General features: G+C 35.4%; 63 protein-coding genes (1 of these 63 only partly in view). 19 read left to right on the top strand and 44 right to left on the bottom strand.

Annotation, left to right across the window (positions count from 1 at the left end; translation table 11 throughout):
* The first annotated feature begins 229 nt into the window (after positions 1–229).
* Positions 230–457, top strand: coding sequence for a hypothetical protein (locus B9N79_RS23820; RefSeq protein WP_046218338.1), 228 nt, complete (start codon positions 230–232; stop codon positions 455–457).
* 195 nt (positions 458–652) lie between these two features.
* Here B9N79_RS23820 and B9N79_RS23825 read toward each other — a convergent pair whose 3' ends face one another.
* Together B9N79_RS23825 and B9N79_RS26985 are read right to left on the bottom strand one after the other, a co-directional pair.
* Positions 653–1,501, bottom strand: a complete 849-nt coding sequence (locus B9N79_RS23825; RefSeq protein ID WP_046218337.1) for an STAS domain-containing protein — start codon at positions 1,499–1,501, stop codon at positions 653–655.
* 481 nt (positions 1,502–1,982) lie between these two features.
* The gene (locus tag B9N79_RS26985) at positions 1,983–2,204 is read right to left on the bottom strand and encodes a transposase (RefSeq protein ID WP_082864796.1); all 222 of its coding nucleotides are present in this window, start codon (positions 2,202–2,204) and stop codon (positions 1,983–1,985) included.
* Between the two features lie 178 nt (positions 2,205–2,382).
* Between B9N79_RS26985 and B9N79_RS23835 the strand changes: the two genes are divergently transcribed.
* Positions 2,383–2,727: a hypothetical protein gene (locus tag B9N79_RS23835; protein ID WP_046218336.1), complete on the top strand. Its 345-nt coding sequence runs from the start codon at positions 2,383–2,385 to the stop codon at positions 2,725–2,727.
* 636 nt (positions 2,728–3,363) lie between these two features.
* Complete coding sequence (locus tag B9N79_RS23840) at positions 3,364–5,013, top strand: catalase (protein ID WP_046218335.1); 1,650 nt, start codon at positions 3,364–3,366, stop codon at positions 5,011–5,013.
* Between the two features lie 857 nt (positions 5,014–5,870).
* On the opposite strand, the gene B9N79_RS23845 is transcribed toward B9N79_RS23840, so the two are convergent.
* Positions 5,871–6,257: a Rok-like winged helix domain-containing protein gene (locus B9N79_RS23845; RefSeq protein WP_046218334.1), complete on the bottom strand. Its 387-nt coding sequence runs from the start codon at positions 6,255–6,257 to the stop codon at positions 5,871–5,873.
* Between the two features lie 1,783 nt (positions 6,258–8,040).
* Between B9N79_RS23845 and B9N79_RS26315 the strand changes: the two genes are divergently transcribed.
* Positions 8,041–8,217, top strand: coding sequence for a hypothetical protein (locus tag B9N79_RS26315; protein WP_167555150.1), 177 nt, complete (start codon positions 8,041–8,043; stop codon positions 8,215–8,217).
* 73 nt (positions 8,218–8,290) lie between these two features.
* Here B9N79_RS26315 and B9N79_RS23860 read toward each other — a convergent pair whose 3' ends face one another.
* The 11 genes from B9N79_RS23860 to B9N79_RS23915 all read right to left on the bottom strand — a co-directional run bounded on the left by B9N79_RS23860 (position 8,291) and on the right by B9N79_RS23915 (position 15,337).
* Positions 8,291–9,067, bottom strand: a complete 777-nt coding sequence (locus B9N79_RS23860) for a sulfite exporter TauE/SafE family protein (protein WP_046218331.1) — start codon at positions 9,065–9,067, stop codon at positions 8,291–8,293.
* Positions 9,068–9,135: 68 nt separating this feature from the next.
* On the bottom strand, positions 9,136–9,363 hold the full coding sequence (locus tag B9N79_RS23865) for a sulfurtransferase TusA family protein (RefSeq protein ID WP_046218330.1): 228 nt from the start codon (positions 9,361–9,363) through the stop codon (positions 9,136–9,138).
* 61 nt (positions 9,364–9,424) lie between these two features.
* Positions 9,425–10,552 carry an MBL fold metallo-hydrolase gene (locus tag B9N79_RS23870; RefSeq protein WP_046218329.1) on the bottom strand — a complete coding sequence of 376 codons (1,128 nt, stop codon included), beginning with the start codon at positions 10,550–10,552 and terminating at the stop codon, positions 9,425–9,427.
* 50 nt (positions 10,553–10,602) lie between these two features.
* Positions 10,603–10,998, bottom strand: a complete 396-nt coding sequence (locus B9N79_RS23875) for a DsrE/DsrF/DrsH-like family protein (protein ID WP_046218328.1) — start codon at positions 10,996–10,998, stop codon at positions 10,603–10,605.
* Positions 10,999–11,015: 17 nt separating this feature from the next.
* Entirely contained in the window at positions 11,016–11,573 is a 558-nt protein-coding gene (locus B9N79_RS23880) for a sulfurtransferase TusA family protein (protein ID WP_046218327.1), read from the bottom strand.
* A 115-nt stretch (positions 11,574–11,688) separates the two neighbouring features.
* Entirely contained in the window at positions 11,689–12,057 is a 369-nt protein-coding gene (locus B9N79_RS23885; protein ID WP_046218326.1) for a rhodanese-like domain-containing protein, read from the bottom strand.
* 47 nt (positions 12,058–12,104) lie between these two features.
* Positions 12,105–12,587: a DsrE/DsrF/DrsH-like family protein gene (locus B9N79_RS23890; protein ID WP_046218325.1), complete on the bottom strand. Its 483-nt coding sequence runs from the start codon at positions 12,585–12,587 to the stop codon at positions 12,105–12,107.
* Between the two features lie 187 nt (positions 12,588–12,774).
* Entirely contained in the window at positions 12,775–13,035 is a 261-nt protein-coding gene (locus B9N79_RS23895) for a metal-sensitive transcriptional regulator (RefSeq protein WP_046218324.1), read from the bottom strand.
* A 1,026-nt stretch (positions 13,036–14,061) separates the two neighbouring features.
* Positions 14,062–14,499 (bottom strand): EVE domain-containing protein, encoded by a 438-nt coding sequence (locus tag B9N79_RS23905; protein ID WP_046218323.1) that lies wholly within the window; start codon positions 14,497–14,499, stop codon positions 14,062–14,064.
* Between the two features lie 5 nt (positions 14,500–14,504).
* A complete protein-coding gene (locus B9N79_RS23910; protein WP_046218322.1) occupies positions 14,505–14,897 on the bottom strand; it encodes a rhodanese-like domain-containing protein in 393 nt (130 codons plus the stop codon).
* 20 nt (positions 14,898–14,917) lie between these two features.
* Positions 14,918–15,337 (bottom strand): MarR family winged helix-turn-helix transcriptional regulator, encoded by a 420-nt coding sequence (locus B9N79_RS23915; RefSeq protein WP_046218321.1) that lies wholly within the window; start codon positions 15,335–15,337, stop codon positions 14,918–14,920.
* Between the two features lie 453 nt (positions 15,338–15,790).
* Between B9N79_RS23915 and B9N79_RS23920 the strand changes: the two genes are divergently transcribed.
* Positions 15,791–16,411 (top strand): recombinase family protein, encoded by a 621-nt coding sequence (locus tag B9N79_RS23920; RefSeq protein ID WP_085119265.1) that lies wholly within the window; start codon positions 15,791–15,793, stop codon positions 16,409–16,411.
* 84 nt (positions 16,412–16,495) lie between these two features.
* Complete coding sequence (locus B9N79_RS23925; RefSeq protein ID WP_085119268.1) at positions 16,496–16,825, top strand: monooxygenase; 330 nt, start codon at positions 16,496–16,498, stop codon at positions 16,823–16,825.
* A gap of 407 nt (positions 16,826–17,232) precedes the next feature.
* On the opposite strand, the gene arsC is transcribed toward B9N79_RS23925, so the two are convergent.
* The 4 genes from arsC to B9N79_RS23945 form a co-directional block, all read right to left on the bottom strand.
* On the bottom strand, positions 17,233–17,655 hold the full coding sequence (gene arsC, locus B9N79_RS23930) for an arsenate reductase (thioredoxin) (RefSeq protein ID WP_085119271.1): 423 nt from the start codon (positions 17,653–17,655) through the stop codon (positions 17,233–17,235).
* Between the two features lie 23 nt (positions 17,656–17,678).
* On the bottom strand, positions 17,679–18,977 hold the full coding sequence (locus B9N79_RS23935) for an arsenic transporter (protein WP_085119273.1): 1,299 nt from the start codon (positions 18,975–18,977) through the stop codon (positions 17,679–17,681).
* A gap of 15 nt (positions 18,978–18,992) precedes the next feature.
* A complete protein-coding gene (locus B9N79_RS23940) occupies positions 18,993–19,340 on the bottom strand; it encodes an ArsR/SmtB family transcription factor (protein ID WP_046218319.1) in 348 nt (115 codons plus the stop codon).
* Positions 19,341–19,524: 184 nt separating this feature from the next.
* Positions 19,525–20,013, bottom strand: a complete 489-nt coding sequence (locus tag B9N79_RS23945) for an arsinothricin resistance N-acetyltransferase ArsN1 family A (RefSeq protein WP_239695536.1) — start codon at positions 20,011–20,013, stop codon at positions 19,525–19,527.
* A 145-nt stretch (positions 20,014–20,158) separates the two neighbouring features.
* Here B9N79_RS23945 and B9N79_RS23950 point away from each other — a divergent pair, with 145 nt between their 5' ends.
* Positions 20,159–20,359, top strand: a complete 201-nt coding sequence (locus tag B9N79_RS23950; RefSeq protein ID WP_046218318.1) for a hypothetical protein — start codon at positions 20,159–20,161, stop codon at positions 20,357–20,359.
* 70 nt (positions 20,360–20,429) lie between these two features.
* Here B9N79_RS23950 and vcpD read toward each other — a convergent pair whose 3' ends face one another.
* The 4 genes from vcpD to arsL are packed head-to-tail and all read right to left on the bottom strand — an operon-like array spanning position 20,430 to position 23,964.
* Complete coding sequence (gene vcpD, locus B9N79_RS23955; protein WP_046218317.1) at positions 20,430–20,813, bottom strand: ArsD-related vicinal cysteine protein VcpD; 384 nt, start codon at positions 20,811–20,813, stop codon at positions 20,430–20,432.
* Positions 20,814–20,825: 12 nt separating this feature from the next.
* A complete protein-coding gene (locus tag B9N79_RS23960) occupies positions 20,826–21,932 on the bottom strand; it encodes a GTP-binding protein (RefSeq protein ID WP_046218316.1) in 1,107 nt (368 codons plus the stop codon).
* Between the two features lie 21 nt (positions 21,933–21,953).
* Positions 21,954–22,673 (bottom strand): MIP family channel protein, encoded by a 720-nt coding sequence (locus tag B9N79_RS23965; protein ID WP_193399809.1) that lies wholly within the window; start codon positions 22,671–22,673, stop codon positions 21,954–21,956.
* A gap of 16 nt (positions 22,674–22,689) precedes the next feature.
* Positions 22,690–23,964 carry an arsinothricin biosynthesis radical SAM protein ArsL gene (arsL, locus tag B9N79_RS23970; RefSeq protein ID WP_046218315.1) on the bottom strand — a complete coding sequence of 425 codons (1,275 nt, stop codon included), beginning with the start codon at positions 23,962–23,964 and terminating at the stop codon, positions 22,690–22,692.
* A 470-nt stretch (positions 23,965–24,434) separates the two neighbouring features.
* Between arsL and B9N79_RS23975 the strand changes: the two genes are divergently transcribed.
* The gene (locus B9N79_RS23975; protein WP_046218314.1) at positions 24,435–25,688 is read left to right on the top strand and encodes a tetratricopeptide repeat protein; all 1,254 of its coding nucleotides are present in this window, start codon (positions 24,435–24,437) and stop codon (positions 25,686–25,688) included.
* A gap of 28 nt (positions 25,689–25,716) precedes the next feature.
* On the opposite strand, the gene B9N79_RS23980 is transcribed toward B9N79_RS23975, so the two are convergent.
* Genes B9N79_RS23980 through B9N79_RS23990 form a run of 3 tightly spaced genes read right to left on the bottom strand, consistent with a single transcriptional unit; the run spans position 25,717 to position 27,535 of the window.
* Entirely contained in the window at positions 25,717–25,998 is a 282-nt protein-coding gene (locus tag B9N79_RS23980; RefSeq protein ID WP_046218313.1) for an ArsR/SmtB family transcription factor, read from the bottom strand.
* Between the two features lie 2 nt (positions 25,999–26,000).
* Positions 26,001–27,224: an ATP-grasp domain-containing protein gene (locus B9N79_RS23985; protein WP_046218312.1), complete on the bottom strand. Its 1,224-nt coding sequence runs from the start codon at positions 27,222–27,224 to the stop codon at positions 26,001–26,003.
* Positions 27,225–27,235: 11 nt separating this feature from the next.
* Positions 27,236–27,535 (bottom strand): carboxymuconolactone decarboxylase family protein, encoded by a 300-nt coding sequence (locus B9N79_RS23990; RefSeq protein ID WP_046218311.1) that lies wholly within the window; start codon positions 27,533–27,535, stop codon positions 27,236–27,238.
* Between the two features lie 199 nt (positions 27,536–27,734).
* On the opposite strand from B9N79_RS23990, the gene B9N79_RS23995 reads away from it, so the two are divergent.
* The 3 genes from B9N79_RS23995 (at position 27,735) to B9N79_RS26320 (ending at position 29,336) form a co-directional block, all read left to right on the top strand.
* Complete coding sequence (locus B9N79_RS23995; RefSeq protein ID WP_046218310.1) at positions 27,735–28,187, top strand: MarR family winged helix-turn-helix transcriptional regulator; 453 nt, start codon at positions 27,735–27,737, stop codon at positions 28,185–28,187.
* A gap of 93 nt (positions 28,188–28,280) precedes the next feature.
* A complete protein-coding gene (locus tag B9N79_RS24000) occupies positions 28,281–29,183 on the top strand; it encodes a permease (protein ID WP_046218309.1) in 903 nt (300 codons plus the stop codon).
* A gap of 15 nt (positions 29,184–29,198) precedes the next feature.
* Positions 29,199–29,336 (top strand): hypothetical protein, encoded by a 138-nt coding sequence (locus tag B9N79_RS26320; RefSeq protein ID WP_167555151.1) that lies wholly within the window; start codon positions 29,199–29,201, stop codon positions 29,334–29,336.
* 1,820 nt (positions 29,337–31,156) lie between these two features.
* Here the strand turns inward: B9N79_RS26320 and B9N79_RS24010 are convergent.
* The 5 genes from B9N79_RS24010 to B9N79_RS24035 all read right to left on the bottom strand — a co-directional run bounded on the left by B9N79_RS24010 (position 31,157) and on the right by B9N79_RS24035 (position 34,852).
* Entirely contained in the window at positions 31,157–31,378 is a 222-nt protein-coding gene (locus B9N79_RS24010; protein ID WP_046218308.1) for a hypothetical protein, read from the bottom strand.
* A 36-nt stretch (positions 31,379–31,414) separates the two neighbouring features.
* Positions 31,415–32,035, bottom strand: coding sequence for a hypothetical protein (locus B9N79_RS24015; RefSeq protein ID WP_063592755.1), 621 nt, complete (start codon positions 32,033–32,035; stop codon positions 31,415–31,417).
* 349 nt (positions 32,036–32,384) lie between these two features.
* Positions 32,385–32,807, bottom strand: a complete 423-nt coding sequence (locus tag B9N79_RS24020; protein WP_046218307.1) for a helix-turn-helix domain-containing protein — start codon at positions 32,805–32,807, stop codon at positions 32,385–32,387.
* A 177-nt stretch (positions 32,808–32,984) separates the two neighbouring features.
* The gene (locus B9N79_RS24025; protein WP_046218306.1) at positions 32,985–33,419 is read right to left on the bottom strand and encodes a DoxX family protein; all 435 of its coding nucleotides are present in this window, start codon (positions 33,417–33,419) and stop codon (positions 32,985–32,987) included.
* A 308-nt stretch (positions 33,420–33,727) separates the two neighbouring features.
* Positions 33,728–34,852: an ROK family transcriptional regulator gene (locus B9N79_RS24035; RefSeq protein ID WP_046218304.1), complete on the bottom strand. Its 1,125-nt coding sequence runs from the start codon at positions 34,850–34,852 to the stop codon at positions 33,728–33,730.
* Positions 34,853–35,069: 217 nt separating this feature from the next.
* Between B9N79_RS24035 and B9N79_RS24040 the strand changes: the two genes are divergently transcribed.
* From B9N79_RS24040 to B9N79_RS24050, 3 genes are read left to right on the top strand one after another with little or no spacing between them, the layout of a single operon-like run.
* Complete coding sequence (locus B9N79_RS24040; protein WP_046218303.1) at positions 35,070–35,846, top strand: SDR family oxidoreductase; 777 nt, start codon at positions 35,070–35,072, stop codon at positions 35,844–35,846.
* 33 nt (positions 35,847–35,879) lie between these two features.
* Positions 35,880–37,409: an FGGY-family carbohydrate kinase gene (locus tag B9N79_RS24045; protein ID WP_046218302.1), complete on the top strand. Its 1,530-nt coding sequence runs from the start codon at positions 35,880–35,882 to the stop codon at positions 37,407–37,409.
* Between the two features lie 46 nt (positions 37,410–37,455).
* A complete protein-coding gene (locus B9N79_RS24050; RefSeq protein ID WP_063592756.1) occupies positions 37,456–38,802 on the top strand; it encodes an MFS transporter in 1,347 nt (448 codons plus the stop codon).
* Between the two features lie 530 nt (positions 38,803–39,332).
* Here B9N79_RS24050 and B9N79_RS24055 read toward each other — a convergent pair.
* Positions 39,333–39,995 (bottom strand): ParB N-terminal domain-containing protein, encoded by a 663-nt coding sequence (locus B9N79_RS24055; protein ID WP_063592757.1) that lies wholly within the window; start codon positions 39,993–39,995, stop codon positions 39,333–39,335.
* A 177-nt stretch (positions 39,996–40,172) separates the two neighbouring features.
* On the opposite strand from B9N79_RS24055, the gene B9N79_RS24060 reads away from it, so the two are divergent.
* Positions 40,173–40,454, top strand: a complete 282-nt coding sequence (locus tag B9N79_RS24060; RefSeq protein ID WP_019390879.1) for an AbrB/MazE/SpoVT family DNA-binding domain-containing protein — start codon at positions 40,173–40,175, stop codon at positions 40,452–40,454.
* A gap of 179 nt (positions 40,455–40,633) precedes the next feature.
* Here the strand turns inward: B9N79_RS24060 and B9N79_RS24065 are convergent, their stop codons facing one another.
* The 6 genes from B9N79_RS24065 to B9N79_RS24095 form a co-directional block, all read right to left on the bottom strand.
* On the bottom strand, positions 40,634–41,080 hold the full coding sequence (locus B9N79_RS24065; RefSeq protein ID WP_046218299.1) for a hypothetical protein: 447 nt from the start codon (positions 41,078–41,080) through the stop codon (positions 40,634–40,636).
* Between the two features lie 6 nt (positions 41,081–41,086).
* Positions 41,087–42,097, bottom strand: a complete 1,011-nt coding sequence (locus B9N79_RS24070; protein ID WP_063592758.1) for a DUF3231 family protein — start codon at positions 42,095–42,097, stop codon at positions 41,087–41,089.
* Between the two features lie 501 nt (positions 42,098–42,598).
* Positions 42,599–42,817: a hypothetical protein gene (locus B9N79_RS24075; RefSeq protein WP_411205689.1), complete on the bottom strand. Its 219-nt coding sequence runs from the start codon at positions 42,815–42,817 to the stop codon at positions 42,599–42,601.
* Between the two features lie 944 nt (positions 42,818–43,761).
* Positions 43,762–44,166, bottom strand: coding sequence for a hypothetical protein (locus tag B9N79_RS24085; RefSeq protein ID WP_063592759.1), 405 nt, complete (start codon positions 44,164–44,166; stop codon positions 43,762–43,764).
* A 4-nt stretch (positions 44,167–44,170) separates the two neighbouring features.
* Positions 44,171–45,355: a ParM/StbA family protein gene (locus tag B9N79_RS24090; protein WP_085119276.1), complete on the bottom strand. Its 1,185-nt coding sequence runs from the start codon at positions 45,353–45,355 to the stop codon at positions 44,171–44,173.
* 213 nt (positions 45,356–45,568) lie between these two features.
* Positions 45,569–46,147 (bottom strand): DUF3967 domain-containing protein, encoded by a 579-nt coding sequence (locus tag B9N79_RS24095; RefSeq protein WP_046218296.1) that lies wholly within the window; start codon positions 46,145–46,147, stop codon positions 45,569–45,571.
* Between the two features lie 930 nt (positions 46,148–47,077).
* Between B9N79_RS24095 and B9N79_RS24100 the strand changes: the two genes are divergently transcribed.
* A complete protein-coding gene (locus B9N79_RS24100; protein WP_239695539.1) occupies positions 47,078–47,260 on the top strand; it encodes a hypothetical protein in 183 nt (60 codons plus the stop codon).
* 664 nt (positions 47,261–47,924) lie between these two features.
* Here B9N79_RS24100 and B9N79_RS24105 read toward each other — a convergent pair.
* The 4 genes from B9N79_RS24105 to B9N79_RS26325 form a co-directional block, all read right to left on the bottom strand.
* The gene (locus B9N79_RS24105; protein ID WP_085119278.1) at positions 47,925–48,914 is read right to left on the bottom strand and encodes a helix-turn-helix domain-containing protein; all 990 of its coding nucleotides are present in this window, start codon (positions 48,912–48,914) and stop codon (positions 47,925–47,927) included.
* Positions 48,915–49,375: 461 nt separating this feature from the next.
* Complete coding sequence (locus tag B9N79_RS24110; RefSeq protein WP_082864794.1) at positions 49,376–49,945, bottom strand: replication-relaxation family protein; 570 nt, start codon at positions 49,943–49,945, stop codon at positions 49,376–49,378.
* Entirely contained in the window at positions 49,929–51,095 is a 1,167-nt protein-coding gene (locus B9N79_RS24115; protein WP_063592746.1) for an FtsK/SpoIIIE domain-containing protein, read from the bottom strand. Before B9N79_RS24115 ends, B9N79_RS24110 begins: the two co-directional genes overlap by 17 nt.
* A 120-nt stretch (positions 51,096–51,215) precedes the next feature.
* Entirely contained in the window at positions 51,216–51,392 is a 177-nt protein-coding gene (locus tag B9N79_RS26325; protein ID WP_167555152.1) for a hypothetical protein, read from the bottom strand.
* A gap of 165 nt (positions 51,393–51,557) precedes the next feature.
* On the opposite strand from B9N79_RS26325, the gene B9N79_RS24120 reads away from it, so the two are divergent.
* Positions 51,558–51,770 carry a helix-turn-helix transcriptional regulator gene (locus B9N79_RS24120; protein ID WP_040057350.1) on the top strand — a complete coding sequence of 71 codons (213 nt, stop codon included), beginning with the start codon at positions 51,558–51,560 and terminating at the stop codon, positions 51,768–51,770.
* 832 nt (positions 51,771–52,602) lie between these two features.
* On the opposite strand, the gene pdxR is transcribed toward B9N79_RS24120, so the two are convergent.
* The gene (pdxR, locus tag B9N79_RS24125) at positions 52,603–53,988 is read right to left on the bottom strand and encodes a MocR-like pyridoxine biosynthesis transcription factor PdxR (RefSeq protein WP_046218293.1); all 1,386 of its coding nucleotides are present in this window, start codon (positions 53,986–53,988) and stop codon (positions 52,603–52,605) included.
* 125 nt (positions 53,989–54,113) lie between these two features.
* Here pdxR and B9N79_RS24130 point away from each other — a divergent pair, with 125 nt between their 5' ends.
* Together B9N79_RS24130 and B9N79_RS24135 are read left to right on the top strand one after the other, a co-directional pair.
* On the top strand, positions 54,114–55,022 hold the full coding sequence (locus B9N79_RS24130; protein ID WP_046218292.1) for a DMT family transporter: 909 nt from the start codon (positions 54,114–54,116) through the stop codon (positions 55,020–55,022).
* 210 nt (positions 55,023–55,232) lie between these two features.
* Positions 55,233–55,505 (top strand): hypothetical protein, encoded by a 273-nt coding sequence (locus tag B9N79_RS24135; protein ID WP_123796588.1) that lies wholly within the window; start codon positions 55,233–55,235, stop codon positions 55,503–55,505.
* 437 nt (positions 55,506–55,942) lie between these two features.
* On the opposite strand, the gene B9N79_RS24140 is transcribed toward B9N79_RS24135, so the two are convergent.
* Positions 55,943–56,449, bottom strand: coding sequence for an SMI1/KNR4 family protein (locus tag B9N79_RS24140; RefSeq protein ID WP_046218290.1), 507 nt, complete (start codon positions 56,447–56,449; stop codon positions 55,943–55,945).
* Between the two features lie 92 nt (positions 56,450–56,541).
* Positions 56,542–56,787 carry the 3' portion of a GreA/GreB family elongation factor gene (locus tag B9N79_RS24145; protein ID WP_046218289.1) on the bottom strand. The gene runs 189 nt beyond the window's last position, so 246 of the gene's 435 nt are visible here — the last part of the coding sequence; its start codon lies beyond the right edge, outside the window; its stop codon occupies positions 56,542–56,544.

Genomic DNA, 56,787 nt, shown 5'->3' on the forward strand with positions numbered 1-56,787 from the left:
CACGCAGTTTTGGACAGGGATAGTTTTTGCGTCTAAACTAGTGGCGTGAGCCACACTATATAAAAGCGACTTCTTGTCGCACCATAATGTTGATTATAAGAAATAAATGTGACAGATCTACCTTAAAGGTATTTTTTTATATTCTACTATGATAATATACAGATGAATTACATTATTTGGTTTATTAACACCTGAATTTTCCACATTATAGGAAAGGATGTATGTATGAATGAGCATAACCGAGATCAAAAAAATGCTTCATAATCTGATTGAATATGAAGACTGCACGATTATACATACTATCCCTGGTTTAATCGAATTATGTTATTGCAAGAAATCTAGCGCTTTTCAAGTTACTACATTTGCTGATGGGAATGTTGCCTCATATTATGATGTAGAGACGGCTTCTGATGCCTTATATAGAGCTTTAAATCCTGGAAAAAAAGAAGCCCTTTAATGGGGCTTCTTTTTTGTATACGGTAGGTGAAATTAGTTTACATAAGCTAAATAATACTGAATAAAAGGATCCTTTTATTCAGTATTAATGATATTTGATTGCTTTCATTTTTTATAAAACGTATTTCTTAAACCACTCATACTTATAAGAGCATTTTCTAAGTTACAAGGTTACAATACTGGGATTAATGTCTTTTTACTGAAGCAAATGACGTTGGGCTAAAGCTTGATGAATACTAGAAACGACAGATAAGTCGTCAAAATCGATTCCGATTTGTATAGCCGTTTGAGCGATCTCAGGTCGAATTCCTGAAAGTGTACAGGTTACACCAATTAACTTTAAAGCCTTGATTAATTGGAAGATTTGGTGGGCCACCATCGTATCGATAATCAGTACACCAGATAGGTCAATCAGTAAATGTTTTACTTGTTGATTAGAACATTGTTGTAACGTATTTTCCCTCACCCTCTGGGCTCGATCGGTATCAATATCTCCTACAAGAGGAAGAAGAGAAAGGTCTTCACTAAGGGAAATAACCGGAGAGCTTAATTCATGGATCATCTCTTTTTGAGCAGCTAAACGTTCTTCCGCATACTTATGACTTTGTTCTGCGAAAGCTAGCATCACATAATTGAAGTTATTAATGATCTTACGGTTCCATCTGTTAATCGTTTCAGGAGAATAGGTCTCATGACTTTTCTCTACAAATTCTTTCACATACTCTAGATACTGTTCTTGGTTATTAAAGAACTCTCGTAATATCAAGTGAGTGGGTGTACGTTGATATTCCTGTTCCCCAGAAGTTTTACAAATCCATTCCTCAAAAGAGGATAAGAACTCCTCTTCTGAACAAGATTCATCAAACACTCTACAAAACCGTACATGAAATTCATAATTTTGTTTCTTTACCATTTCAACGACTTCAGGATCATCCGACGCATATACGCCAGAGGAATCATCTTTATCTAAAGCTTCATACCACTGCTCTGTTAATAAGCGCGCTCTTTCTAGTAAAAAATGATAGAGTTGATTGTTTCTATGCATGGTTGAATACTCTCCTTGTTATAATTCCTTCTATGGATTTAAATCTATAGCAAGTATATAGGTTATAAACTAATTATACCAATGATAAGGAAAAGAAAGGCGTTTACTCAGCTCTGACTCTTTCGAAAAAATAACTGATTTCTTTTCTTTTATTAATAATTAAATAAAACGTCATATATAAGCTATACACTGCTAGTCTACATATTAAAATTTAACGATAATTACATAAAATTTTCTTTGGTGAGTAAAATATAAAAGATGCCGTTAGGACTCAAAATGCTCCTATTTTATATAAGCAAGTTGATGTAAAAAAGACTTCCCCTCACCCTTCTCGCTGTTCTTTCAAGAGGTAGTCTTTTTTCTTTTATAACTGTTTAACTCTATATACTTCTCTTTTTTGGAATCGTTGGCACTTCGCACATTTTCTGAACGGAGTATTGACCTTTGTATTTCTCAATAAAGTGATTTAACTCTGTTTCTATTACTTTTTCGCGAATATGCCTATAGCCTTTTTTAGGATTTCTAGTTTTTGTTTTAACCGAAGGTTTTCCATCTGAATCTCAACTAACTCTTTCGATGCCAGAGAGCCTTTCCCTGAATGGATAGGTATAAATTCTTTTATCCATTTATAGATTGTTACTTCTGATACGCCATATTCGCTGCCTAAGTCTTTTACCGAGTTTCTAGCATGATATAGATCCAGAACGTTTTTTTAAATCATCATTATACTTTTTACCTGTAGGTTTACGTTTCAATTTGGACACATCCTCTCAAAAATAAATAATTGCAAGACCTTAATTAAATGGTGTCCATGAAACTATACTAACTCCAAAAATTTATAAAAAAGAGGAAAGGGAATTGAATGAAAGGTGAGATTGATAGTGAAAGGTATTAGCTTAGTTATATGGTTCCTTTGGTTTACGTTATTAATGGGTGGAGTAGTTGAAACAACAAAAGGATTTGACCCTCTTTACGAACTTACAGCAATGGTAGAAGGGCTTCCTTTAGTAGCTTATCTGGTAGGAGCATTTATTTTGGCACTTTATATATTGAATGTATACTCAGTGGGTATTCTAATACCATTTAGGTTATACATTCTATCTTATATTTTTATTGTCGGCATATTTTATGATAACAATAAAGGGGATAGGATAGAGAATAAGAAAGTAATTGATTTAAAAAAGAAGTACTTTAACGAAGGACTGGGGAAAGATGAAAGACGTTAACGTTCTTAAGTATAAAAAGAGCAGTAATTACCCTTATAGGAGTGATTATTGCTCTTTTTATTTACCATAGTTACAAGAAAGACTAAACAATGTTAAATCATAGAGCTGAATTTTGCATTTTTTCATGGATAATCACTTCATATATTGATAACAACCCTGTCTAACTTTTTGAATAAAGGGATTAATCCCTTGCACTTTAGCGATAGAATAGGCATCTGATGGTATCTTATAATCTCCATTACTCAATATATGCTTCCTAATAGATTTTAAATCAAACAACTCACTGGGGTGGGATTTCAATGTCTAATCCTTTTGGGTATTTGTTAAACACTACCGTAATATATAGTTCTTTTCTTGTATCTAATTTAAATAATGAAGTTTGTCTCGTTATTTCCCCATCCAACAAATCTATAAGTACATAGTTCGGTATAACTCTTGGTGTATGTTAAATATATTACTTTTTCGAAATTCAACGGACAAAAGCTGAATAATTACATTGTTATCTCCCAAGGATTATATACGAATAGATAAATTTATTAGAACGGAAATGATTTTACAATAGGACTCTTCGTACTGTATAAATTTACCGATATGGCGCAACATATCAGAGTAACGAATTATAAGGAGGTTTTCATTTTGGCAGAGAATAAAGATAGGGATGGTTCAAACGGAGATGATGTGAAACGTGAGACTCTGACAACACGTCAGGGTCATCCCGTGAGGGATAACCAAAACATCCGTACAATTGGTAATCGTGGTCCAGCTACACTTGAGAATTATCACTTCATTGAAAAGATTTCCCATTTTGATCGGGAAGAGGTACCAGAGCGTGTAGTACACGCACGAGGATCTGGGGCATTTGGATATTTTGAAACGTACGGAAAAGTCGGAGATGAACCGGTAGAAAAGTATACTCGCGCTAAAGTATTTTCGGGTGCTGGGAAGAGAACACCACTCATGGTTCGCTTCTCTACAGTGGCAGGATCAAAGGATTCGCCGGAAACAGCACGGGATCCACGCGGCTTTGCGGTAAAAATGTATACGGAAGATGGCAACTGGGATTTGGTTGGGAACAATATAAAAATTTTCTTTATCCGTGATGCGATGAAGTTCCCTGATATGATTCACGCATTTAAGGCTGATCCGGCTTCGAATGTGCCAAATCCTCAGCGAATGTTTGATTTCGTTTCTCGTTCACCTGAGGCAACGCATATGATTACATTTTTATTTTCTCCATGGGGGATTCCAGCGACATACCGTCACATGCAGGGTTCTGGTGTAAACACCTACAAATGGGTAAATGACAAAGGCGAGGCTGTGTTGGTGAAGTATCATTGGGAGCCAAAGCAAGGGATTCGTAACTTAACACAAGAAGAAGCAGACGCTATTCAAGCAAAGAACGTTGGTCATGCCACACAAGATTTATATGAAGCCATCGAGCGCAAGGATTATCCAGAGTGGGAGCTCTTTGTGCAGATTATGGAGGATGATTACCATAAGGAACTTGATTTTGATCCTCTTGATGATACAAAACTTTGGCCAGAGGATCAGTTTCCATGGTTGCCAGTAGGACGTATGGTCCTTGATCGCAATCCAGTAGATTTCCATGCGGAGATTGAGCAAGCCGCCTTTGGGACAGGGGTTCTTGTAGATGGAATGGACTTCTCAGATGATAAAATGCTTCAAGGTCGTACCTTCTCTTACTCCGATACACAGCGCTATCGTGTAGGGGCGAACTATCTAAAATTGCCTGTGAATGCACCGAAAGCACCTGTTCGTACAAACCAGCATCGCGGCCAAATGGATACCCGTGACCCGAAGGAGTCTGGAGAGAATCCACATATTAACTATGAGCCATCAATGCTCGGCGGCTACGAGGAAGCAAGTAAAGGCGCTCTTCCACCGCACCGTCCAAAGTATAATGCAGAAGCAATGAGTGCACCTATTGATCGCCCTAATAACTATGGGCAAGCTGGAAATACATACAGAGAGTTTGAGGAATGGGAGCGCGATGAATTAATCAAAAACCTTTCGGAAGCACTTGCGGTATGTGACAAACGTATTCAAGAAGCGATGATTGAGCACTTCACCCAAGCCGATGAAGACTATGGTCGTCGTGTGAAGGAAGGAATTGAAAAGAAAATGAAAGAAATGCAAGGCATGGAGAAGGAAAATCAAGTTCCAGGCCGTGAATCAGGTCAATCGAAATATGGCCAAGGTTCATTAGCTGCGAATGAAGCAACAAAAGATGCTGTGAATAAAAGCCATGGAGCTGACCCTTATTAATCTTGAATTTAATGCAAGGAGCTGAACAGAAAGTCAGTGAAAACTGCCTTTCTGTTCAGCCTTTTTATTTTTGCTCATTCCTTGTCCCTTTCACGGACGAGCATCGAGTCAACGCTCCGTTTGTGTTTCGTCTATCTTACTTTTCAAGCAGGAGTAGCAAAAATGATTAACAATCTTTTTAAAACTTTTGAAGCTCTACACAAAAGTTGTCCCTCTTTTAAAATATAAGTAACAATATAATAAAAGGAACCTTGAAATTACCATCCCCTATTGAATGTTTGGTAATTGTTTCGTGCGGAGCATAGGAAAAGGAATAGATGACAAAAAGATAAGTAAAAAGTCTAAATAGACAATTAGAAGGTCCTCGTGCAAAATTAACCAAAACTTTCACAGTAAGTTCTACATGCAGGAGGGGGAAAGAGAACACTTACAACTTAGAAATTGTATAAAGTTCCCCATATAGTAAATAAAATATAAAAGATGCCGTTAGGACTCAAGGTACCCCTACCCATTCTATATAAGCAAGTTGATCTAGAAAAGACTCCCTCTTGATCTTCCCAGCTTTCTTTCAAGAGAGAGTCTTTTTTCTTTTTATAACTATACAACTCTATACATATTTAGTGCCCATAATATTAATCATGAGAAGAAAAACTTCTTTACAAAAAATATACTTTTTTAGTTCACGTCTGCTAAGTTTAGGGGTAAACTATTAAAGGGATGGGAATTCTTAAAGAAACAGTTCTGAAGAGGCTGTTTCTTTTTTATTGTATAAATATGTAAAAAGGTTTCCGTCAAACACTTTCGAGGTAGTAAAAAGTGCAAACTCAGTCACATCAAATTTGCGTTTTTTCACTTTCCTAAAGGTGGTCGATGTATTGATAACATCCGCGTCTTACTTTCCTTATAAAAGGATTAATCCCTTGAATTTTCTCAATGAAGTAGGCATTTGAAGGGAGAGGATAATCTACATGTTTCTGTACATGTTTTCGTAGTAAAGTTAGAGTAAAACATTTTTTTGGATTAGACTTGAAAAGCTGGATTGCAATTAAATAAGCTTCCAACTTCTCTCTATGAGCTTGCTTAAGAGTCAATGTACTCGTAATGTTCGTGGTATTCATTCCTCTTTGTTCCATTTCTTCTTTAATCAATTCCGTTTCCTTCATAAAATTTAGCATACATCTCATAATATGTTCTTTAGATTGTGTTAAACGTTTCACTAACCATTCTTGTTGTTGCGATTCCACCTTGTACACTCCTTTAATAATGTGGAAGGAATGGTTATCTAGATAGGCTCATTTCATACCACCTACTGCAATTGTAAAATAGAAAAAAGAGACTATCTCCTTTTTTCTAACTTTTTTAGTCACATAAAACCCACCTACGCAAAGAATATATGTAACATAGGTTTTATAATAATTATAACAAATATGTAACATATATCCAGTTTAGTTTACATATGTGTATTACAACTTCCTAGGTTACATAATTTTTATTTCCCTTTAAGTATACTTTTACAGTTTTATTTTCATTAAACATATTTTTCTACTTGGTATATTTAAACGTAATTCTCCTTATAATATGCATAATTACCATTGAATACGCTTACATTACGCTTTATAATAGAGTGAAGGTGATGGAATCGTAAATAGAAATGAAAGTGGGTATATAGGAATGAAGCAGATCGTATCTTGGAAGGTGTCTTCATCGTCGTGGACAATGGGGAGAATTGTAGAGTTTTATCGATTATGTCAAATCCTTAAAAGTAACATATATTTGTGTAGTAATGAGATAACATGTGAAGTAAGGGACTTGTCTAAGCTCGTTTCCTTTATTTTAACCTTGAAGAACCAGGATATTCTCCTGATTGTGGAAGGAAAGAATGCCCCAGCTGATCAAGAATGTATACATCGTTATCTGAAACTATTCCAAAAGCCGATGCCCTGCCTAGCGTAGGACCCAACGGCTTTTTTACGTTAGTAAACCTTAGCTGAGGTTTAAAAAGATTAGAGTTTTATATTTTTACTACAACTACAAAATAATTAAAACAAAATTAAAAGGATTGACTCCTTCAGAATACGGAATTCAATTATAAATACCAAACAATAGAAGGTGTAATGAAAAATGAATGGTAAAGTAAATACGGAGAAAAATATGTTTTCGAAAGTATTTGATATTATAGCCTTAATAATTTCAATAGGAATATCAATCTATTTCTTTTCTAATCCAAATACAGATTTTCAATTCTATAATATCCCTCCTTTCATTTTATTACTGCTCTTGACTATTTCATATATTATTCAAACTATTGAATGCTCACTTCAAGGGAACAAAAAGCACTTTTACATCTACTTATTTATGTCCCTATTTTTTATTATTATATACATCTCTGTTTTTTCTATTGTTCTATAAGTAAATCTATCTCCGTGCTCTATGTTTATCTGTTATAGATGATTAAACGAATACAATGGAGAAAGTAAAGGTGTCACTCCTCTACATGGGGGAAGTATTATACTTAGATGTTTTTAGGATTTATTCGTTTTTCACCCCACTAAAAAAAGGTTCACCTCTAATCATTAGAAGTAGATCTTTATACTCTATACATTATTAGTTCACATAATGCCCATTCTAGAAAGTAATAACAGCTCAAACTTTTTGAATTACAAAGAGTTTGAGCTGTTTCTTGCCCTTTAAGTATAATCGTACAAACTGACGTTCTGTAAATATTTATTTAAGTCATAAAGATAATTTTTAATAATACAGATTCATTACTCTTCTCTCAGAATAGAAAGTATATGTTGATTAGGACTTACAGCTGTAACAATAAATTTTAGATTACTCACTCTTGTATAAAGAGTCTTCATTTATCCCTCACCTCTTTTCAACCTTAATTGCTACCGTTTATTAAGCTTTGATTAAGTACACCAGATTCACCCAAGAGTTTGTTTTTTCATTGACCGCTTTATATAAATGCCCTATAATTCTTATTAAACTAATAGGTTTTAAAGGTTTTAAAAGAGGTGATTATTGATGAAATTATGGAATTTTTTATTTTCTGAGCGTTGCCCTAAATGTAAAGAAACCTTGAACACAACTCAATCAAAGGCTTTGTATGGGATGATTATCAAAACATGTCCAAATCACCACTATCAAAAAGAGTTTCACCCTGCTCTTGAGTCTTTTATTGAACGTCATCAAGTATCTTAAAATAAAAAAGAAAGGCCAACGAGTGGTTGGTCTTTCTTTTCATTTTTAATGGATGAAAAATAGCTTTACTTTCTTATAAAACGTCTAACCAAATTTTAATAGCTGTGGCTAAAATTAATAGGGCTAAGAGCCATTGTAAAAACTTAGCATTGATACTTTGTCCTATTTTTGCACCTATAGGAGAAGCAATAAGGCTTGCAAGGATAAGAATAAGGGTGGGTACAAGGAGAACTTGACCTGTTATGATTTTCCCAACTGTTGCTCCAATAGAAGAAAGGAAAGTAATCGCTAGAGAAGAAGCGATCGTGACTCGGACTGGGATTTTTAAGATCGATAACATGATAGGTACCAAGATAAAAGCTCCTCCAGCTCCCAGAATACCTGATATACTCCCAATGATAAAGGCTAAAGAAGAGGCTATTGGCTTATTAAATAAAATTTCATCGTCTTCTTTATCTTCCTGTCCTTTTCTCGGTATAAACATTAAAATAACAGCTATAAGAGCTAATATTCCATATATTAAGTTGATTCCTTTCTCAGATATGAAATGAGAAAAATAACTACCCAACATACTACCTATAAGAATACTACTTCCCATATATACAATGAGCGTTTTGTGTAAGAATCCACTTTTACGATAAGCCCAGACCCCACTAATTGTGGCAAAAAATACTTGAACAGCACCGATACCTGAAACTTCGTGTGCGGTTAGAGTCATGACTCCTACTAATGGAGGAATATACAGTAACATAGGATAGTTAATGACAGATCCGCCAATGCCAACCATTCCGGAGATAAATGAACCCATAAACCCAATGATGAAAAGAGTAGTGATAAAGGCCATATCCACTAGGTTTTCCTCCTTTTCAAAGGAAAAGGGTATCTTTTATTTCGATACCCTTTCACCTTAATGATGGCTTATCCTTTTTTAATCCAGAATTTTAGAACGTCGCCTTCTTCAGCTTGTTCTATCAGTTCATGTCCGCCTGATTTAGACCAAGCAGCCAAGTCATTCTTAGCTCCTTTATCCGTAGCATGTACTTCTAGAACTTGACCTGATTCTATTTCATTCATCGCTTTCTTTGTTCTTACAATCGGCATGGGACATGCTAGTCCTTTTGCATCTAATACTTTATCTGATTTCATCTTATTCTCTCCTCTGTATCTGTTTTATGAATAGGTTTTCTGAAGCTCGCTCAACCTTTATTTATCGTATAGCACAACGGTTAGGTCCAATTTCCATTTCACGCTGTTTTTCTTTGTCTGGGTTGACTTTCCCCATGTTTGTTTCTCGAATTTCTTGATAAGCATTAGGTTGAGGTGGTAAATTATCAGTCACTAGGTGTCTAAATTCTGTTTCATCTTCAATGTTTAAGCCATGGTTCTCAGTAAACAAGGTTCCTAGCTTCTTACCTACACTGCCATCTTCATTTAATTCATCGATCACCATAAAATGAGCAGGCAATACGATTAACTCATTTGATAATTCTTTATATCGTTTATAAAGGGTTTCGCGTAAATCTCCCACCCAATCTTCTGCCATACCAGCTAAATCAGGTCTACCAATGGAATCGATAAACAGAATATCACCTGAAAGAAGATATTGGTCATCCACCACGAATGAAGTAGAACCAATCGTGTGACCCGGAGAATAAATTGGTTGAATTGCAATTGTTGTCTTTCCAATTGTCACATTATGTCCTTCTTCTAATGGTTGATAATGGAATACCACTTCCTCTGCATCTTTCGGTGGTAACCAGTAAGTGGCCTTTGTTTGTTCGGCTATAGCTCTTCCGCCTGAAATATGGTCAGCATGAAGATGTGTATCAAATACATGAGTAATGGTTACGCCTAGTTCCTTGGCGAAATCGATATAAATATCGGCCATACGGGTAGCATCCATAATTGCTGCTTCTCCGTTTGATGTGACCATATAGGATAAACATCCTTTACCCATTCGAACGAATTGATACAGCTCTCCACCGTCTTTTAAATCGCCCACTTTTACAGGTTCTAAATGTTCACTCCACGCTTTCATTCCACCTTTAAGGTAGTAGACTATAAGCCCAGCTTCCGAAAGCATATCGGATACCATTACAGATGACCCTTCTTTGGCGCAAACCACCAATACTTCTTTATCAGAAGGTATTTGGTCTAAAATATCTTCGACCCCATCTAAAAGATCAAAGTAAGGTACATTTAAATAATCAAAATAATGGCCTTCAATTTTCCAATCGCTAAAATCACTTTCATTCCGAACATCGAGAATAAATAAAGGTTCTTTGTTCACGATTTTTTGTGTCACTTTTTTTGCCGTAAGGGCTTGTACGGTCATTATAAATCCCTCCTACAGTACATGATTCATAACCTAATCTAAGAGAAAAATTAGAAGGTTAGGGACACATTTGCATCCTTAGCAAAAGCTAAAAAGGTAACAGCTCCGCCTACCTCAATGCCTTCTACAAAGTCTTCTTTTGTTAATCCCATAACGTCCATTGTCATTTGACAGCCAATGAATTTAACGCCCATTTCTTGTGCCATTTCCACAAGTTCCGGGATAGAAGGTACGTTTGCTTTCTTAAATCCCTCTGCAAAGTGTTCTTTCCCTTCTGGCATCTCTAAGTGTTTGTGACCTTCCTTATGAATTAGATTCAACCCTTCAAATGTAAAGAAAATCGATACTTCTTGATCACTTGCTGCTGCCGCAGTGGCAATATTAAAAACTTTATAGGCATCAAATAACCCACCATTTGCCGCAATAATAGCTACTTTTGAACTCATTTTGTTTCCCCCTTTGACTACTCTGTTTTTCCTGTCCAGTCACGCATACCTGGGACCACATTGATTAAGTTTTTAAATCCTTGTTTCTTCATAGTTTGGGCTGCTGCTTCACTTCTTCTTCCAGAGTGGCAAATTACATAAATTTCATCTTCCTTGTTGAGCTCATTTGAACGTTTTTCCACTTCCCCAAGAGGAATATGCACAACGCCTGGAATATGAGCTTCCTCATACTCTTCTCGTTCACGAACATCTAAAATATGGAGAGGTTTATCACTTTCCACTTTCTTTTTAAATTCATCTAATGAAATCTCAGGAATAGATGTTGTCTGTGCTGATGAGTCAGCTCCACCTTTACGAAGAAAATGATGAAGAACATCTCCTTCTGTTTCAGTGCCTAAATATTCGTGACCTGTACTTTTTGCCCAAGCTTGTAAATCAGCTGTAGATCCTTTATCTGTTGCTTGGATTTCTAATACTTCACCAGCCTTTAAATCATTCATTTTCTTCTTCGTTTTTACAATCGGCATGGGACATGCTAATCCTTTTGCATCTAGTACCACATTTGCTTGAATCATACTATTTCCTCCTTATTTCAAAATAGGTGTGGGGGTATATAAAAAGTTGAAGTTGGACTGCTTTGTATGTTGATTTCCTTATTTCTATAACCAAAGCAGTTTATGGCTTCTCAGGTTAATGCCATGCATTCATTCCACCTTTTATATTGGTAACATGTTTAAATCCTTGCTTTTTCAGTATCTTACTGGCCTTCATACTTCTCATTCCACTTTGACAAATCACTAAAACTTCCTGATTTTTTGATAGTTGATGAGATTGGTTTGGAAGTTCTGACAAAGGGATATTCTGAAAGCCTTTAATATGTCTTGCGCCAAACTCATGAGGCGTTCGTACATCAATAAACTGTTTCCCTTTTTTCTTTAGCTCTGATTTTAAATCTAAAGTAGTAATCTGGTTAATCCCTTTTGGTGGAAGGAAACGTTGAATTAAGAACCATCCGACAAACAAAAACAATAAGATATTAATGATGGTGCTACTATCCATAGTATTTAGTCACCTCTCTTCATTTATTTATCCAATTTTAAGGGATATTAAATAAATAAGTTGACGTTTCCGTCTTCAGCATCTGCTAAATAGGCAGCTACGCCTGCATAGTCAATGTCATCTAACAACTCTTTTTCCTGTAATCCTAGAAGATCCATCGTCATCGTACAAGCTACAAGCTTTACGTCTTGTTCTTGAGCCATTTCAATCAACTGAGGCAAAGTAAGCGCATTATGTTTTTTTATCACATTTTTAATCATTTTAGGTCCCATACCTGCAAAGTTCATTTTAGACAATCCCATTTTGTCAGCACCACGAGGCATCATTTTTCCAAACATTTTTTCAAGAAAGCCTTTTTTGACAGGTACTAGTTCTTCCTTACGTAAAGCATTTAGTCCCCAAAATGTATGGAAAATGGTTACTTCATGGTCATAGGCAGCTGCCCCATTTGCAATAATATAAGCTGCCATCGCCTTATCATAATCCCCACTAAATAATACAATCGTTGTACGCTTTTTCTGTTCTGTCATGTTGTTCCTCCTCAATAAAACTTACCCCGCAGGGTATATTTTTAATCAAAAAAATATTGAATGTAGATAAAAAGAGAGATAATGAATGAGTTTTTTCTTATCCATCTTATACATATACCTGTATGGGTATATTATAATACCGAAGAGTACTCGTCAACCCTAAACTTTATAGGTTGATGAATATTCTCTATCTACTTTTCACCAATAAGTTAACAGCTTCTTTTACTAAGTTCTCTGTATCTTCTCCATTCTTAATACTTTCACGAACACAGTGTTCCAGGTTGGTACTCACAATAACCCCCATTGCTCGGTCAATCGCATTACGTGAAGCTGCTAATTGAGTGACAACGTCTCTACAATCTTTCCCCTGTTCCATCATACTTAACACACCTTTAATTTGTCCTTCAATTCGACGTAGGCGGTTTTTAACCTGCTGATCATATTCCATATTGTCAACCATCCTTTCTTTTATTTACATGTGCATGTTGCTAACTCATAACTATATATACAAATCCCTTTTCTTCTTAAAAAACGTACTCCTAAGTTTAATTCTATCCTATCTGTAGCGATTATGTGTATCTTTTCTGGTGGAATTTCTAAATAGAAACGCTTTAGATACTCATATGGAATGTTTAATATATGATGATTAGAATAAGGAGTGACGTCATGATAATTCCTTATATCTACTATCGCCATATTTTGATCTTCTAAATTCTCTTTATTTATACAATGGATATCCTTTACAGGATAATAACGTCTATATATAGTAAGAATAATAAGGAGTAAAAATAAAATAATAAAATAACTAATGTAGTACACCACCTTATTAATGACAATGATGTTGTTCACAAATCAACTATATACCCCTATAGGTATAATGTCAAGTGTAGAATTATCACTTTCCTAAAGGTAAGAAGAGTAGACACCCTTTAGAATATACTGTTAATTCCTTTTATGTGGTTATATGGTTTTCCCACTAACACTTGAGGACCAATAGAAAAACAATTCACAACTAGTACACTTACGAGTAGCACGTAAAATTGCATCTTTACAATTCTACAATCTAAGCGAAAAAGTCCAATGGAATCAAAGGTGTAGTTAACATACCCTATATTATAGGACTCAAATTTTACATCTAATGGAATAATCTCTGCAAAACAGAAAAAAATCACAAAATATGATCCTATAGTTGTATGTTTCCATTGCCATAACTACTATAGAATTGTGGGGTAAACTTCTATATTTACCGTAAATTACCCTGTTGCTAGTTTATTTCTTTTTCCCTTAAAAGAACATCTTTTTATTCAGTTTTCAAGCTTTCTTTCAAAATGGAAAACGTCCCCACACCTACCACAACCACCCTTGTCATACCTTTAACAAGGGTTCAACTATATAACTATATAGGTACATGAAGCTATAAAATTGTCCGTATTACTCATGTATTCCCAAAAAGTTAAAAGAAGATTAGAACAGTCTAATCTCCTTTCATCTCTGTCATTTCTTCTTTGATGACTTTAAAATCATCTTCACTTATTTCTAAATGGCCAAATCGAAACGAATAACCCCAATACTTCTTATTTTTAATAAAAGAGAGCTGGGGAATTAAAGGATGAATAGATGTTTCTGTACACTCCGTAAAATCTATCCTTCTTCGGAAGGGTATAAAATCATTTCCCATATCAAATTGAAAGATATAATCATCAACAACTCGTCCTAAAGCTGTAAATTTTTGATAGGGAGTACTTTCATTAAGCTGTACCTTTGGAGAATAATAAATGATCCAATCGCCCGTCTTCATCTTTTTTAAAGGAGCTTCCTTACCATGACAAAGTTGAGCAAAACCACCTTGAACGCCCTTCATTACATGGTCGCGAGAAGCCACTCCAACCCAATATCTTATATTCTTTTCCATGTAAATTAACACCCACAATGATTGGATAGAGGATTATCTGGAGTGGCTGTTGAGACTGGAAAGTTCATTTCCTGCCATGCAGCAATTCCCCCCGTTAATTCTTTTACGTCATACCCTTGTTCCAATAAAGATTTGGCAACTTTAGCAGCTGTATTGCACCAAACATCCCAACAATAAAGGATAATCTTCTTGTCCTTGGGAATCTCATCTAAACGATTGTCTAATTCTTGTTCGGGTATAACGTGGGAATCCTTAATCGTTATACTTCTTACATGAGCAGGACCATTCCTAACATCAATTAAAAAGTATTGTTCTGGATTCATTTTCTTTGCTTTTATGTAATCCATGGGGCTTATAGTCGCTTGAAGACGTGCATTAAAATAATCGAGTGCGTTCATTTGGTATAACCTCCAGTTTTCTATAGTGACTTCCAAATTCTAATCAAAAAATCTTTCAACAATTGTCTTTCTTGCTGATTTAAAGGCGTTAAAACTTCTGATTCTACATCAGTTAGAAGTTCCCAACGTGAATGCAGTACTTCCTTTCCTTTTCCCGTAATTAAAAGACTATAAGATCTTCGGTCATTAGGGTTCTTGGTTCTCTCCACAAATCCTAACGTTTCCAAATGATCAATATGACTGACCATCGTCGTTCGATCAATTTGTAGGTTGTCCGATATATCTTTTTGAGAGGAATATGGATTTTCCTCAATAAATAAAAGAACGCCATATTGTCTTGAATTGATGTTAAAAGGAACCAGTCCTTCAGCAAACTTATTTTCCATTTGTTGAAGAGCCTTTCCAAGTAAAAAACCATAAGATTGATTCCACTTATTCATCTAAGTCCTCACCTCACTATATTAATCAGTAAAGTATATAATCAGTATAACTGACTATTTTTCAAAAAACAAGTAAATACTTATAGTGGTTTACTATCATAGCAACAGCAGATCACTTCGGAAGTATTTACCATGAGGTTGATTAGAGAAAGCAAAAAATCGCAAACTGATTAATTAACAATAATTTGGAACTTTTCTCTTTTATGAACGAGCATAACTTCCCTATCCATTAATTACCTTTTTATCTGTAAAAAGTAAACACAAATGAATAGTTCGCAAAGTGAACGTCCGTAAAAGTTTACTTTTACGGTCATTTCCTTTTGATTAGAAATCTAGCCTTTTTAATGTTCATTTAAGTTTAAAAATAAATTACGAACGTCCTCATAAAATCATACACTTTTACGAACGTTTTTGATAGAATAATAGGGAGAGAAACACAAAAGGAGTATAAAAATGGAAAATAGAAAATTTGGATACATACGAGTAAGCAGCCGAGATCAAAATGAGGGTCGTCAACTTCAATCCATGGAGGAAGCTGGAATTTCCCCTCGGGATATTTTCATTGATAAGCAAAGTGGGAAAAATTTCAATCGAGAACAGTATCAACTGATGAAACGAATGATGCGTAAAGGAGATATTCTTTATATTCATTCTCTAGATCGCTTTGGCCGTAATAAGGAAGAAATTTTACAAGAATGGAATGCCATTACAAAAGAGATTGAGGCAGACATTGTGGTCTTAGATATGCCGTTGTTGGATACTACTCAATACAAGAATAGTTTGGGAACCTTTATTGCAGATTTAGTTTTGCAGATTCTTTCATGGATGGCAGAAGAGGAACGAGATCGTATTCGGAAACGTCAGCGCGAAGGGATTGATGCTGCACTCAAAGGTGGTGTATCTTTTGGACGTCCTAAAGCTCAGGTTAGTCAAGAATTCATTGAAGCTTATAATCGATGGAGAAATAAGGAGATTACAGCTGTACAAGCGATGAAAGAGGCTAATGTTAAAAAGACAACTTTTTATAAATTAGTGAAGGAACATGAGGGTACCTTTAATAAGATCAATATATAATAGGAAGAAACTCGTCAAAAAAACTCTTACTCATTCAAGATTTTTTCTAGTTAATGAGATTATTAAATTTAAGGAGTGTATAAAATGACCTACCTACTACAAGTTGATTTTAAATTTGAGGGACCTTTTGGTAATGATCTGACAAATGCTTTTACGGACATAGCAAACAGTATTAATAAGGAAAAGGGGTTCATATGGAAGATATGGACAGAAAATAAAGAAGCTAAAGAAGCCGGGGGAATCTATCTCTTTGAAACAAAAGAAGATGCCGAAAAGTATTTAGATATGCATACGAAAAGATTAAAAGGATTCAGCATTACAGGTATTAAAGGAAAGATTTTTGAGACAAATGAACAGCTTACTACTCTTAATCATGGACCTTTAAAGCTTACTAAAGAAAAAAGGGACTTTTAATCCATCTTTTTTTCAAGTACACTTGAATTTTATCTCATCACGATGTCTAAATAATCCTTACGTTACTTGAACTGATATCTATACATATCCTAATATTTATCATGCTTTATATCTGTTTCTTCTGTCTTTTCTTTAGTGACTTTCATTCATGATAAAGATGCTTCTTTTTATTTTTATTTATATAAATCAAACCCTGCTATGTATCAAAAACATTCCTTAATGATACATTGATTTTGAGACGTGTTTTAATATAGAAATAAGATGTAATTAAGAAGAAAAGTCACTTATTCGTGAACCATCTCAAAAACCATGGTTTTTGATATGATTTTTCCACTAAAGTTAATTCATAATAAAGATCAAAGGATATAAAAAAACAGCCCATTAGAAACTCGGCTGCTTTTTATTAATTATTCACCTGTTTTTGCGAAACGTTGAATACGTTCTGCGATTTCATCACGTACACGTTGAAAGAAGGCCCATTTCTCTTCATCTGTTCCTTCTGCTTTTGCTGGATCATCAAATCCCCAGTGCTCACGTTTTACATGAGGTGGTGTCATTGGACATTTATCAGCTGCATCTCCACATAGAGTCACCACTAAATCTGCGTTATTTAGGATTTCAGGGTCAATAATATCAGATGTTTGGTTTGAAATATTAATATCTACTTCTCGCATTGCTTTAACCGCATTTGGGTTAAGACCATGTGCTTCAATGCCAGCGCTGTATACATTCCATTCGTTAGCATCTAAATATTTCTTTGCCCAACCTTCTGCCATTTGGCTACGACAAGAGTTTCCTGTACATAAGAAATAAATTGTTTTTTTAGACATGTGTTAAATCTCCTTTTGATGTGTTATGAAATAATAAGTAACCAAATATATAAACCAACGAGTGTAATAAACAATGTTGGGATGGTTAAGATGATGCCTGTTTTAAAGTAGGTTCCCCAAGAAATCTTAACTCCTTTAGTAGAAAGAACATGCAGCCATAAAAGTGTGGCTAGAGAACCAATTGGCGTAATTTTTGGTCCTAAATCCGAACCGATTACATTCGCGTAAATTAAGGCTTCTTTAATAGTCCCTGTTGCAGAAGTAGCATCAATAGCCAAGGCGTCAATCATGACCGTTGGCATGTTATTCATAATGGATGATAAGATAGCTGCAATGAAACCCATACCCATCGTGGCTGCAAACAATCCATGATCAGCTGTTGCTTGAATGACACTAGCTAGCACTTCTGTTAAACCAACATTTCGTAGTCCATAGACCACCACATACATACCAATAGAGAAGAAAACAATGGCCCATGGAGCTCCCTTTAATACCTTTTTCGTTTGAACAGCTGAACTTTTTCTAGCCATTAGTAAGAATAGGATGGCAATAATACCAGCGATAATAGAAACCGGTATGCTAAAGAATTCTCCAATCAAGTAGCCTAGTACTAAAACTATAAGCACAATTCTGGATAGTCGGAACATCTTCTCATCTTTGATGGCATCACGTGGTCTTTGTAAATCGGCTACGTTGTAGGTCTTTGGTATATTTCTACGGAAGTAAATATACAACACGATGATGCTAGCGAACAGAGCAAATAAGTCCGGTACAATCATATGTGAAGCAAACTCAGAGAAACTAATTCCGAAGAAGTCAGCTGATACAATATTTACTAAGTTACTGACCACAAGGGGTAATGAGGTGGTATCGGCAATAAAACCACTTGCAATAATAAAAGGAAAGACCATATGATCTTCAAATTTTAAGGCTCGTACCATAGCTAGTACAATCGGTGTTAGAATCAATGCTGCTCCGTCGTTTGCAAATAATGCAGCCACTACAGCTCCAAGAAGAGAAACATAAACAAACATTCGAACACCATTACCACCAGCAGCTCTCGCCATATGCAAGGCTGCCCATTCAAAGAAACCAATTTCATCTAAAATTAAAGAAATAATGATAACAGCAATAAAAGTTAAGGTAGCATTCCAGACAATAGAGGTTACATCCACTACGTCACCGAAATCCACTACTCCTACAATAAGAGCAAGAATGGCTCCTCCGCAGGCTGACCATCCGATAGAAAGATTTTTTGGTTGCCATATGACTAAGATAAGTGTCACAAGAAAAATCAATGATGCCAATATAACTGATGTCAATGTACAAACCTCCAATTAATCACAACAAATACGTAATCCTTGTTTTTCTAACTCGTTTAAACGTTCATGCTGAGTTGGTAGCGATTCAAGGATGTTAGAAACGAACCCATAATATTGATGTTCTTTATTGAGAGAATAAAATATCCACTTTCCTCTTCGATGCTCTTTTACAATTTTGGCATCCTTTAATTTTCGTAAATGCTGACTAATAGCAGGCTGGCTCGTTTTATATATCTCTACCAGTTCACAAACACAACATTCATGCGTTTCTAGAAGTTTCACCATAGATAAGCGAGTCTTATCCCCTAACAGCTTTAATATTTGTGCTGCTTTTTCAATTTCAATTGTAGTCTTTACATCCATGAATTGTCCTCCCAACATTAACGTTAATTAACATATAATTATATTATTATATGTTAATGGTATATAATATAACGATTTTTTTTACTATTTGCAACTCCAAAAATAAATTCACCTAACCTATATCTTTTATTAAGATTAGCCATATGAAAAGCCTCTAAAAAGATTTTTTAGAGACTTTAATTCACTATGTAAGAATTTTCTCCATGGCCATAACATCTACATACTTATTATCTAGTTTTCCTTGTTCTTGAAATACCCCTACTTCACGAAATCCTATACCCTTATATAAGCTTTGACCGGCCTGATTAAATGGAAAGGTGAATAGAACCAACTTATGAAAATCAGATTTTTTCGCTCTATCTTCTAGGTCCTTTAATAATGCTTTTCCAATTCCTTTTCCACGTTGCTTTCTCTGGATATAGACGGATAAGTCAGCCACACCATTATAGGCACAACGGTGAGAATAGGGATTTAGAGAAGCCCATCCTGCTATGGATTCTTCTACCTCTGCTACAATGACTTCATACCGTTCTGAACGTTCAAAGAGCCATTGTCTAATATAGGTTATATCTTTTGTTTCTAACTCTAACGTAGCTATGCGATCCACAATGCCTTCGTTATAAATCTTCAATATACTCTCCATATCTTTTTCTCTGGCTTCACGAATTATCACTTTATAAACCCCTTTCTGAGACTTTTTGTATCATTTTATTAAAGAAGGAAACGATTATCTTGCTTTTCCTTAGCAACTTCATTAACCTATTCATATCAATAATTAAGGGAATGGACTTGAAATAATTCTAAAGGAGAACGTATTTATGGTCGTGAATCGTGCTGGAAATTTATCCGTTGAATATTTTCAATCTTATTTTAAATTACTTATGAATACACGCAATTTCAATGTCGTACAAGCTAAAGAATTTATTTTTAAGCGCTTCTTTAATGAGGATTGTAAGGCCCTTGGAAATCATACTTATCAGAATTTCGAGAAAGCGTATCTATCATTAAAAAGTGAATGATTTCAATTGGAGTAAGTTTAGTGTTATAAATGAAAAGACAGAGTCATATTACTGACTCTGTCTCTTTGTATTAACTTATTTCTTTTACTACTGTTTCCATCTGAGGCTTAGTAGCAAAACTTATTAGACTTCCGTTAACGACTACTGCTGGAGTCGCATACTTAAGAATATCGTCCTCACTTACATGTTTAAATCCTCTTTTTCTCATTAACTCACTTAATTTCTTCTTAGCCATAACTCGATCCATTGAGATGTCATAGTTATAGAGATGAACATTGACAGTCTTATCAAAGTGTTCTTTTAATCGTTCCTTTAATTCTAGGCTTTCCTCATAAAAATTTTCACTGTCTTCACAACAACTAGAGCCGGGCTCCATTTCTGCATCCATGTCACAGCACTCGTCTTGGTTACCTAGAACACTAGGGAAGATTTCAATTAAGATTGATGAATTCATTTATTTTCCTCCTTACAATACTTCGTATAAACGATGAACTGGCTTTGGTGGAAGTGGACTAAAGCATTCGTTATATGTGGCATTCCACTCCGTATTAAATTCTTTATTCAGGGATTCAATAGCATCTGCGACTACTAGGTTAAGAACAGCTGGGGATGCTTCAATGCGAATGTTTAGAACCACCCTAAATTCTGTATGCTCTTTTGTGTTTTTCTCCGTAAATGTTGGTTCATCCCCGGTGTGTACCATGCTCGCTTTTACAAATCCGTCTTCAAAACCTACATGAACTTTTAGATGAGCTATAGCCATCTTCTCTCTTAAGAAATGATCGTTTAGCTTACTTAGAAAAGACTTAGTCCATTCATGTGGATTTACTTTTTCTTTACCACTTAGATCACCTAGGATATTCATCCAGGCTAATTGTGCTTCCCCTTCTGCATATTGTTCATAATCAATATCGAGAACCTTATCTCCTCCTAAGTCGGTCGTCAGCCACGTCTGAGTTAAGGTATCAAGATGATCTCCTCTTTCAGCAGAGATAGTTTGAATAATAGCTTGAGGATAACGTTGTTGTAGATAACTATATAATTTTTCAACTTCTTCAGGAGAATAACGATCTAATTTATTTAGAGCGATAATATCTCCTTCTGCTAACTGTTTTTCAAATATATAACTTACTGATTGGGAAAAAGAAGGTCTTTCCTCCGTAGCATTTAACTCATGTATAAGTCGAGCAGGATCTACGACAATAGTTAAAGGTGCAGTTGTGAATTGGTCTGAGTAGTACTGTTTTAAAGGTTGGATAACCGTTGCTGCTAAATCAGTACAGCTCCCTACAGCTTCAGCGATAATCACATCTGGTTGCTTTTCTTCTAATAATATATTTAGATTCTTATATAAATCGTCAAACTGGCAACAGAAGCAGCCTCCTGTTACTTCCTTAGCATTTAGCCCACTTCTACGAGCAAGTTCTGTATCAATTAATTCTTTTCCTTGGTCATTGGTTACAATCGCTACACGATATCCTTCTTCTTCAAGTTTTAAAGCTGAATTAATCATAGTAGTTGTTTTACCGGCACCGAGGAATCCCCCGAGTAATACTAATTTAGCAGTTTTCATCTTTATTCTTCCTCCCCATTTTTATTCTTCTTCATGAAGTAAGGTATAGATTAAAGCAGCACTAAGGGAGCCTAGTATAGTAGCCACCAAGTAAATCCAAAGGCTATTGAATTCACCTGAAACCATGGCTGGTCCGAATGACCGAGCAGGGTTCATCGATGCTCCACTAATAGGTCCTCCAAACATGGCTTCTAGCGCTACGGTTGCTCCAATAGCTAGTCCTGCAAAGGATTTAACAGCTTTACCGTGAACGGCAGATGTTAAAATAACCATCATCAATATAAAAGTTAAGACGTATTCTAGAATAAAACTCTGTAACCAAGATCCACTAGGAATGGTTGAACCGAGGTTTGAAACATTACCAAACATGATTAATAAGGTCGTACTTGAAGCTAAAGCTGCTATTAATTGCGTCAGAATATAAGTCATGGCTTCTTTTTTCGTAATTTCGCCTAAGAAAAGAAAGGCAACTGTTACAGCAGGATTGAAATGTGCTCCAGAGATATGGCCAAAAGAATAAATTAAAGCTAGGACCACTAATCCAAAGGTTAAAGCTACACCAACATGCGTTAAACTATTTGTAAGGGAGTTCACCATAATAGCACCCGTACCTGCGAATATAAGAAAGTAAGTACCAATAAACTCAGCTATAATTTTCTTTCTAATATTAGTGTAAGTATCGATACTAGTTAGTGTACTAGGCTGATTGACGGAAGCAGCTACCAAAGGTTTTTGAGCCATTCTTCTCTCCCTCCCCTTAGCACTTCAAACAGCAGCGTTTGAAGATTCCTTCTTCTGCTGGTGTTAACATTTCAAAATAGAGTTCATCTAATTTAGGGTCTGGATGTTTCCAGTCATAATGAAATTCATGCTCTTCCAAATCCAGCTTTTTAATAGAATCTTTATGTAATAGTGGAGAGCCTTTATATAAATACAACCTAGTTTCGTATTGAATTGGATCTACAATATCCCCTAATTGATTATCTTCTATGAAAGATCGGAACGTAGTAAGATCTTCAAATTTGGTCCAAGGGTTAAACATGATAAAGGTTGGATTAAGTTTGATATCTACCTCCCTCAAATAACGAATAGCTTCTTCGATGTCCTTTACACTTGTGTCTTTAGCTACCGCATCAAGTACTTCTTCAGAAGGGAATTCTAAAGCTGAAGTAATGAACTTGACTCCTAAGTCCTTCATTTCTAATAAAGTCTCTTTGTTTTCTAAAATGTGATCTACCCGAGTAGTGAAATCGTACGTAAGTTGAGGGAATTCTTGGTGTAGTTTTCTTAAGATTTTAATACCATGATATTTAGCGTTAAAGAAATCAGCATCTATAAAGGTAAGATGAGTCATGCCGCCTTCTACCAAATTTCTTACATCCTGTAATACAATTTCTTCTGGTACAAGGATGACTTTTCCGCCATAGGCAGCAAAGACAGAACAGTACAGGCATTTATGATGACAACCTCTTGCAATCTCTGTTGAGCCTACTATTTCTTCTGACTCTAAAAGATGGTTAATCTGTTTTTGAGGATATTTATATAATGGTGGTAATAAATGTCTTGAAGGGATATCTAGGTGATTTCGGGACATATGAGGAGGGATAACCTCTCCTTTTACAGCTTGTTCAGCACTCAATACTCCAGGAAGTTTATCTTGTTTGTCACCAGAAAGATGCTTAGCTAGTAAAGTTAATGGTTGTTCCCACTCGCCGCAGATACAGGAATCGCTATATTTACCAGCTAACCGATTGGCATTAATCGTGGCATGTTGGCCAAAGAATGTGATGTGAGCCTTTGGGTTTTTATCAGCCACAAGTTTTGCCATTTCAATTCCTGCATGTACAGCATCAAATAATGGAACAGATATCGCGACTAAATCTTTACCTGAAATTTTTTCTTCTACAATTCCTTCTACATAGGTGTCTAATATAGATACATCAAATCCCGCCTTTATTAAAGGGGTAGCTGCTGTAGCAATCGTATTAGGTTGAAAACCACCTTCGAAGGTTGAAATCAGTAAGATATTCATTCTACATCCTCCTAAGTTTTAAAGTTTAAGGCCAAACTGGATCCATGAATAACATAACAGTTGCCACTGTGATTAATGCATACACAGCTTTATTCTTATAATAAAGTTTCATTTTTTGTTCCCCTCCCATAATTAAATTCCATCTAAAGATTGTTAATATCGAATGATTCCAAAGCTTCTTTAATGCTGATTACCTTTTACTTAAAGAGATAAAGACAGACTATTAGATAGCACTTCATTTCTTATTCTAGGTTATAAGCTTCACACCCTTTTAATAACATTAGTTAACATTTGTTTGTTTATTGTTAAAATGTTTAATTTGTTAAGTAAATAGTAATGGACAAGGAAAAGTTTGTCAACATATTCTGAACATTTAATTAAATATTTACATTTTGTTCAAAATTGTTAATAATAGAGTTAGATAATACTGAATAAAAAGTTAAAGAGAGAAGATTGGGTGGGGTGACCAAATGTTAGGTCAACGCATAAAGGAATTAAGAAAAGAAAAAAAGTTAACACAACAAGAATTATCTAAAGGCATCATAACTCGAAGCTATCTAAGCCAGATTGAACAGGGACTAGTTCAACCATCTTTTGATATATTAGAAAAATTGAGCCTTAAACTAGATTGTTCAGTTGATACTTTCTTTAAAACGATAGAAAATAAGGATTTATTATTATCACAAGTTAAGAAAGAAATTAAAACAGCTGAAAATCAAATAGAATCTAATTCTTATGAAAAAGTAGAAGGTTTTATTCAAAAGAAGGATTATTTAGTTCATAAAGAATTAAATTCCTATGATAGAGGAATTTTATTGTGGGTTCATGGTAAGTACTATGAGCATAAAAAGGATTACAATCACTCTCTGGCCTTTTTCGAAGAGAGCATAACAGAGTTAGAGAGTAGTAAACATACAAATGAAATGTTAAGATCCTTAGATTCGCTAGGCTATGTACATAGTCAAATCAACAATAATGAAATAGCCCTTAACCTTCTTAATAAGGCTTATCGAATTATGATTTACGATCAAATTCAAGGAGTGATACGTGTATCTATCCTTGTTAATCTAGGAATAGTCCATGGCAAATTAAAGGAGTACTACTCAGCAATCAATTTTCTCCAGGAAGCAAGTGACCTAAATGATAAGATGGGTACTTACTATAAGTCTGGTGAAATCTTTATGGCAATGGGAATCTGTAACATGCAATTAAAACGTTATAAGGGAGCAAAAGATGCTTATGAGAGAGCTCTGAACTTTTTTAAGCTTAGTAAGAATAAATACTACCAAGCTGGTACTTATACGAACTTAGGTATTCTCTCCTCCTATAAGAAAGAGTATCACCAAGCAGATCTCTATTTAAGAACAGCCATAAACATTTACAAGAGTGTTGGCTCTAAAGAAAGTGAAATTATGAATGTTCAAGTAGAACTTGCTAGGGTTTACTACTTACAGGAGGAATACGATAAAGCATCTTCTATATGTCATGACGTTTTACAGATGGAAGACGTTAATAAACATACAGCTCAAGCACTTGAGCTTTTAGGGGATATTTGCTTTAAGTTATCGGATATAGAGGATTCATTAAAGCACTATAACAGGGCAAAAGATTTTCTTGTAACGCAGTCGATATCATGTGATCATCTTTGTAAGAAGGTTGCTGACGTATATTTTTCTATAGGAGATTATCAGAAAGCTTCAGATTTCTACAAAGAATGTTTCTAATATAAAAAGACAGTGAGTTGAACCATGCTCACTGTCTTTTTATAATCTCCTCATAAACAGATGGAGAGATTATACGTTTAATTTCTTCATCGTTCACTTGATAATAAGACCATGTACCTCTTTCCAAGCGACGAATAAATCCAGCATCAAATAGTTGTTTTAAATGATAAGAAAGTTTTGACTGAGAAATTTGCAACTTTCCTTGTAACGCAGAGACACTCAATTCTTCATGTTGATACATTTCTCTTATAATTTCCAACCTTATTTTATCACCAAGAGTACGAAGTTTACTCTCATAGTATGTAAGCATTTTTAAGTCTCCAAAGGTTGTTGAATCGTTACATCTAAATACTTTTGTACAGAGTTTGCGACCTCAGTTGAAGAAGTATCTTTATCCCCATGAATAATAAAGTATCCTAAACGATTAAAATTACTTTCTGTTTTTGGAACGGTGTCACCATTTTGGATATACCACTTCTTCTGCTTAATATAAGACGAGTTAAAATCTTTATTAAATACAGCTTTACCGGCCTTATTAGCGAGGAGAAAACGAATAGACGCCGAAGAAGCAATAGGTGAAGATAACGAGAGAGAATCGATTCCTTTACCCAAAGTAACATAGAAAGCTAACGTTTTAAGATCAATGCCAGTAACAGCTTTAGCGAGTTCAGGTATTTCATCGCCTCCAGGTCTCGCATTAATCTCAACTATTTTTGGTCCGTCTTTTGTCAACTTAACTTCTGTATGAGTAACGGCAAAATCTACTCCAATGACATTAAGGCTCTCTTTAACTAACTCTTGAATAGATGCTTCCTCATCACTATTTAACTGAGCTGGAAAATCATGACCCACTTCAATTGAGAAAGGATGAGGTGTCACGATTTTCTTTGTGATACCTAGGATAGTCGTATGACCATGAACCGTGTAAGCTTCAACACTAAATTCAGGTCCACTTAAAAACTCTTCAATAAGGATTTCTGAATCAATAGACTGTCCCACTATATTTTCTGAACTACGTAAAATAGTTTGAACTGCTATTGATACTTCCTCAATATCCTGACACAAATATACATTTCTACTGCCTGAATCATTTGAGGGCTTCACAATGACAGGAAATTTAATATGGTTACTGTTGGCCAATAAATCTTCCTGAGAACTCACAAGTTGATAATGAACTAATCCTACATTGGCTTGGTTTAGTTGGTTTCTCGCTATTTTCTTATTTCTACAAGCCACAGCTGCCTTATAGGGTAATGAGTAATCCAGCTTTAGCATTTCACTTATCTTAGACGCTAATGGAATACGATATTCATTCATAGTAAATACGGAAACGATATTATACTTATCCTTCAACTCTAAACATCTCTCTAATACCATTTCTTCATTATTTAAATCAATTTCAATAGGCATATCAACTTCAAATATTTCAGTTAAAGGGATTTCTTTTCTTAATAAAATAGTTCTATATCCAAACTCTTTTACAATTTTCACTTCATCGTCTCTTGGACTTACCAATATAACAAATGGAGTATTCATTTTCTTCCCCCTTATTGACAGCATGTAGAGGATGAAGTGTTATCCTCAGGCGTTTTAACCTCAAGTGTATTTTTTAATTGTTGAGAACTAACAGCTATAGCAATTGCTGTCACCTGTCCGATTTCTTCATTTGTGAAACCTAACTGTTTTGCTGTTAACACTGCATTTTTTAACGTTTCTTGATCGTTAAGTAAAGTAGCAGAAGTGATAATAGCTACAACCTTTTCTCTTTCTGGAAGAGAGCCTCCTTCAATTGATTCGTTAAAGAATTTATCAAAGTAAGAATTTAAATCTGGATTTAACGCTAACATTCTCAACCTCTCCTTTTAACTTTTTTAACATTTTTTCATTTTAAGTAAAAATGTTTATTTATGTTAATTAGATAATATAATCAATTGTATAATGAGTCAACCAAAAATTCTGAAAAAACATTTGATGTTTTATTGACAAACGAAATAGTTGTATTTTACAATTGTTTCAACAAGCAAATACAAAATATGGTGATAAATAATGAACAACGTAGAAGTAGGAAAAGAATCTTATCAATTTCGTCAAATGCTCCAAATTTTAATTAGACGCTTTGGTTTACTTGAGAAAGAAGGAGCTCAATGCTGTGGAGTTTCCTTAATCCAAAGCCATATCTTATTTGAAGTACAACGTTCAGGCAAACCGTCTTTAAATGAATTATCTTCGTCTCTTGGTCTTGATAACAGTACATTAAGTCGTCATATTCAAGGACTTGTAGAACGAAATTTAGTAAATCGTACACCTTCATCCACCGATCGTAGGTATATTGCTATTACGTTAACTCCTGAGGGAGAACGATATGAAAATGATATTGCGGGTCAAATGAATGTTTACATTCAGGAGATTCTTTCTAATGTTCCTCAAGATAAACGTGGGCAAGTTTTAGAAAGTATTGATTTAATTCTGGAGGCTATGCAAAACAGCAGTTGCTGTTGAGCCCTCCTTTTTTTAAAATCAATAGTTGTATTTTACAACTATTGATAACATACATAGTTTTAACATTCATATACATTAAGAGGGGGGATTTTAATGCCAGAGGTTGTCACTAAAATTCTATTGGAATTTCTATCTCTGAGTAAAAATTTATTGGTCTTATTTGTTGGTATTTCATTCTTAATTAGCTTCATTCAGGCCTACGTGCCGTTTGAAAAACTTGAAAAGTGGATGGGAGGGAAGAACCCTCTTCTAGGAAATCTTGCGGGAGCAATATTAGGGTTTATTACACCTTTCTGTTCTTGTTCTACTATTCCATTACTTGTTACAATGCTCAATCGTAACATACCGTTCCAAGCAGCCATGACTTACTTATTTACCTCACCTTTGTTAGACCCATGGATTTTAGCATTAATGGCTTATATTTATGGTGTAAAAGTTACGATTATTTACACTGTTGCTACCTTTATTTTCTCCATGCTTATCGGCTGGTACCTAGATAAAAACAATTATAAGGAACAGGTTAAAAATGTAATAGTGAAAGGTGCTCTTCCCGAACAGGATCAAGCTAGAAGAAAAGACATTATACTAAACCTCAAAGAATCTATTAAAGAGACCGTAGATCTTATACGATCAGTACTTGTTTATGTATTAATTGGAGCTTTTATAGGAGCTATCATAAAAGAAGCTGTACCAACAAACTTTTTAACCTTTATTTCAGATCAAAATCAGTGGTGGGTAATTCCTTTAGCAGCTATTATAGGCGTTCCCCTCTATATTCGCTTATCAACAATGATGCCCATTGCTCAAGCATTACTTGTAAACGGCTTCCCTCTTGCACCTACTATGGCTTTACTAATCGGAGGTGCAGGCGCAAGTTTACCTGAACTCATTATGCTAAAGAGTATTTTTAGAAAGAAACTGGTTGGGGCATTTGTTGTATCCGTATTTTTAATGGCTACTTTCTCAGGTTATCTATTCTTAATCTTTGAACTTTAAAGGAGGACAATTAATATGGGTTTATTATCAATTTTTAAAGGAAACAAAAAGGAAAAAGACTGTTGCCAAATTGAAATTGTGGAAGTTAAAGAAGAAGAGAATAAGTGTTGTTCAACTCAAACTAGTGAAAATACAAAAAAAGAAAAGGAGTAACTAATTGTGAGATACGAATTAGAGTTTGTGATTCTACAAGAACAATATCTTATTAATAATACCTCGTTAGAAACTCATAAACACGATCAATTATTAGTTAATCCAGGAGTTTATTTACGCATTAAGAATCTTTTAATTAAAAAGTTAGGTTTATTTCAATCAAGGAATGATTGTTGCGCTCCTTGTTGTTAACACCTTTTAAAATAAGAATTAATTCAATAAACATGACATCTGCCTCCTTAGGCAGATGTTTTTTATTAAATTAATCTTAAGTTATACCTAGTAATGTATTTCCCCATTCTAATCTTTAGCTATCAATAAACAAAGGGATCTTTTTTTAAAAAGATAATTTAACAATGACTAGTTAAGTCGGGTAAGTTAGGGGCATCACTGCCCCCTCCTCCCCTAAGAACCGTGCAAGTCCCTTTCAAGACACATCGGCTCAAGCCTCCCATTGCAGGTCCATTTGCTGTCGTATCTTCATCACATACCATAGAGGTAAGTAAAACGCACGCCGACGCTCCAAACGGAGGTATACATAACAGTACGTTTCTTTCGTCAAAAGATAGCCACAACCTTATGTGCCTACGAGAGACCAACGAGAAGTCAGCTCCCTTTCGGGCCTATCATGGGTTTGTCCGCAAGGACGATAGTATCCATCCAGTTATACAGTTTCCTGCTTTTCTGTTCTCTTTCGAGATAATGGCATTCGCTTTCTCTCGTATCCTTTACCCTCTATCACATTGTTTGACTTTGCAGTCATCCTACTGTTTACACAGATAACAAAGGGCTTACCAAGTTCCGCATCTTATAGATACGACGAGGTTAGGTGGGTTCTTTACTCCGGGCAAGATGCGGGACGCATCACAGCAGCATTATGAATCTGCTTTTCCTCTTGCCAATACCCAGGCAACTCTGTGCACTATCCTGAGCTAACATTTACGAAGCTTACAAACCTTCACTAATGTTCACCATACTCATCTTCCCCTAGCAGTGTTCCGAGTCGTGCACTGACTCTCTGTTTCCGCATTTCCGCATGCAACCCACGAACCCGTTACCAGGCCCGCAGTTTTGGACGGGGATAGTTTTTGCGTCTAAACCAGTGGCGTGAGCCACACTATATAAAAGCGACTTCTTGTCGCACCATAATGAATGTTATCGGAAATGAAAAAAAGTTAGGCCCTCTTTAGGTACACAATTCTTTCTAAGTAAAATAAAAAAGGACATCTAAACAATTAGGTGCCCTTCTAAGTTATATGATGACTTTAAGTCAGCAATTTTAATAAGTCCTAGTTTTAGAAAATAATTCCAAAGGATCTATATCTGAAATACCTATGCAACTTTCCTCAACGCCTCTTCTTTCAGCGCTTGTAGGAAACCGTCTAAATCTTTTAAAGAACTCATTATTAAACTCTGTAACCCTTAATAGTTCGCACCCTGTAAATATCCTTCTGACTTAATCAAATCGATTAGGACAAACATTCCGATTACAATTCATAAAGGGGGAAGAATCATTACCTTTCTTTTTACCCATTAGTCATTCCTCCTTTCATAAGTAATATATGTACAATAAAAAGCTTGTCCTAATTAAAGAATCTAAAAAAGGGAAAATGTGATATTTGATTAAATGTATACCTATACAAACCTAGTTAACTCTTCAACCTCTTTAAAGAGGTTTATTTTGTCCTAGTTTTTTAAACTAGGACAAAATAAAAAGACCCCCTTAGAATGGGAGTCTTAAATTTTTAATAAGACCTGGTTTTAGAAAACCTTCTAAAACTAGAAAACGAATAAAATATACACCTTACTGGCAATACGATTTAAAGATTAGCACCATTCTTTTCTTTAGATTGTTTATTAACAAAGAAGCTAAAGAAAATACTCGTAATTAAATAGTATAATCCTAAAATCGATAAAGAATCTGTTAAAACCATCCATATATCATTACCTTGGATAACAAAGCGCCATAAGAAAAAGCTAATCATAAAAATTATTGGGAATAATAGAAAATATCCCAAAAAGTATAATTTTTCTTTTGCCATTGTAATCATCCTTACTTTGGGTACTTTACCTTATGTTTACACTATACCATAAAGGTTTTTGTTTGAAATAGAATCATCCATTTCAATAGTATTACTAGCCCAAGGGCCAACACCTTCTAAACATTTAGCAGAATAATAAGTCAAAAATGCTGCTAAACCAATCACATTTCCACCCACACCAATTTTAATTAAGAGCTTCGCTGCTTCTTTATATGCTTTCTGTTCTAAATAAGCCCATAAACCTCCAGTCATAGCTACTTCAATAATAGCTACTCCAAAATGGTCTTTTAAAGAATCTATCATACAACCTTTCCAAGTTTTTTTAGCTGCTAATGGTTGTACAGAATTAGTTTCTGTAGTTGTTGTTTCTACAAGTTCACAGCTGGAAGATTCAATTTCTTGCTGAAGCATTTTAAGTTCTTCTACTTCACCAAATCTATCTTCTAATTTATCAAAATGAAATCCTACTACATTATTTTCTGAATCATAAATCGCAGCTTCTTCCATTAGGAATTCAAGATCCTCTGCTAATTCATCTACTTGTTCATTTTCTTCACTCTTCGACATTGATACTGCACTAGCTGAAGGCCCTACAGATAAAAAAACTAACATTAAAGCTAGTAGAGATAAAAACCCCTTTTTAAACGCTTTTTCCATTATAATACTTCACTTCCAAATTATATATATATTAAGTGTAACATATACAAATAAGTTAATTAAAGGGTGATTCTTGAATTAAAAATTATTGTCCTTTCTTTTAAATATAAAAAGGAGGTATACTTAGTAATTTTTTTACCTCATCAGGTATCGAGAGTGAGGCTGGGGTGGTGGGGCTAGCCCCACGGTCTTACTATTGTCAGCTTATATAGAATAAGAGAAATCATTTAGGACGGATGATGGGGCGGTTTTGCAGTCTAAATATGTATAAACTATACATCCCTAGTTTACATAATACATCTTATAGACACCAAAAAAGGCTTTAATTTTTCTTAAAGCCTTTCTACCTTTACTTTTCTTGCTTAAAGTCTCGTTTTATATTCCAAAATATCTGCTTAAAATCATCATAAAAGCACATTGTTAGGAGTCCCAATATTGTAACACCGGCTGACAGGGAACCTAAATCTAGGAAAAGTCCCACAAACACTAATATAATGCCTAGGTAAAAACCAGGATCTGATAAATCGTTTCCTATTTTCTTTTTTTCGTCAATTGCTATTTTTTTTTGAAATGACGAATCACCTTTAATCAGTTCATCAAGTGTAACTTTATACAATTCACTCAATCTAATTAAGTTATCAATATCAGGGTAGCCCTTATTTGTTTCCCATTTATAGACGGCTTGTCTTGATACATTCATTTGTTGGGCCAGTTCTTCACGACTCATATTATACTGCTCTCTCAAATTTTTTAACTGTTCACCTAAATTCATCTTTTCACCTCTCACTTCCACTTTATAACAATAGGGAGAAGATGACTATAAACTATTGGTGAAAATACGTAAACTGATGGTTTACAAAGCTCCAGAGCTTTATATAACCCTCATTCTAGGAAGTTAAAATTCCTTGGTTTATAACACAGTTCCCATAATAAAAAACTGTTAAAAACTTCATCCAGCCAAAATAACAGCTGTCAAAAATATGATTTGTAAGATAGTTCGAAGAAATAAAGGAGTAGTAGGCTTTCCGTCAATTGTGCTTCCTTTTCTTGCAGCATAGATATTAGCTGGAAACATAATAATAAGTAGCAATGCCAAACCAATTGAAGCAATATTTGAGGTAAACGGAATCAGTAAACCTATAGCACCAATGATCTCAAGTATTCCGGTAATGGTCACCATGAGCGCTGGATTTGGCACACTCGGAGGTACCATTTTGATAAGATCAAGACGTCTCCTTCCCCAATGAGCCGTCGCTGTAAATAAGAACATCAGGGCAACGGCACTCTGTAGAGAAGTTTCCCATCTGTCAAAATAGGCTATTCCTAAAACACCGATTAGGCGCAAAATCAAAAATGATGAGATCAGGATGATAAATGGAGCCATTGAGATTTCCCCCTCTTAACAATCTATTTGCCTAATGATACTACTTTATTTTTAAATGCGTATTCTATTCATATATAGTTCACATAATCTTTGTTATCGAAAATCACCTGAATTAAGGTAGATACTAAAGAATAACATATTGAGTAAGTAAAAAAGCCTGCATATTTTTAATGCAGGCTTTCCCTTTGTTATCGTTACTATATTTTTTATGACTATTTATCCTTGAAAGTACTTTCTGTTTATGGAGTACTCCTAAAGATAAATTACACTTTAGTGGTGAAAACCATTGTTGTGTTTTGTCTTCCCTATTAAATTTCATTCAAAAATGATTGAATAAACGGTATAGCAGCACCAATAGGTACCCCATTTGCCGGTGAACGGCTGATATAAATAAATGGGTCATTGCTAGGAAATGCGGTTTTTTCATTTACTTTTTCATGAAGAATTTTGATGTCTTCCTCCATTAAGTAAGGAGATAGATGACCGCCTAGAATAATTTCCCTGTTTAGAACAAGATGGATATTATTGATTGAAACGGCTAAATAATCCAAAAAAGAATTCCACCTCTTCACATAAGAAGAGGTTCTGGAACGTACCTGTAGAAAAAAGAAATCTAATGTCTCATCTTCCTCTAGAAGTGCATTAACAGAACTAAACGTTTCCATGCATCCTTTTTTCCCACAATAACAAGCAGGACCATTAGGATTTACCGACATATGTTCAACCGTTCCACTATGTCCTTCTTTTCCCATATAAATTTGATTATTTATGATAATTGCACCCCCAAGGTGCGGACCAATCGATAGATAGACTGCATCGCCAATATCATTTCTTATCCACAACTCTGTTATAGCCGCACACTTGGCATCATGTAAAAACATACATCGATAAGGGAGATACTGTGAAAACACTTCAATACCTAATCCTGTAGAGATTAATATTTTTCCGTAAGTGATCTTTTTTCCGTCATGGGACGTTAATCCTTGTACGGCAAAACCAATACCTAGAATCTGCTCTTCTATCACATCGAGGGATGAGATGAAAGATTGTACAGCTTGGCTTAACTCTTTATAATAACGATCTTCATCGGAATAATCCATTGCTAGTCTCTCTTGTTGAAACGCATGACCGCGTAAATCAATGGCCACAATTTGTACGTTCCTCCTCTGAATCTCTACTCCAATGCTAATTCGAGCCTGAGGGCAAACGGCATAAGCAGCTGCACGCCTTCCTACAGAAGATTCAAGCTGCCCACTCTTCTCAATCAATTTTTCTTTTTCCAAACGAACCAGATTTTGGGTGACCGTCGGTAAACTTAAATGAAGTTGATTGGCAATTTCTTGTTTCGAAAGCTTCTCATTTTGAAAAATAAGGTGGTAAATCGATGAGTAATTGCTCTTTTTTATATCTTTAAACGTAATGCTATTATCCATGGAAAAAATACCCCATTTTATAAACTAATTTTATAAAAATATTTACCTTAACTCTTTAAATATATCACAGGAGCAGATACAATCACAGCTTTGTCAAAAGGTATCTGCCAATTTTAAATTTTGTACTTATTGACTACCAGGGAAAATAACTTTATTATATAAATATATTTTATAAAATAGTTTTACAAAATACCTTAATAAAAGAGGGATGGGAAATATGGGGATTATTGAAAAAATGAGATTAGACGGAAAGAAAATTTTTGTAACAGGTGGAGCAAGGGGTATTGGCAAAAGCGTTGCAATCGCTTTCGCTGAAGCAGGAGCAGATATAGCGATTGTGGACTTGGATATTGAGGAGGCCAAAAAGACAGCTAAGGAACTTGAAGAAAATAATGGGATTAAATCAATTGCCATCCAAGCAGATGTTACCAATCCAATAGATGTAGATGCCATGATTGAAACCATACTAGAAGCATTTGGTCGTTTAGATGTTGCTTTTTGTAATGCGGGAGTCTGCTTGAATGTACCAGCAGAGGACATGACCTTTGAACAATGGAAAAAAGTCATTGATATTAATCTTACCGGTGTATTTCTAACAGCCCAAGCAGCTGGAAAAGTCATGTTAAAACAAGGTGGTGGTTCGATTATTAATACCGCATCGATGTCAGCACATATTGTGAATGTACCGCAGCCACAATGCTCGTACAATGCCTCTAAAGCAGGCGTCATCCAGCTAACCAAGTCGCTCGCAGTGGAGTGGGCATCAAGAAATGTGCGGGTAAATTGTATTAGTCCAGGATATATTGGTACAGAACTTACCTTAAATTCTCCAAGCTTACAACCATTAATCAAACAGTGGAATGAAATGGCACCGCTTCATCGGATGGGGAGACCAGAAGAACTACAGTCCATTTGTGTTTATCTGGCAGGAGACACTAGTAGCTTTACTACAGGATCTGACTTTGTCATCGATGGAGCTTTCACTAGCATTTAATAGATTAATAAATAGACTTAGGAGGACCTCTCAATGAATTACTTACTCGGTACAGATATCGGAACATCCGGTACCAAAACAATCCTAATGGACACAGAAGGTAATCTGATTGCTCAAGATTTACAGGAATATGATGTGTTAACCCCAAAGCCATTATGGGCGGAGCAGTGGCCCGATGTATGGCTGAATGCAACGAAAACATCGATTAAAAACACGGTACAAAAGTCAGGAATACCCGCAGAACAAATCCGTGGGATTGCCATTAGTGGGCTATATGGAGGTTCAGGAATTCCATTGGACGAAAAAATGGAACCCGTTAGGCCGTGCATGATTTGGATGGACCGAAGAGCAGAACCGGAAACAAAGTGGGTCTTAGATCATATTGGAGAAAAAAAACTCCGCGAAGTTACCCATAATGGCGCTGATCCTTATTATGGCTATACCAAAATGTTATGGATGAAAAATCATGAACCGGAAAATTGGCAGAAAACTAAACTATTTCTCCCACCGAATGATTATGTGATTTATAAACTGACCGGAGAGATTGCTATTGATTATTCCTCTGCAGGAAATATCGGCGGAATTTTCGATATGAATAACCGAACCTGGTCTGAGGAAATGATGGATGCCATGGGAATTCCTCTATCGATGATGCCGGAGAAAATCGTGGAATCAACAGATATTGTCGGTGGATTGACAGAAGAAGCCGCGGCGGAGCTGGGCCTTTCAGAGGCAATGCCTGTTGTCGCCAGTGGGATCGACTGTGGTGCTGCCAATATTGGACTTGGCGTATTTGAATCTGGTAGGTATGCCGCGGCCATAGGAACTTCGATGTGCGCAGCCTTAATCTCCGATCAACCAGTGAAAGGCAAGGATTTGATTGTCTGGCCTTATTTATATGATGCGAAAAGACTTTCTTATCATTTTGCCGGTGGTGCTACAGCTGGAGCGATTGTAAAATGGTTTCGTCAAACATTGTGTCAATATGAATTGGAAGTAGAAAAAACGGGCGGAAAGAACGCCTATGAGGTGTTAAATAGGCAGGCCACAGACATTCCTGTTGGGAGTGATGGGTTGATTGTCCTTCCTTACTTTATGGGGGAAAGAAGCCCTATTTGGGATTCCGATGCAAAAGGGACTATCGTGGGGCTATCATTGGCACATACAAAGGCTCATATTTATCGTGCCTTTTTGGAAGCGGTTGCCTTTTCCTTACGAGATGCTATTGAAGCGACTGGAGAAAATTTAGGTGAATATATATTACTCGCCGGAGGCGTTACAAAATCAAAATTGTGGAGACAAATCTTTGCCGATGTCACTGGCTATCCAGTGGTTTGCCCAATTCACGATGTAGAAGCAAATATGGGCGATGTTATGCTTGCTGGAATTGGTACAGGTCTTCTTTCTTATGAAGATGTGAAGAAATGGCAAGTTCTTGATCAGAAAATTATGCCTGATAAAGAGAATCATAAGAAATATAATGACTATTACCAAGTTTATAAATCTATCTATCATAATTTAAAGTCTAATATGAAAGCGTTGACAAAACTTTCTACAAGATGATTTGAGCATATGCTTTACCAATTTAAGAAAAGGATATGTGATAGAGATGAATAAATGGAAAAAAAGAATTGGATACGGGGCGGGCGACTTCGCCTGCAACCTCGTATTTAGTACAATGGCGTCTTATCTGTTGTTTTTTTATACAGATGTCTTTGGAATTACCGCAACTGTTGCCGGTACCTTAATGTTAGTAACCAAAATCATTGATGCCTTTGCCGACACCGGTATGGGATTATTGGTTGACCGGACTCGTACTAGATGGGGACAAGGAAGACCCTACTTCATAATCGGGGCCATTCCGTTTGCTGCCTTTACCATCATGACCTTTATCGTCCCGGATTTTAGTATGTCAGGAAAGATTCTCTGGGCATATATCACTTATTGTTTGTTGAATATTGCTTATACCGTGGTTAATATCCCATTGAATACGATTGTACCGAGGCTAACTTCTGATAACCACGAGCGAAACTGGTTGGTATCGACTCGTATGATTTGCGCGTTAATTGGAACGGCTTTAGTCATGTCAATTACGACTCCAATGGTGAATTTCTTCGGTCAAGGCGATAACCAAAAGGGTTATTTAATTACGATGACCGTTTATGGTATTGCCGCAGTGTTTGTATTTGTGTTTACCTTTCTGAATACCAAAGAGGTGGTTCCGCCAACCGTTCAACCAGGGAGATCCTCATTTAAACAGGATTTTAAAGGGTTGACGGGCCCTGCCGTTATTTTCTTTATCTTGAACTTTCTCTATTTTGGTCTTTTTGTCATTAGGAATACGACCGTTATCTACTATTTCACGTATAATCTAGACCATGCGGATTGGCTGACGTTTGTAGGACTTTTCGGTATTCTCTCAGGTCTACCGATGCTGCTTATATTGCCCTGGCTACAAAAGAGAATGCCGAAGAAAAATGTGTTGCTTTTAAGTACAGTCATTTATATTGTTGGAGATCTTGTCATTTATTTTGGAAAGTCATCACCAGTATTACTAATTTCCGGATTGGCTATTACCGGGCTTGGAATCTATGGCATCTTCGGCACCACTTTTGCGATTCAGCCAGATGTTATTGATTATTCAGAGTATAAAAATCATCGAAGTATTGCAGGGATGATTGCGGCTTTCCAAGGATTTTTTGTAAAAGTAAGCTTAGGACTTGGAAGTGCACTTGTGGGAGTGATACTAAAAATAGGCGGTTATGTTCCAAACGAAAAACAAACTGTAAACGCTTTAAATTATATTGAAATAAGCTTTATTTGGATACCACTATTCATCTGTGTACTGATCGGAATCACCATGATTCCCTACAAACTAGATGATAAACGGACAGAAATGGACTTAGAACTTGAACGCCGTCGATTGGAAACAACGCCGATTCAAAATATTCGATAAACTTTATTAAGTAAAGCACTATAAATCTTAAGAAGTTAATACTAATTAAACATCGCAAAGTTTTTGATTATCTGAGTAAGCAAGAATTTTAAGGTTTTATAATATAATTCGAGATTCATTATCAAAATTACTGCTTCTTTTGCACAATATTATGATTAAGGCAGAATGGAAAAAAGGAACATACAAATTAGTAGGACGAATATGTATGTTCCTTTTTATATTTATTCCATTCTTAGGTCTTTAAACTCTCTCAACTGGACTCTTGATGATATTTCGACATTCAATAAGTTGCTCCAACAATGAAGATAAATTACTTACTTTTAAAAGAAACTGATCAATTCGCTCTTTTTACCGTGAGTGATGTCAGAAATGCTATCCCTTGGGGACGAGGAGTTCAAAATTCCCCCTTTTTTATAGATATACAGGATTTTATACATCGTTGGTTTAGCAGGCTCTCTTCCCCTCTCCAACACAAAAGGAGTGCATGAAAACGGGAGAGTTTATGCACTCAATAAATATAGGAACTCCCTTTAATAGTGTACAGGAACACGATCTAATTTCTTTTTCTTGGCTACAAAATAACGACTATAACTATCTACCAGTTCATGTGTATTTGGATCAATAATAATCGGTTTATCCACCGTTCCATTCTGCTCAATACTTTCTTCTACTGCCTTTTGTTTTGCTATTCCTGGTGTAAATTGAAGAAAGGTCTCTGGAACCTTAATTTCCTCTAAAGACATCCATTCTCTCGTTCCCTTCGGAACAAGAATTTGCTTTTTCTCTTTCCTTTGTTTACTTTCTTCTTGAGGTTTATTTTCCTCTTGTTTTTTAGCTCTTGAACCCTTTTTGGGTGTTTGTTTCGGTTGTCCCTTCTCTTTTCCCTTGTCCTCAATTTCTTGTATCTGCATACAAATAACGCCGATCTCACCTGTACATTGTTCAAACGGAATATCCAAACATGGTTCCCCTTGCACAAGGAAGCGTCGTTGAGAAAATTCCTCCTGGCTTATATTTAATTTGTTAAATTGTTTAAGACTCACTACAACTGTATAAGTAATTTCATTACTTTTAAACGGAATCCCTTTTGGTGCATTTGGACTTCCCTTTTCCTCCATATCAAAAGCCAGGTACTTCCCATAGTCTTGAATTGAGCTAGTCGGACAGCCAGTTACACTAATTTTATGAGCCATCGTTCTTCCTCCTTCTCTCTATCTATGATTTTAGTATATATACCCTTCTATACAATTGAATAGAGTCAAAATAAAAAAAGTCCCAGGAAAATGATAATATACCATATTTTTATTATACTCCTCCTTTTTCCATGTTTGCTACAATAAAGAAGTAAAAGGGAAAGAGGTGTTATTAAATTGAAAAGTACAGGAATCGTGAGAAAAATCGATCAATTGGGTCGTGTAGTCCTACCAAAGGAACTAAGAAGAAACCTTTCTATTGAGAAGAATGATCCTTTAGAAATCTTTGTAGACAAAGATCAGATCATTCTAAGAAAATATCAGTATCATAAAGCGTGTATGATTACGGGGAAAATATCTAAAGACAATATGGTATTAGCAAATGGAAAACTAGTACTGAGTCGAGAAGGAATCGAGATTCTTTCTAAAGAAGTAGGAAAAATCGACGTTTACGTCTAAAAAATGAATGACAAGTATAAATGAGTAGATGTAGATGGGATGACAGGCCCGAATTTTGCATTATTTCTCCACTAATTGCAAAATTCAGGCCTCTTTTACCATGTGATTTTCATGTTACTTTGAAATAAGATTTGATCAGAAATACTTTAAGAAGAATCTATAGGCAACAGTGTGGCTTGCTATCCCAACCTAGCTATTAATTTCCCTAATAAGCCTATTCCTACACCGGGAATCAAAAAAAGCATAGGTAACCAAACAGGACCAAATAACACACCAAATAGCTTTAAATCAGACGAGTAAATTAATCCTACCGTTACAAAATAAGCTCCAAAGACAAAAGGAAGAAACGAATAGGGTTCTTTTCCTCCTCCTGCATCTTTAAAAGCATCCCACATCGCAAAAAAATAAAGACAGGGATAAAACATTAACCATGGGTAATTGGTTTGTTCTATAGCAGATACAATGTCTCCATGAAAACTTAAGATAATGACTTCATTAAAATTAGCTTGCACATTGATTAGAATTTCTAAAAAAAGGATGAAAATACCTTTGATTAATTTACCATTTAGGATTTGACCAAAACCGGGTAGGGCAATGCTCCATAATAGCTTTTCTTTTGCCTCCACATCGTTTTAACCCTTTGCCAATTCTTTTCTGTCAGGAGCCATAGGAGGCTGTTCAAGCCACCCATTTTTGATCATAATGTTACTTCCATCTTCTGCATATTTCTGTGTCTCCATTGTTAATCTGTTATACATAGCCCCCAAATCAACTCTAGGACTTTCAGCAATCGCTGTACCATAATACCCAACTCCTAAAGCAATTAAAGCAGAGGTATAAAACATCATGAGTTTTTCAGAAAAGGTATGGGTTGTACTTTTTGTAATATCTGCATCCCATGTAGAGGAGATCGGGAGGTTACTTTCTGCTAACTTCTCCCCAAGTATTTTAATATTCTTTTTTGCAATATCTGAGCCTCTTAATAAAAAATGTGTGACTTCCTTTGACTTTGCGACCTGACTAAATCCAACAAGAAACGCACTTCCTAAACCATTTCTTTGAAGGTTAGCATATAGATTCGTCACTTCCATAGCTGTCAAAGATCTTTTTTCGCCAAAGATATCCCATAAAAAACTTTGCTTTTTTACAAAGTCAGCTTGCTCTAGATTTGGAAAGTAAGGAGCTCTAACATATAAACCTTTTGATAATAATAGATCCTTTGACCTCTTATATAATTGCATGGTCTCTGTTACACATTCTTCATAGTAGCTTGTAATATCTGACCTTGTAGAGGAAGATAAACTAGCTGAATAAGCAGTAAGTCCAATCTTAGCCATTTGGTGTATAAAATTTAAGACAAAACTGTCAGAAAACAATCTAGGAGCCGTTAAATCTACGTCCTCCTCTAGCTTAAAGCCATGAGGGATTTTATTCTTTTCCTCCGTAAGTATGGCCGTTATTTTTTGAATATGAGCTTGAGATTGCTCTAAAGCATACTCAATGATAGGTTTAATTTCTCCATCCTCGGCCTTTTCTAAAAAGTACGTTAGCATACAAATACTTGAAGTATCGTTCATGTACTGAGTCCACAGTTGAGCTATTTCTCCTGCTGTAAGTCTAATCTGTTTTCCGTGTTCTTCCATAATAAACAACCTCCTATTCAATCCTTATGTATAAAATTCCCGAAAAGACAAAAAGTATAAGTAATAACCAATTACCATATTCAATCCGAATGAAAAAAGGGAGCTATTGTGCTCCCTTTTTTATTAAACAATTTTATTATTTTTCAGCTGCCACTTTCACCTTAACATTAGCTAAATGTAAGAGCATGGCCTCCTCTTTTTGTAAAGATTGCGTAGGGATTTTCTTCATTCAGGCTTTTTTCACCCCGTAACCATTCCATCTAAAACCATTTTCCTTCAAGTAATCTCGATGATCGTAGCAATTGGAGACGCATAAATAATAATATGACTCGATCCTCATCGTGTTGGCTTGCTCTAAAGAACTGTATTTGTACCCTCGACTTTTTAATTTTTCCCTGATTGAAAACGATTGATACACTTTCACAACATACCAATCTTTTTTATACTCTTGGATTGAAATGTGGCAATTTAGATACCCTCATCTTCCTTCCCCTTTTTCCTTTACAACTCTTCGATTTCTCCCACCACAGTCTCAATACTATGTTGTAACTTTTCTAAGGACTCGGCATTTCTCTCCATAAAATAAGAACACTTTTTTATCATCTCAATGTTTTTATCAATGAGGTTTTCTAGATGACGTTCTCGCGTCGTTTGTTCTCGAAAAAAGGCCAGCATTTCAAGCTGACCTTTCAAAAATTCCTTTTTCTTTTGCCAGTTCATCAATCTTTTTCAATGCGACTGGATCTATATTTCTCACTTTAGTCTCCATTTCATTCTTCCTCTCGCAACATTCAGTGCTCTACATTTCAAAAGCTAGAAGAGCATAAGGGGTTTTTGCCCCCACGGACCGTGTGGGGTTAGGCAAAGCCTAACAAAATCGTGGGTACACGAAAAAGCCAAAAGTGTTGATATAGTGCCGACCTACTGTTGAGGTAGTGTCGATATCAAAAAACCTTAGTGTCGATATACGGTCGACCTGACTTTTTTCAATTTTAGTAAAGACCTTGCTCTTTTCTTTCCACTTTTTGAGCTTTTCTTTTAACATTTTCTTCTCATCTTTATAGAGCTGTATGCTCCTATCTTTCATCCGCATTTCATCTTCTTTTAATGAAATTTGAGCTTCCGTTCCAGCTTTTTCTGTCCCAACTTGAGACTCTATATCAGCTTTTTATTCACCAATTTCTTTTCGTAAAGCTCTCTGATTTTCCACCTCAACCCCAATCACTTTTTCGTCAGAGTTCCTTTTCTTTTTGAATTCTTTTTGCTAGATGTTGACCACTAACAATCTATAAACTTACTTATTCTTAAATGATCTTTTTGGACCCGGAGATGTTTTAATTTAATCAAAAGAGATTGTTTGAACAAGTTCATCTGCTAGTTCTTCCTTCTTTGTTTTTGCTTTACTTCTCTCGCCATCTACACTTTCTGCTGCCATCGAATTTTAATACAGATCAAGCGCTAAGACTTCCAAATCTAAAGATAGTTGATTTAACCTCCTCACGTCTCTGATATAAAACTTTAATCTGTCAGTCTATTCTTGAATGGATTTTTTTCAGTCCTTAAAGGGAAGCATCCCTCCATTTTATTTATTCAACTTATTTTATCTCTCTACAAAAAATAGCCCTCACATGATGTGAGGGCTATACTCTATTCCCTAAAAGTTATCAAAAAATTGATTTCGGGTTAACCTCTTGATAATTGACTTTACTTTTGGCTTCTGGTTTATTCGGTTCTTCACTTACTGGACGTTCTTCTTGTACAGAGGAGGACCGTTTCTCCGGAATAGATGAATCTATTCTTGGAGATCCTCCTGAAAGAATACTATCTTTCACCGTTAAGGCCTCTTTTCCTCTAAGAGCCTCTAAAATGAACATATCCCGACTCATTTCTTTATCGACATGATGATCTAAAACACTATCCGTCCCATACAATTCAATGATATGGTACACCATTTTTCGTAAAGAGAGCGCAATATTATCTTGATTCTCAAACCACTCATAAAACTCATCAGTTTCATTGCTTTTGAACTTCCAATTGTACTGTGTTTTTCTCTTTTTTTCAGTCGTCATATCCTTACATCACCACAGTTTCTTTGTATTCTTCCGTAAATAGCATGTTGCGATTTAAGATATCTAATCCTTTCACGTTCATATCAACTGCGTATTGTTCAGGGATCCAAAGGACTTTCGCATCTACAGAATCTGCAAATTCTTTTAAGAATTTATACATATCTTCTTTAAATTCAATAGATCCCCCACCATAACAAGCCAAATATTCTGGTTCACTTGATAATGTCGTTGTGTATTTACGTTCTACATCGTCTAAAATGAAATCTACCTGATTGATACGAGCCTCACGTAAATAATGAACAGCTAAATCATGATCTTTTGGGTATTCATCTGGTCGCTCAATGTATTTCGCAAATTGCTGACGGTTAATGTTTAGGCCTTTACGTTCTTCCTTCATTAATTGAATCGCTTCTTCAACGGCATGGCCCACTCCTCGTCTTTCTCCTGTGCATTGTTCTGGTTGAGGATTTACACCAACAGAATAAATGTACTCCGTTGTTCCACTTCCAATATCAATATGCATAATCTTCGAATTCATAAAATATGAACCATCTACCTTTTTCAATCCATATTCTTTAGAAAACTCTTTAAACATATCATTTGGCGCTTCAAAGATCGCATATAATGCCGGAATACCTTCTTTTGTGACTTTTACTTGTGAGAAGTCTAATTCTACGGTTACTTGCTCTTGACCAACATACACAATCACCACATGAGAAGTCCCCATAAAGCGTTCTTCTAATTGTTTTGCTGTTTCTACATTATGTTGGCTTGCCGGAATGGCACTACTCATGCCCACTTCTGCTTTTAGAGATTGAGGAAGTTCCTCTTTTTCCTCATAGTGTTTTTGTACCACTCTTGCCGCAGCATAACCTAACGTGTTAATTAAAGGTAAATCACTGCTATGTTTCTCATGAACTGCAATATCCATGTTACTAACGCCTTCTGTTGTTTGAATCGCTCGTTCTCCAATCAGGTATAAACCATCACGACGAATGGATGAGCTTGAAATATGTACAAGTAATTGGTCAATAAGATTTGTTACGTTTTTTTTCACATCATTTTCGTGAACCGAAGGTTTTCGATTAATTCGTTTATAAGCACTTGGAACTTTCACTACCCCTTTCATGCCTGGTTCAAGAATCTTCATTTTGTCATTTCCAATATCATTAGCAAGAATTAATTTCATTAATAAATCCCACTCCTTATATATAATATATGTATATTGTAACATAAATTATATAAATAAATAACCCTTGTTATATAAATTATAAATAAAAAGATGCATTAACTGTAATTTATACAATCAATACATCTAATTTATATATATAATATACATAAAAATATAAAATTCCGTTAGTAGGTTTAAATTTATATAAATATTATATATATTACGTATTTATCATTTCCAAAATTCCCACCACTTCTTTTGAAGTGCCTTCCTATTTTCTTCTAAAGATGTAGCAATCGCCTTTTTAGTTTCTTTTATTTCTTTCATTGCATCAAGGAGTAGCTTATCCCTGTTTTCAATTTTCTCTTTTTCTAACAAACTGGTATCTTCTAATCGTTCAACCTTTCTTATGAGTTCTTGATTTTGCAGAAGAACTTTTTCATTCTGATCTAAGACAGCTTTTACTTGAGCTTGCATAGCAGCTATAGCTTTAGACACATCTCGCACATCAGACATATCAGACACATCATCATATAGGTCTCTAGATATATCTGCGATATCTACCATATCTGACATGTTAGAAAGGGCTCGTTGTACAGCTTTTTCTAGAGTCATATTCTTTTGTTTTTTAATTTGAATTATATCTTTAAATATAGATACTTCCTCTTTATCATACATTAAGGCTCCTTGGTTACTTCTTGAAAATGTATAACCTTGTTTTTCAATTAAAAAACTGTATTTACGAATTGTAGATGCAGCAACACCTACAGCTTGGGAAACATCTTCGACCTTTAATAATATATCAGACATATCAGTTACACCTCCTATATCTTACTGATATGTCTAGTATATCTTGTAGCTATATTTGTTGCTACTACTGATATATAAATCTTTAATAAGTTTCGTTTTAAACTAACATGTAATTAGATAAGGTTAAATGTTGGTTTAATTCCTATATACTAAAATGTTAAAATGGAAAAAATAACGATTATTTAATTAAATTAAAGAAACGAACTAAAACAAGTTGAAAAAAGAATTGGGCGAATTTTAAAATTAAATATAAATAATAATAAAATTAATCAAATGGATAGTGAATACTCGTTATCAGTTCCAGATTAGGAACTATATAATTTTAAATGTGAAGGAGATGAAAAATATACTACCTTATATAAACTTCTGCTCCATTTAAGTCACCAAAATCTAACTTAAGTTCATTTTTGTTTTTTAATTAGGAGCTGTATTTACGATTTGCAGATGCAGCAACACCTATCACTTGGGGGCACATCTTCGACTGTTAATAATATATCAGACATATCAGTTACATTTTCTATATCTTGCTAATATGTCTGATATATCTTGTAGCCATGGTAGCTATGTTTGGTTCTATCACTGATATATAAATTTCTAATTAATTAACTTTGTTTTAAACTAATCTGTAATTAGATAAAGATAAATGTGGTTTTATTCATATGTACTAAGATGTTAAAGAAAAAAACAAGCATTCAATTAAACAAAAGAAGGGGGCTTATTTAAATGTGTAGAAGCACTAAGCGAAGCAGTTTGCGAAACTACAAGAATATGCTAATTCTAACTTAGAGGTACAAGCTCAACAAACAATTCGTACAGCTCACGACATTAAAAAACTAAGAAGAAACTCTCAAAAAGTCCTTGTGAAAGTTTTAGTGATATGTCTGTTATATCTTGTTAATAACGATCAGTATATTATAGGGAAGATTATAGATGTCTAAGTATAAGTATAAAATGGGAGATGAATTTTCATTAGATAAGATTATGAAGTCCGGAAAGGATTTTTCCACTTTTGAACTAAAGGGTTACCAAATTGAAGGGAATACAGCAATACATCCCGAAACACAAGAAGCGATTCTTCTGCAAAATATGTTAGATGAAATTAGAAATGTATGAAATGAACAAGAAAAAATTATAGCAAAGAAAAAGAACCCGACCGATCCATTAAGAGCTGTTCTAGCTATTAATAAAAAGGGATAAGGACCATCACATAATAATTTAACTGATCATTATACCTTTACATAAAACCCTCTTACAGCATCATTATATAGGAATCTGAAGGAACCGTTTTATAGCTCCTTTTTCATGTTATTGCCGTTTTTTAAGATCAATCAAAAATACATCACAAGCACGCATTTTAAATAAGTTGAAAGGAGTATAAAACAATTTGGGCCGTTTCTTGATAATAAAACATCACTTGATATATTAGATTTAGTTAACTTATATAAAACGTCATTCATATACTAAGGATTTCTTCTTCTTTTTGTTCTATTTCCAATTGTTCACGTCTTTTTTTTCAGTAGCTCTGGTTTGAACTTGTGGGGTGTTACAAGAGCTTTTATTGCTTCTATACCCATAACTTTTGCAAAGCTATCTTTCTATAATGTGAACGACGATAAACATTAAGTAAAGTGTCGCTTTTTTAGGCAGGTGCTACTTGTTAGATAAACACACCTGATAATGGAATAAATTAAATTCAGAATTCTAACCAATCATTTTTATAATTTATTAAACTTTATTTTACGTCCACAGTAACTTAGAAAATTTAAGTTACTAACCATTATGCATAATGGGCCAAAATAGCCTTCATTTTTACCATTTCTTCTTCTTCAGTTGCTACAACTCCAGATTCTTGGCTTTCTGTTGTTTCTTCTTTCGCTTGTTGTGCCTGGAACCAATCAGGCAGCATTTCTTTACGTACAATTTTATGAGGGGTTACAACTCCATACTCTTCTTTATCTGCTGTTTGCACAAGTTCATTAAATTTATTTAAAGCAATACGATATACCAATTTACATTGCTCTTCAAAACTCATAGAACGCGTTTTTATGTATGTAAATAAAACATGAATAGATTCATAAGCAATAGAGTGAATATCCTTCTTAGAAAGAGTCATGGATACAGATTGACATACTTTCTGAGAAGCCATACGTACACGTAAATAAAGGTCTCTTAAAGATTCTTTAAACATATCTTTAAAGGTTTGATTAATGAGTTTTGGAACCCCTTTGATAAAAGGAATCGTTTTATACATAAAATGATCTTTAATATAATTATTAGGTAAATAATAGGTAGAAACTTTTTTCGCCTCTTCATCCTTACTCTCACAAGGGATTTCAGCATTTTCTGCTTGGACATCAGCTTGGACATCAAAGCCAAAATACGTCGTCCAATGGGCGAAATAAGGGTGATTCACAAAGAAATAAACAGCAGCTCCTCGACCATTATGTTTAGAAGAAGAACGATGAGCCTTCACGATCTTCCCAGCGTCTTCCAGGGTTTTCATCACACGACGAATTGTACGAGTAGAAATGTTATGCTCTTTAGCAAAATAGGAGTCTTTCGCATAAACAAAGCCTTTTTCTGTAGCTAAAAAACAAATCATATCAATGGCGTTACGTGTTTCGGGTTTTAAACGAGCATATGAATCTCCAAATGCAGACTCCACGATGCTTAATAATTTATACTTCATTTGTTTTTGTTGATCTTTATCTTTTATGTAAGATTCATAGTTTTGCATACGGGCAAAATCATTACTAAAAATTAACATATTTTCTCTCCTCTTTTCTGTAGGAAAAGAAAAAGGGTGTGTTTACCGTTTAAAAATTCGGTAAACACACCCTTTACGAAAGAGAGTACAATAAACCCTTGCAATAGTTAAAGTTTTGCTGTAAAATGCAAATAGAAACTTTAACTATTGTGAACAAGGTTTGAGGTAAGTGTTTACCGTGGGGTTGCACGGTGAGCCGTCATAGGATGCGTCCAACATCACTATGATTGCCTTGAACCTTTTTTCTATTCCGAACTGTCTAATTGCTGTTATTATAGCAAACTCTACCAATGTGCACAATGCATATTCGACCTATTTTTATAGATTTCGCTTAAATGAGTCAGTATTTTTTTGCTTATATATTATCTTTTAGAACATAGTTCTTAAAGATAAATAGGCTCTCATAAGGGCTGACTGGTTTCAATTTGTCCATATTAAACTTTATGCCGTTTGTAAGTTTATTAAAAATAATTTTCAAAATCCTCTGTCGTTAGAATTTCCGCATTGACTTTATATTCCTGACACCAGCTTAGAATCCTTTCTTTTCTCACTGGCGTGGTCGTATAAAAGATGAGTAAAGCTTGTTGGTTTCCCAAAGCCTGAAAGAGGGAACGATACAGTTTAATTTTCTTCTTGTTTTCGAGCATCTTCTGTTTGAGATCCACTTCCACAAAACAAATGACACCGTGAAGGGAAAAGCGAGCATCACTAATGAGCTTATAGGTTTCGCCCTGGATCCTCCATTCATTTGGTCGTTCCACTTTCCAATCCTTCGGACACCCATAATACAAGTAAATATCATTCCGTCTCACTTTATGTTCTAACTGTGTTAAGTGAGGCTTGTTTTTCTCTGATCCAATGTGTTGGCGTCCTTTCTTCGATAAATAGTAGACATTTTCATGGAGACGTTTGTGGTTTAAGAAGGGACTCATATTATAAAGAACACGGTTGGCATTGCGGACACTCTTCAACTGAAAGAGGGCTTGCAATTGAGAGCGACTCATACACTCCAATTTATCCAAGGCGTACATAATCTTCTCCTGTCTCGTTTGGCACAACTGTTTGTTTTGCAATTTCATAGCCTCCAATCCGTTTCCAGATTTCCTCATGGTTGAGGTAGGGGACTTGCACTTCTTTTACTTCATGCGTTTTAATCAACGCACGCCCTTTGATATCTGAAGGTAAGGTTTCGGCTCCATACGCATCCAGGGCTACCTTAGACGCATAATCACTTCCTAAGCGAAAACTCACCTTTAAATCCGCGTTTTGCTTGATCGAGCCATTCAATACATTGGAGGTAGGGTATTGGGTGCCATACACCAATCGAACGCCCAGAGCGCCTCCTAGGCGTGCAATTTCACTGAGAATGGACTGACACTGTGCTAACGTGTTCTTTTCTTCTTTCTCCATGAATTTTTCAGGTGTGAGTTGGGCGGCTTCATCAATCAAAACAAACAGACGTTGCGAGAGGGGAGTGTCTACAATGTTGGACCATCCCTGACGTTTAAAACGGCCCATTCGTTCCTCCATGTCTTTCTTTACCTGTTTCAAGGCGTATAAGGCCTCTATGGGATCACTGGCTATACGCTTGACTTGTTGAAGGTTTTGATACCGATCGAACTCTAATCCACCCTTTAAATCAATAATAACGAATTGAGCATCCCAGGGATGATGTTCAATAAGATACGTCATCATAACCTTCATCATCACCGTTTTTCCAAAACGAGTCGTTCCGGAAATGGTAGTGTGGGGGGTATGGTCGAAATGATGGAAATGCCATCCCTGATGATTTTTCCCTAATGGGACCATCCATCCTTTGCGATAGGGAACCTCTCCATACGACACATAGGAAGGCATCTTATGCTTTGCAATTTCAATGATGAGCCATTTCTTAAAAGAGACGTTCACCTCCTGATCTAACGTGACGGATAGAATATGTTGTAACGTTCGTAAGGTTTTCTCCTCTAAAGCTAAAGGTGTACGATAAATGAGCTTGATTCTTTTCGTGCTTTTATACTCCCGAACAAGCTGAGGGTAACGATGTTCTTTACCTTCTTTTACATGGATATGGTAGTGCTCAAAGGTCTGTTGAACGATACGATGTTCCTCACTTGATGTATTCCTTCCAAACCACAACGCTGCGGCACTCGTTAAAACCGGAATCGCCATGAGCTCCCACATGATTCTTATTCCTCCTTTTTATCTACTTTAGATAGTTCCTTACAAAAGGAAGCTTCCAAATGTTGTTCTAATCACCATGAACCTATTCCTTTTTCTCTTCTAGCCTGGTCGGAACCCTGGTCATAAGAAGGGAAGGAAAGAGGACAACATATATAAAAAATAGAGCAAGCTCCCCAAGATACCAGCATTCATTCCAATCTGCATGATCACCCTTACTTTCGATTTGTCAACCCATCCTTTTTTCTCCGCATAGACAACCGTAAACAACACTAGGCTTGTTCCTAGAACTGTAACCATATGGATCTCCTCCTAAGTTGGTATAGTGGAGTGTATGTTGTATGGCTTGTTCAACTTACCTTGTCTCATGTATAAAAGTTTATTTACTCCTTACAATTTGGGTATGAACTCGTGGCAAAATGGGCATAGATGAGGGTATAAGAACATACTATAGAGGTGTAGAGGATGGTATTAAAAAGGACAAAACTAAAAAATTGGTTAACAAAAGAAGGACGTACCCAAGCATGGTTAGCGAGAAATTCAAATGTTTCAAGGAATGCAATTAATGAAATTTGTGCTGGTAAACGAGATCCAAGTATATCTACAGTGAAGAAAATCATGTCAGCTATTAAAAAAGTTCAAAAGAATGCAAAAGTAGAAGATTTTTTTGATGTTTGAATCATAGATTGGAATATTGTCATGAAAAGACGAATAGTCATATGTCATAAATATACTTAAGACCGCCTTATATACTAATGGATACTGGGCGGTCTTTGTTATTGGTATTCACATAAAATTTTCAATCCCCATATATGGGTAATATAATATGTTTTAAAATTGATATCTTTATTAGACATTTAGAAAAAGGAGTGGGAAATAGCATTGAGTAAAGGAAACTTTTTTGGTGGGGACCGTTTTTTGACGAAAATCCTCCCCCCGAAATTGAAGAAGTTCACCCAGGGACAAAACAAGCCTTTTCTACCTTTCCGTTTGATGAAGGGAAGCAAGGCTATTTAACTTGCACTAAAATCCCTGAGGAACTTTGGGAAGAATGGAAATGAACTAATTGTTACTTCAGCTGGGACATTTTACGAGGATAAGGACGGCGTGCACTTTAAGAAGCTAGTTCACTGCCCTCATATCATACTTTCTAGGATAGTGAGTGAACAAGTAGATAAAGTGCATTAATGCATTAAATTAGTAGAAAAACGTTGTATGGTTTCAAATGCATTCCACAAACATGTAGAGGTTGTAGTTGAACCTACCATACAAATTAAAAAAGTATGAAATATGTCATATAGACTATATCTAATCAATATAGAGCAAGGTCCATTAAACAAAAGAGCGTCCTTGTGAAATGTTTTAAGCCTAATTTCTCACATACTATATGTGGAAATTAGGCTTTTTTATGTTATTTCTCTTAGATGTATGACTATATAGAAAATAATTTAAGGTTTCTCTTCTTCTTTATAATTAACATTAGAGTAATGAGTAGGGAAAGAATACAGGGTTATCCCATCCAAGCTTTCACTAACAATTGAATTGCCGTAGGAATCTCTTTCTCAGATAGAACTGCAAAGCCTAACATGATTGTTTGATAATCATTCTTTCCGTATTCCGATACCGAATAGACTTTGATACCATATTTTGCTGCCCGTTCAATAAGTTCCTGTTCAGTCATACCGTTATTGGGACGGACTAATAAGTGTAAACCAGCGTCAAGACCAATAATTTCAATTGAGTCTGGAAAATAAGTTGAAATCGCCGAAACGAGTACGTCTCTTTTTTTACTGTAAACGACCCGCATTTTGTTAATATGTTTTTTCCAGTATCCTTCCTGCATAAATCTCTTGAGGACCTCTTGATCAAGACGTGATACAGACTGAACGAATCTAAAGTGATTTTCATGATACTTTTCAATTAACGGTTTGGGCAAGACCATATAACTTATACGTAATGAGGGTAGTAATGCTTTCGAAAACGTCCCCATATAGATTACCCTCCCTTGAGAATCTAATCCTTGTAATGCTGGAATTGGCTTTCCTGAATAACGAAACTCACTGTCATAATCATCCTCTACAATGTAACGCTCTTCTTTTTTTTGAGCCCAATTTAAAAGTTGATTCCGTCTTGCTATTGACATAATCATTCCACACGGAAATTGATGTGATGGCGTAACAAAAGCTATGTCAGCACTACTATCCTCCAATTTAGATACCACCATCCCATCATCATCAAGTGGGATCAGCCGCACATTCTCATATCCCTTTTCAAAAGTCACAAGTCTTTGATGATACCCAGGATCTTCAACGGCATACAAACTCCCTTTTAACAGTTTAAATAAAAGTCTAATAAGTGTTGGTGTACCTGATCCAATAATTATCTGACTCGGCGACGTCCGGACACCACGCGACTCGTAAAGATAGGAAGCAATGGCTTCACGAAGCCCATACTCTCCCTGAGGATGCCCTATTCTTAACAAATGTTTATTCTCATCCCTTAATACATCATTAGATATTTTCCTAAATATTGAAAAAGGAAATGAGGGACCATCTACACCTGTCTGGGTGAAATCAAAGGCTACATTGTCCTCGTAGGTCTCCTCTTTGATATATATGATGCTCTCTTTTAGGTTAGAAAATGTCTGGTCTACTTTACACACAAAATATCCTTTACGTGGAATTCCTTCGATATATCCTTCTGCAACAAGTTGCTCGTACGCTGCTTCAATAGTGTTCTGACTAATCTGTAAATTTTTGGAAAGTTTCCGTTTAGAAGGCAGCTTAGTGTAGGCTACGAGATTTCCTATTTCGATTTCCTGTCTTATAAAATTATACAACTGTATATATAGTGGTTCTTTACTATTTGAATCAAGATTTGGTGTTAATTCCATCATTTTATCTGACCCCTTTAATGTTATAAAATGTGACTCTTCATACAATGTCAGATTCTCATTATAATATCTCTACAGAATCATTTCTATCTATTTCTCAAACAACTTCTCAACAGGGGGTATTCATCATGAAAACATATCGGTATGTTGGACTATTAATGATTATTAGTGGGGCTACATTATGGGGAATCTCCGGTCCAATGATTCAGTGGCTTTTTCAAAACAGTAGCCTCACATCAGGTAAATTTCTCGTTGTACGACTACTGCTTGCCGGAATTATAACTTTGGCAATATTGTATTTCACTAAAAAAAATATATTTGGTGTTTGGAAGCATCCACGCCAGTGGATTCAACTTATTATTTTTGGGGTTTTAGGAATGCTGGGCGCTCAGTATGCTTTTATTGAAACAATCCATGTAAGTACTGCTGTCACAGCTGTACTGTTTCAATTTCTTGGTCCTATTTTAATTACTATTTATGTAGCAATACAAACAAAAAAAATGCCAACAGTAATACAATTACTGGCGGTTGTTGCAGCCTTAGTAGGAACTTTTTTTCTGATTACTAATGGTTCTGTTGAAAATATCGTATTATCGAAAAAAGCCATTATTCTCGGTCTACTTACAACACTTGGATTTACTTTCTATACTCTTCACCCTGCGTCATTGATAAAAGAGTGGGGAACCATTGTCATCATTGGCTGGGGTATGTTAATTGGCGGCATCGTCTTGTTTATATACAACCAGGATTTTAGTGTTATGCATTTGGCACATACATTAACATTTAACACGTTATCAATGTTGCTTCTCGTGATTATCAGCGGAACGTTGTCTTTTATTCTCTATATTGGTAGTCTGAAGTATTTAAGCGCAACAGAAACAAGTCTATTATCCAGTATTGAACCACTAGTTGCAGCAGTCGTTTCGATCGTTTGGTTAAATGAATCATTTGGAATATATCAACTGATAGGTGGATTCTTCATCACTGCCACGGTTGTCTTCTTATCCATACCAAGTAAAGGAGCTAGGAAAAAGTAACGATATAATAGTGGAAGGTTAAGTAAAAATATTGAAACAATAAATTCACCAGTTTTTTACATTACGTTCAATAAAATGTGTTAGGTAAAGTTTAGCTACTATAGATTGTTTACAAGTAAAAATATGAAAAGGGGTTCTATGGAAAATATATGAGGAGTCTCATTCACAGCACCTTCTACAATAAATGTGGCTACTGGAGGAGTCTACATGGTGCTTTATGAAGTCGTACCGTCATTTGGACCAGGAAATACTGCGGCAGCTTATGCCATTCGAGTGAATGGTGTCAATCAATCTTCTGCCACTTATGGGGTTATTCAAGCAAATAGTCTAAGTTCAACTTTAGTAGGTACTGCTATTTTAACCATTCCAAGTGGAGCAACACTAACGATTCGGAATGTAGGAACTACGAACGACACCCTTAATACTACGGCAGATGGTGCTACAATCATAAATGCTTCTTTTCAATTGACTAGGATAAGTTAAAATAGAGAAACTAGATATAAAATTTTGTATAGGATATACCTTTTTACAAAGCAAATATGTGGACACAAGAGAAACGGATCTACCATTTAAAGTGGTAGATCTGTTTCTTTTATTAAGATTTCAATTAGCAAACAGGGTTAATTTATTTTTATTGTTCTTTTAGAGAAAATAATCTTTTACATGAGAAACACATTAATTTTCCACTTTCTTGAATAATCCCATTTAAAAACCCATTCGAACAATGGATTTTTTTGTTACATTTGGTGCATAATCCAACTAGCTCTTTCACTTTCTTCCTCCATCCATATTCATGACAAATTGCTTATTTTATTATCCTACTTGAGGATATTATTGTTAAAAAATAGATTGTAATTAACAATTGAAGTGAAATGTAATTATATCTCCTCCCTCGATTATGAGCATTTTACATCTTTATCCTAGAATGAACATGTAGTGTTAAAGGGTTTCCCTTCCTTTCTTCCTCGATGTAATTTAGACAAAAATTCATCAAAATCAGGAGCAAGCTGCAGAGTTCCCCACCGCCTATTCTCCATATGTCTTTCCCATAGATAAACAACGGATGGATTTGTAGAACCATTTTTATAATTTAAAGCGATATAGTGATGAAAATCTCCCCATAATAAAACTATATGTGGAGGTAACCCTAGTAGCTCAATCCAATACTTTGAGGATAAAATCCCCAATCTTCGTCCCTCACTATCTATATCAATACCTTCCATGAAGTACATATTAATTGAGTTGTTGAAATAGGAATAGTGAACTTCTCCTCCATTCTGTTCTTTTAATAAGCTTATATAGGAAGGGGGAAGTTGCACTTTTAATTGGTTTTCCGCCTCTTGAATAACCCTTTCCTTTAAAGGTTCGTAGGACCAGGCACTATTCTTCTTCCAGAAATCCCTTCCCGTATAATAACTTGCCTTCACCTGTAATCCTCCTCTATGTTTTGTTCCCTTTTTACTTTTATATAAAATTAGGACCCTACTTAGATCTTAAGTAAGGACCTTGTTTTTAATACCTAATCATTTTTAAAAGTGATTTCTTCAATACTAACCTTAGTAGGTCCTCCTGGGGTCAGTAGGACAACCTTTTCCCTTAAAGATCGTAGGAGTAACTGACTACCAACAGGGGATAAAAACGAAATATAACCCTCATCTGGATTAACTTGATTAGGAAAACAAATTGTAAATTGTTCTGTTTCCTGCTCTTCTTCGTACAAAAGGGTAACCTGACTTCCAATAAAAACCTGAGGTATCGAAGGAGG

The sequence above is a fragment of the Priestia filamentosa genome (genome assembly GCF_900177535.1).
Lineage (GTDB): Bacteria > Bacillota > Bacilli > Bacillales > Bacillaceae_H > Bacillus_I > Bacillus_I filamentosa.

What these genes read in the sequence shown, in the direction of transcription:
- B9N79_RS23820 (WP_046218338.1), top strand. Translation starts at nt 230, where the DNA reads ATGAGCATAACCGAGATCAAAAAAATGCTTCATAATCTGATTGAATAT.
- B9N79_RS23825 (WP_046218337.1), bottom strand. Translation starts at nt 1,501, where the DNA reads ATGCATAGAAACAATCAACTCTATCATTTTTTACTAGAAAGAGCGCGC.
- B9N79_RS26315 (WP_167555150.1), top strand. Translation starts at nt 8,041, where the DNA reads ATGAAATTATGGAATTTTTTATTTTCTGAGCGTTGCCCTAAATGTAAA.
- B9N79_RS23865 (WP_046218330.1), bottom strand. Translation starts at nt 9,363, where the DNA reads ATGAAATCAGATAAAGTATTAGATGCAAAAGGACTAGCATGTCCCATG.
- B9N79_RS23870 (WP_046218329.1), bottom strand. Translation starts at nt 10,552, where the DNA reads ATGACCGTACAAGCCCTTACGGCAAAAAAAGTGACACAAAAAATCGTG.
- B9N79_RS23875 (WP_046218328.1), bottom strand. Translation starts at nt 10,998, where the DNA reads ATGAGTTCAAAAGTAGCTATTATTGCGGCAAATGGTGGGTTATTTGAT.
- B9N79_RS23880 (WP_046218327.1), bottom strand. Translation starts at nt 11,573, where the DNA reads ATGATTCAAGCAAATGTGGTACTAGATGCAAAAGGATTAGCATGTCCC.
- B9N79_RS23885 (WP_046218326.1), bottom strand. Translation starts at nt 12,057, where the DNA reads ATGGATAGTAGCACCATCATTAATATCTTATTGTTTTTGTTTGTCGGA.
- B9N79_RS23890 (WP_046218325.1), bottom strand. Translation starts at nt 12,587, where the DNA reads ATGACAGAACAGAAAAAGCGTACAACGATTGTATTATTTAGTGGGGAT.
- B9N79_RS23895 (WP_046218324.1), bottom strand. Translation starts at nt 13,035, where the DNA reads ATGGAATATGATCAGCAGGTTAAAAACCGCCTACGTCGAATTGAAGGA.
- B9N79_RS23905 (WP_046218323.1), bottom strand. Translation starts at nt 14,499, where the DNA reads ATGGAAAAGAATATAAGATATTGGGTTGGAGTGGCTTCTCGCGACCAT.
- B9N79_RS23910 (WP_046218322.1), bottom strand. Translation starts at nt 14,897, where the DNA reads ATGAACGCACTCGATTATTTTAATGCACGTCTTCAAGCGACTATAAGC.
- B9N79_RS23915 (WP_046218321.1), bottom strand. Translation starts at nt 15,337, where the DNA reads ATGAATAAGTGGAATCAATCTTATGGTTTTTTACTTGGAAAGGCTCTT.
- B9N79_RS23920 (WP_085119265.1), top strand. Translation starts at nt 15,791, where the DNA reads ATGGAAAATAGAAAATTTGGATACATACGAGTAAGCAGCCGAGATCAA.
- B9N79_RS23925 (WP_085119268.1), top strand. Translation starts at nt 16,496, where the DNA reads ATGACCTACCTACTACAAGTTGATTTTAAATTTGAGGGACCTTTTGGT.
- arsC (WP_085119271.1), bottom strand. Translation starts at nt 17,655, where the DNA reads ATGTCTAAAAAAACAATTTATTTCTTATGTACAGGAAACTCTTGTCGT.
- B9N79_RS23940 (WP_046218319.1), bottom strand. Translation starts at nt 19,340, where the DNA reads ATGGATGTAAAGACTACAATTGAAATTGAAAAAGCAGCACAAATATTA.
- B9N79_RS23950 (WP_046218318.1), top strand. Translation starts at nt 20,159, where the DNA reads ATGGTCGTGAATCGTGCTGGAAATTTATCCGTTGAATATTTTCAATCT.
- vcpD (WP_046218317.1), bottom strand. Translation starts at nt 20,813, where the DNA reads ATGAATTCATCAATCTTAATTGAAATCTTCCCTAGTGTTCTAGGTAAC.
- B9N79_RS23960 (WP_046218316.1), bottom strand. Translation starts at nt 21,932, where the DNA reads ATGAAAACTGCTAAATTAGTATTACTCGGGGGATTCCTCGGTGCCGGT.
- B9N79_RS23965 (WP_193399809.1), bottom strand. Translation starts at nt 22,673, where the DNA reads ATGGCTCAAAAACCTTTGGTAGCTGCTTCCGTCAATCAGCCTAGTACA.
- arsL (WP_046218315.1), bottom strand. Translation starts at nt 23,964, where the DNA reads ATGAATATCTTACTGATTTCAACCTTCGAAGGTGGTTTTCAACCTAAT.
- B9N79_RS23975 (WP_046218314.1), top strand. Translation starts at nt 24,435, where the DNA reads ATGTTAGGTCAACGCATAAAGGAATTAAGAAAAGAAAAAAAGTTAACA.
- B9N79_RS23980 (WP_046218313.1), bottom strand. Translation starts at nt 25,998, where the DNA reads ATGCTTACATACTATGAGAGTAAACTTCGTACTCTTGGTGATAAAATA.
- B9N79_RS23985 (WP_046218312.1), bottom strand. Translation starts at nt 27,224, where the DNA reads ATGAATACTCCATTTGTTATATTGGTAAGTCCAAGAGACGATGAAGTG.
- B9N79_RS23990 (WP_046218311.1), bottom strand. Translation starts at nt 27,535, where the DNA reads ATGTTAGCGTTAAATCCAGATTTAAATTCTTACTTTGATAAATTCTTT.
- B9N79_RS23995 (WP_046218310.1), top strand. Translation starts at nt 27,735, where the DNA reads ATGAACAACGTAGAAGTAGGAAAAGAATCTTATCAATTTCGTCAAATG.
- B9N79_RS24000 (WP_046218309.1), top strand. Translation starts at nt 28,281, where the DNA reads ATGCCAGAGGTTGTCACTAAAATTCTATTGGAATTTCTATCTCTGAGT.
- B9N79_RS26320 (WP_167555151.1), top strand. Translation starts at nt 29,199, where the DNA reads ATGGGTTTATTATCAATTTTTAAAGGAAACAAAAAGGAAAAAGACTGT.
- B9N79_RS24010 (WP_046218308.1), bottom strand. Translation starts at nt 31,378, where the DNA reads ATGGCAAAAGAAAAATTATACTTTTTGGGATATTTTCTATTATTCCCA.
- B9N79_RS24015 (WP_063592755.1), bottom strand. Translation starts at nt 32,035, where the DNA reads ATGGAAAAAGCGTTTAAAAAGGGGTTTTTATCTCTACTAGCTTTAATG.
- B9N79_RS24020 (WP_046218307.1), bottom strand. Translation starts at nt 32,807, where the DNA reads ATGAATTTAGGTGAACAGTTAAAAAATTTGAGAGAGCAGTATAATATG.
- B9N79_RS24025 (WP_046218306.1), bottom strand. Translation starts at nt 33,419, where the DNA reads ATGGCTCCATTTATCATCCTGATCTCATCATTTTTGATTTTGCGCCTA.
- B9N79_RS24035 (WP_046218304.1), bottom strand. Translation starts at nt 34,852, where the DNA reads ATGGATAATAGCATTACGTTTAAAGATATAAAAAAGAGCAATTACTCA.
- B9N79_RS24040 (WP_046218303.1), top strand. Translation starts at nt 35,070, where the DNA reads ATGGGGATTATTGAAAAAATGAGATTAGACGGAAAGAAAATTTTTGTA.
- B9N79_RS24045 (WP_046218302.1), top strand. Translation starts at nt 35,880, where the DNA reads ATGAATTACTTACTCGGTACAGATATCGGAACATCCGGTACCAAAACA.
- B9N79_RS24050 (WP_063592756.1), top strand. Translation starts at nt 37,456, where the DNA reads ATGAATAAATGGAAAAAAAGAATTGGATACGGGGCGGGCGACTTCGCC.
- B9N79_RS24055 (WP_063592757.1), bottom strand. Translation starts at nt 39,995, where the DNA reads ATGGCTCATAAAATTAGTGTAACTGGCTGTCCGACTAGCTCAATTCAA.
- B9N79_RS24070 (WP_063592758.1), bottom strand. Translation starts at nt 42,097, where the DNA reads ATGGAAGAACACGGAAAACAGATTAGACTTACAGCAGGAGAAATAGCT.
- B9N79_RS24075 (WP_411205689.1), bottom strand. Translation starts at nt 42,817, where the DNA reads ATGAACTGGCAAAAGAAAAAGGAATTTTTGAAAGGTCAGCTTGAAATG.
- B9N79_RS24085 (WP_063592759.1), bottom strand. Translation starts at nt 44,166, where the DNA reads ATGACGACTGAAAAAAAGAGAAAAACACAGTACAATTGGAAGTTCAAA.
- B9N79_RS24090 (WP_085119276.1), bottom strand. Translation starts at nt 45,355, where the DNA reads ATGAAATTAATTCTTGCTAATGATATTGGAAATGACAAAATGAAGATT.
- B9N79_RS24095 (WP_046218296.1), bottom strand. Translation starts at nt 46,147, where the DNA reads ATGTCTGATATATTATTAAAGGTCGAAGATGTTTCCCAAGCTGTAGGT.
- B9N79_RS24100 (WP_239695539.1), top strand. Translation starts at nt 47,078, where the DNA reads ATGTCTAAGTATAAGTATAAAATGGGAGATGAATTTTCATTAGATAAG.
- B9N79_RS24105 (WP_085119278.1), bottom strand. Translation starts at nt 48,914, where the DNA reads ATGTTAATTTTTAGTAATGATTTTGCCCGTATGCAAAACTATGAATCT.
- B9N79_RS24110 (WP_082864794.1), bottom strand. Translation starts at nt 49,945, where the DNA reads ATGTACGCCTTGGATAAATTGGAGTGTATGAGTCGCTCTCAATTGCAA.
- B9N79_RS24115 (WP_063592746.1), bottom strand. Translation starts at nt 51,095, where the DNA reads ATGTGGGAGCTCATGGCGATTCCGGTTTTAACGAGTGCCGCAGCGTTG.
- B9N79_RS26325 (WP_167555152.1), bottom strand. Translation starts at nt 51,392, where the DNA reads ATGGTTACAGTTCTAGGAACAAGCCTAGTGTTGTTTACGGTTGTCTAT.
- B9N79_RS24120 (WP_040057350.1), top strand. Translation starts at nt 51,558, where the DNA reads ATGGTATTAAAAAGGACAAAACTAAAAAATTGGTTAACAAAAGAAGGA.
- pdxR (WP_046218293.1), bottom strand. Translation starts at nt 53,988, where the DNA reads ATGATGGAATTAACACCAAATCTTGATTCAAATAGTAAAGAACCACTA.
- B9N79_RS24130 (WP_046218292.1), top strand. Translation starts at nt 54,114, where the DNA reads ATGAAAACATATCGGTATGTTGGACTATTAATGATTATTAGTGGGGCT.